This window comes from Methanimicrococcus hacksteinii, assembly GCF_032714515.1.
Classification (GTDB): domain Archaea; phylum Halobacteriota; class Methanosarcinia; order Methanosarcinales; family Methanosarcinaceae; genus Methanimicrococcus; species Methanimicrococcus hacksteinii.
The window spans coordinates 1-57,671 of record NZ_JAWDKC010000013.1 but is presented as its reverse complement, the minus strand read 5'-3'; the positions used below and the strand labels follow the sequence as shown (position 1 = coordinate 57,671).

The window sequence follows — 57,671 nt, the reverse complement described above, 5'->3', positions numbered from 1 at the left end:
GCGTCCCGTGCGTTCCAAAATGTATAACCGCATCTGCTTTCCAGTGCCGATCGCTGCCGTAAACCCCGGTTTCACCGCTGCCGGTACTGTCACCGGTTCCACGGTTAAGCCAGAAATAGAAAGCAACATATTGGTGTGTCGGTGGCAAATCGCCGCTGTGATAAGTGGAAGAATCTAAAGCTTTATCACTTGCAAGTGCTCTGTTCGGCTGAGGCATAAGTCGAACATTGTCACCGATTTTGACCATCGGGATAACAATATAATTCATACCCGGCGCAAGAGAATTGATTTCACCTTTTTCATCATTCCAGATCATACCGCCCCAAGATTCATACTCAGAATCTTTTCCGGGAATTGCACCGTCAACAGTAGGAACCCCCCAAGTTTTGATTAATTCATCATAAAGTGAAGAATCCATTGTTCCATTCCCGGGAGTACCGAAAGAGGTTAATTCATCCGTCGGCGTGGTTTCATGTTCAAGCCATTCCAAATAATCTTTGACCGGAATTAATTCGGCACCCCACCAATCGTCAGGATTGCCGCCATTGTCAATGAATTCGATTCTTTGACGAACCATTTCATTCAAAACACCTGGTGCATATGCTCCGACATTAATGCCTTGGTTGTAAATCAAACGAATTAAATTTTCTTCATTCATAATTAATGATTCATCATTAACTGTATAATCGAATTTGTAAACACCATTTTCAAGTGTTACATACGGTAAATTATCAAAACTGATGTTATAATTTTGATCTCTTAATTCGCGAAGAATACCTTCATAATTCGGATCTGAAATTGCAATATCCGAATTTCCTGCGGCAACTCTTTCTTTCGCACCGTCGCCGGCCAAACTTCTCATAACATTCAAATAATTCGCGCCGATTTCTTCTTTACCGGGAGGGTAGTTGTAATACATAATTGCGATTTCTTTCGCGATATTGTCGGTTGCATTTAAATTTGCCCAAGCAACTGCACGCTCGGCAATCCATTGTTTATTTTCAGCATTATACCCGATGAAATCAATCATACCGTCAACATTTGAAGAAGAAGCCATCCAAGTAAATGTGCTTGCAGGGATACCGGAATTTTCATCATATCCGGTTGTTTCACCCCAGCCGGAACTGCCGATTGCTTTGATAACCGGAACATTTAAATTTTCCAATTGACGGACACCTTCCGGTTGGCTCCAGTAATTCATTGCCCAATTTTTCATAGAAATGAAAGCCGCAACCGCTGAACTGCCGTCGGCATTGACAAATTGAGTATCCATTTCATCATATGCAGGATCATACCCGGCCACGACATTATACCCTTCAGCTTCAACATATGTCGTTAATTCCGTTAATTGGGATTTATATACACTATAAAAGCCGAAAACGCCGATATATGGTTTTGGATCTCCATTAGCATCTAATTTGACATGGTAACTGGATTCATACCATGCTTTATAGTCTTCAAAAGTTTCAAAATATTTTCCGGGATATGCCGGATGGAAAAGAAGGCCTGAAGGGTAGTAAAGATAAAGGTCATGATAAAGAACAGTTTGATATTCCTCATTTAAAGCAGGAATCAAGAACTCAAGAAAACCGAGAGGGGTGCCTTTTGGGTCGGATAGTAATGTCATAGCAACATATTTAGCTCCATTAACATCACTAATATCAATGTTTGCCAAAGTTCTCAAATTGTAAGAATGCGCCTTATTGCCATACACTTTGCTGTAAGTTCTTTCTTCAAATAAAATTGAAACATCAGAATTCAATTTAGAAAAAATCTCTTCATTAAATTTATCAACCATTTCCTGCAAATAAAATCCCTCACAGAAAATGACATCATAGTCATCAATGTTTAGATTTTGTTCGAGCATATTTTGCCGGAAATTGTCAACTGACCAATTTTCTTTATTGGTTTCAACATCAGCATAAGAATATCCTCGATCACAAATGGATGTGGAAAAAATGCCATATGAAGCAGAATCTATATTAATAGCATCTGAAAAAACAGTCTTTTCAATTTTCTTTACAATAGCATCAAAATGTGTTGCCCCCATAATAATTTCCGAATTATCCACAGCTTCATCATCGGCCTTTAAATCATACCCGATATAAAGAATATTTAAAGGTTTTATATTTTTCAAATCTTTTGATTTATCGGAATATTTGATAACTTCTCTGACAAAAACAGAAGTTAAAGTAAAAGAATCGGACCATCGCATCATCCCTGACAGATGTGAATCAAAGTCATCTACCAAATTCAAATCCCAAGAAACAATGCGATCTAAAACTTCATCTGTTTGAAATAAATTCGGCAAAATGTCTGTTCCACGCAAAGCAATTAAAACCGTTCCTTCTTTATCTGCGTTTGTTAATGCGTTTTCAATAGAAATATCAGATTCGTAAAAAGAAACCATATCGAAAACAATGACATCGTAATTTTTAAATTCATCATTGTCAGCAAGCATTTTTAGCTCAGAACTGGGACTGTAATCAGGTGCATAAGCAAGAACAAAGTCAAATACAATATTTTCAAAACCTTCAGGTTTCGGGTCAAAGTAACTTTGGCCATAAGAATTAGTTGTTGATGACGGATCCATGAAATATTTCCAATATTTATGAACTGTTCCTTCTGATGTTGACCCGTCAGGATTGTGATTGTCAATTCCGACATATAATATTTTGATTTCTGGTGAAGAATCAACCGGCTCAGCGTATACGACAGTAGAACTCATTACCAATAGCAAAATCATTAGAATTGAAAATAATTTTTTAACCCAACTCATAAAATTCCCCTCTTTATCATTTATGACAAAAAAATAAAAGATGCTGTCGGAAGACAGCATCAAAACTTAATTTAGATCCATTCAAGAGTTGCAATCCAGTTTGCATCGAAATCGGTGTTCCATGCAGACACATTTCCGTGAATTAATGCAGAGTGCCAAACAGGTGTGAAACTGTTACTGGAAATACCATTGGAAACGATAATACCATCCCGATAATCAAAGCTCAGAGGGGCGTTGTCAATGTAAGTATCATTTATAGCGCTCAACCCGTTAATTGAAGATGTGAAAATGCTAGTGTTAGAAGTATTATAACTTGCATTATGGAAATCAGGATTTCTGGTATTCATAATGGTAGAATAAAACATATCGACATTAACAATATCAAATCCGTTTGCAGCAGCATTTTCCATTGCTGCTGTTGCATACAAGGGAACATCATTAAAAACAGCATTCGGGTCGAGAGAATAACTGTAATTCATCGTATCCAATGAGATATAATGAACAAACACATCAATGTAGTCGTCTGCAAGATAATTATAGACTTCAATATTGTAAGTTTCAGATCGATTTGTGGCATCGCGTGTGTAGTTAGTTACTTCGGGATTAACGGGTTCACCAAATTCATCGAGAGGCGGAGCGGCCATACTTGTAACGAAACCATCCCATTCATAATCCCAACCAAAATAAAGAATGCTAACATTAGCATATGGGTCAGCAACAATAGGACCAGGTGCATCCGCACTTGCCATAGGAGCAAATGCAAAAACTAACATGACTGCTAAAGCAGCCAACAAGATTTTACTATATTTCATAGATATTTTTCCTTTAAATTTAGTTTTAATTTAATTGAAACATAAACATCAAGATCCCGTCTCCCCCATTTTTAAGACTTCACCGAAGTTCTCAAAAAGAACTCCGGCAAAGTCAGGGGAACGATTGGGGCAGAAATGACCCGAATTTTTCCGGGATTAAAACGGAAAATGAACCGGTTCATCGGAAATTGAAAGAGAAATACAATCGGAAAAAACAACTCAAGGGAAAGGCATATAAGATACCGGCCCTTATTGAGAATCGTTTCTTTTAAGATTTTGTGTACTTTCTTTAATCGGCACAATGAATTTCGGTTCGGCCATGTTAGAACCATGGTCGAATCACTCCTTTTTATCTGAGTTTTTGTTAGTTGATTATTCAGCCGTTTGAATCATTGAAGATCCGCATATCCATACGGAATGTTTGAAACGGCACTTTGATTGATTTTGATTTTCTGCTGATTTTTTGAAATTTGATTTTTTGAATTTTTATTTTGAATTTTTATTTTGAATTTTTATTTTGAATTTTTCACGTTGGAGTTGAATTTTCGTTTTTTGGAATTGAATTTCGTTTTTGTGTTTGCCCCCGGATTTGTTGATTTTTGAGATACGAGAGGTGGTTTGAACTGCGCCGGATCGATTGGCGCAGGCCAAGACGGGTGTGCGTTTCCGGGGGCAAACTTTAGATTTAAGCGGCGGCCCGTGTTTCTGTAAGACAAACACGAGCCGCGCACCATTTCTGCTTCCTGCCGCCTGTCGGATTTGAGCCGAAAAATCTCGGGAGTGAGATGCGGCGCCGGAAAAACTGAGCGAATTTTCCGGAATGCGGGCCGCGTCAGGCGACGCATGAATTTTGTGCGGCGCGCCGGTGAGGCGCGCGCTTGAGCGTGCGCGAAGAAGCGCACGAAGCTGCCGCAGAAATGCGGCATTTTTAGAAAAGCAAAGAAAAAAGAGGCAAACGAATCGGAAAAATAGAAAAAAGGAATAATCCTTTTATATTTTCCAAACGTTGAGCGTTATGCCTCAAGTCACTTTACTTATTGCTGTACGGTGTATTTCGGGGTATTGACCTCGGCCGTGTGTAAGACGGCCGAAGTCTCTCGTTTTTCAAAAGACCAGATCGGACGGAGAACCTTACTTGATCTTTTTTTCAGAACATTTCTGTTTTGATTTTGGTGTTTTCAGAGTATATTTTTTTGAATTTTTGGGGTTACATAGCTTTTGTGTGAATTATAGAACACGTTTTTTTCCCGTATTTTTTAAAATCCGAAAAACGAATTTTAAAATTTGCCGAATCGGCAGCATTTTTCTCGAATAACGCTCAAATCCGAATTCGACGCAATGTTGTCCCCAAAAAAACAAAGGACAAGTAAAATTGCGCGTTTTAATTTAAAGGAGTTTAGAATATATAAAGATATTGCAAGAAATAAAATCGAGTTCAAACAACATCATATTTTGAAAAATATGAAACAAAAGAAAAAAAGAAATTAAACAAATTTAACGAATAAATAAAATACAAAAATTGAAAAACTTGTCCGAAAACATATTTAATCTAAAAAGATAAAATAGAATGAAGAAGAAGCCATGCAATAAACAAAAATAAACAAAAAACAAACAAAAAAACAAACCAAGCGAAAGAAAACAAAAACAAACAGCAAAAACAAACAAAACGAAAACGACAAAAAAATAAAAACGGCCTTTTGGAGTTGGTGATAAAATTTGAGAGAGTGTAAAAGGCCGGAATAAAGCAGGCGGATTCAAAAACCAAAATGATTTTCAAACCCGCCTGCAAATAATTGGAAATTTAAAAAAATGTAAAAATCGTCCCAAAATTTGAGGGACGAAAATTTAACAAATTTTACCTCACATCATGCCGGGAGGCATTCCGCCCATGCCGGGCATACCCTGGGGCATCGGCATTGTTTTTGCGGATGCAATCACATCGTCGATTCTGAGAATCATGATGGTGGATTCGGTCGCGGCGTTGATGGCCTGGGTTTTAATTCTCAAGGGTTCAAGAACGCTGTTTTCGTACATGTCCTCGACTTTGCCTTCGTAAACATTGAGGCCGGCGTTCTTGTTGCCTTTCTCGTGCTGAGCCTTCATTTCGGCAAGCATGTTGATCGGGTCAAGACCGGCGTTTTCGGCCAAAGTCTGCGGAATAATTTCAAGCGCGTCAGCGAACTTAGCGACAGCGAGCTGTTCTCTGCCGGAAAGCGTGGCCGCGTATTCCTGAAGGCGAAGAGACACTTCAATCTCGGGAGATCCGCCGCCGACAACAACTTTCTGATCTTCAATCGCAACACCGACGACACGGATTGCGTCTTCAACGGCACGGTCCAAAGCGTCGACAACGTGTTCGGTTCCGCCGCGGAGGAAGAGTGAAACGGATTTAACGCCCGGGCATCCGGTCACGTAAATCATCTTAGAGCCGGTGGTTTCTTTCTCTTCAACCAACTTTGCTTCGCCGAGTTCTTCGGCGCTGATTTCGTCAATGCTTGTCAAAATCTTAGCGTTGGTGGCTTCGGAAAGTCTGGTCATGTCGCTCTGCTTAATACGGCGGGCGGCCAAGACACCTGCTTTTGCCAAATAATACTGAGCCAAATCATCAATGCCTTTCTGGCAGAAAACAACATTTGCGCCGGAGGCGAGAACCTTGTTGATGATTTCCTTAAGCATCGCTTCTTCCTGTTCGATGAAGCTGAGCATCTGGTCCGGAGAAGTAATCTTGATTTCAGATTTGGTTTCCGTCTTCTTGTATTCGATTGCAGCGCCGAGAAGGAGAATCTTTGCATCTTCAATGCGTGTCGGCATGTTCGGGTGAACACGCTCTTTGTCAATGATGACACCGTCAATCAAAACGGAATCGTCAATGCTTCCGCCGGCACGTTTTTCGACTTTAATTTTGTCGGTGTCGGCAACAACTTTGCCGTGCGCGTCCGTCTTTGTGATGGAGCGGACAGCTTCGACGGTGAGTTCGGACAATTTGTCTTTGTGGGCTTCGGCACCCTTGCCGGTAATGGCGGTTGCGGCGATTTTCTTCAAAGTTTCAACATCATCGACAGAGGCGTCAAGCGCAATCGAGTTGACGATTTCCTGCGCCTTTTCAGAAGCCAAGCGGTAGCCGGCAGAAATGATGGTCGGGTGAATGCCGTCTTCCAAAAGCTCTTCAGCGTTTGCCAAAAGCTCGCCTGCCAAAACAGCAGCGGTTGTTGTACCGTCGCCGACTTCGGCATCCTGCGTCTTGGAAATTTCGACAATCATTTTTGCCGCCGGATGTTCGATATCCATTTCTCTCAAAATCGCGGCGCCGTCGTTTGTAATAATAACATCGCCCATCGAATCGACAAGCATTTTGTCCATTCCCTTGGGGCCGAGCGTCGTTCGGACCGCTTCGGCGACAGCTTTTGCTGCCATAATATTGTTGTTTTGGGCATCAGAACCTTTTGTTCTTCTGCTGCCTTCACTTAAAATAAAGATCGGTTGCCCTGACAAAATTAAATCCTCCTTTATAACTATAAGATGAATGTCATTTGACAAATAAATATAACAAGCGGCGTTTTTGAAAAATATTTCAAAATAAAACCTCTTAACTCATAAAACAGCCGATGTAAAATCATGATTTAAAGGGGCTGTGTTATGCATCTGGAACTCAGATTTAGAATTAAACTAATGTCAACGCTTCTATATAAGCATTCCCCTTAAAGAAATGTTGAAAAGAGAAGCAGAAGACTAAAAAAGAAGCGATTAAAGGAAAAGGAAAAGAAAAGGAAAAAGGAAAGGAAAGTGAAAAAAAGAAAGGAAAAGGAAAAGGAAAACGAAAAAGAAAATGGATTCAAAAAATTCAAAACTTGAACTTATGAAACCCTTCTTGTCGAAATCCGCGCGCTGTTTAAAAAACAGTTCAAAACCGGCCGTTTCGCGCGGGGCGTAGCAGCCGAATCATTCAAATCCGGAGTCGGACTCTTCCGATTCTTCCGCCTTTTCTTCAATGCCGCATTTCGTTTCTTCATCCGACATCGGTTCGGCCATTTTTTCAATCTTCAGCTTCGTCACGCGCTGTTCGTCCGCTTCTAAAATCGTCACCTTCAGATTTTTGTAAGAGAAAACGTCGCCGATTTTGGGGATGCGCTCAAAAACATCCAGCGCCCAGCCCCCGGCTGTATTGTAATCGCATTCGAAATCCCGATTGTCAATTTCCAAATAATCGAACAGGTCGTCCAGATTCATATTGCCGCTGACTTCATAAACACCGTCGCCGACTTCCGTAATTTCCTCAACGACATCATCATATTCATCCCAGATTTCGCCGACAAGCTCCTCTAAGATGTCTTCCATCGTCACAATGCCTTTTGTGCCGCCGTAATCATCCACAACGACCGCCAAATGAGACTTCGCATGACGCATTTCATTCAGCAGCGGAGAAATATTCATCGTCACATAAGCAAATGTCGCCGGCTTCAGCAAAGACTTAATCGTAAAGCGCTTATTGGTCGCGATACGGATCAGAACATCTTTGACATTAATAATTCCCTGAACATTATCCAGATTATCTTTGTAAACCGGCATGCGCGTGTAGCCTTGATCAATAATGATTTTCAGAATCGAATCGATGTCGTCGTCAATGTTGATTGCCACAATATCAGAACGCGGCGTCATGATTTCCTGAACCGTCGTCTCGTCGAAATCCAAAGCCGACTGAACAAGATCACTTTCGTCTTCTTCCAAAATGCCTTCTTCTTCAATGGATTCGATAATGTATTTCAGCTCGTCTTCCGTCACGGTCGGACCTTCCGATTCATTCTTTTTTCCGAGAACAGAAATCAGCTTGACCAAAACCGCAGAGACCGGAGAAAGAACAATCAGAATCAGATTCACAATACCGGAAGTCGCCAAAACGTATTTTTCCGCGTTTGCTTTTGCAAAGCTTTTCGGAAGCGTTTCGCCGAAAATCAAAACAACGATTGTCACAACAACCGTTGACACCGCCGCCGCCAATTCTTCGGGGAACAGGCGGGCAAACAGAATCGTTGCAATCGAAGATGCTCCGATATTGACAATATTGTTGCCGATTAAAACGGTTGAAATGAATTTGTCGTAATTGTCGGTAATTTTCAAAACCCGTTTTGCCGAAGCGCTGCCGTTTTCCGCCATCGCTTTCAAGCGTAATTTATTCGCCGTCGAATAAGCTGTTTCCGTTGCCGAAAAGAAGGCAGACAGAATCAATAAAATCAGAAGCAGGACATACCAAAAGGCCAAAGACATTTCCATAATTTATGCACTCTTAAAAGAATCATTCTCAAAAAGAGAAATCAGCAGTAATAAACAGATTAATAAACAGAATTGAATTGATCCGTAAATAACAACGTAAAATAAATCCCATTTGATATAAACATATTTAAAAACGGTTAAAATCCGTTAAATCCCGCCGCCGGCCCAAAAATGAACAAAAGTCTTTCTTTTCCGATTTATTTTACCCTTTAAACCTGCACCATGTTTTAATAGAATCAAATCGGTTTTAATTTAGCTTTTTACAGGAATGTTTGACAATAAGAGGGAAAATAATGGCATTAGACTATGACATGTTAACACTGATCTATCTCGGAATCGGCATTTTTGCATACTTTACGATATTGTACCTGACATTTCGAGACATGCGTATTTTCAGAAGAACCGGCTACATTTCTTACAGAAAAGGCGCGTTTAAAGGAATTATCGCGTCGTCCATTGTTTTAATCGGTATTTTTATCACACCGGCGATGCAGATTCTCGGCTTAGCGCTGATTTTTGTCGGCGTTATGATCAACCAGAAAGGCAAACGTGAAAAAGTTTTTACAACCGCCGGACCGCTTGAAAGGTTCATCGGAAAAACCGACGTCGTTTTAACGCCCGAAGAAAAAAGAGACATCTATGAACAGCAGCTTGCCGAAAAAAGACAGATGGAAAAAGAAAAAGAAAAAATGGACAGGCGCGAAAAAATAAAAGAACAAAGGGAACAGGATGAGGAATAATATTCTTCTCCTTTTTTCATCATCAATCTGTTTTTTTACATCATCAATTTATCCTTTTTAGCATTAATTTATTCTTTTTGTCACTAATTTATCATTTTTACTATTGATTTATTTTAATCTTTAATTTCCTGTTTTAAACACTGATTTTGTTTTGTCTGCGCCATATAAACTTTTGTTTTTTGAAAAAACCGAAGAAGTAAAGAAAGATTCGGGAAAAAAGAAACATATGATTTTAGAAAAAGAACAGACGCATTTTATTGCAGAAATCAAGCAAAAGGTCCGGAAAGCGCAGTATGAAGCTTTAAAATCGGTAAACACCCAGCTGATTGATCTTTATTGGGAAATCGGAAAGGCGGTCTCAGAAAAGCAATCCGAAAACTGGGGCAAATCGGTCGTGCCGACTCTTTCGAAGGAACTTCAAAAGGAGTTCCCGGGTGTCGGCGGGTTTTCGGAGGGAAATCTGTGGCTGATGGCTCAGTTTTATTCGGAATATCACGGTTCTGAAGTTCTCGTACCATTGGTACGAGATATTGGCTGGAGCAAACACGTCATCATTTTGAAAAAATGCAAAGATGAGAAAAAGAGGCAGTTTTACATATTGGCCGCCAAGAAATTCGGCTGGACAAAAAATGTCTTGGCGCACCAAATCGAAAATCAGGTTTATGAAAAATATCTGATCAGTCAGACGAATTTCAGCCAAATTCTTCCCGACGAAATAAAAAATCAGGCTTATTTGGCCGTCAAAGATGAGTATACATTTGATTTTTTAGAACTGGCCGAAGAACACAATGAAAAACAGCTGGAACAAAGTCTTGTCGGAAATATCAGAAATTTCTTACAAGAAATGGGACACGCTTTTACTTTTGTCGGAGAACAATACAGAATAGAGGTTGGCGGAAAAGAATTTTTCATTGATTTGCTGCTGTTCCATCGGCATTTGAAATGTTTGGTTGCCGTTGAATTAAAAATCGGGGAATTTTTACCGGAATATAAAGGCAAGATGGAATTTTATTTGGCCGTTTTAAATGACACCGTAAAACTGCCGGAAGAAAATGATTCAATCGGCATCATCATCTGCCGCGAAAAAAACAGAACCGTTGTCGAATATTCGTTAAAAACGGGAAATGCCCCAATCGGCGTTGCCACGTATACAACCGACAATCATTTGCCCGAGAATTATGAAACTTATCTGCCGACAATTCAGGAAATTGATGAAAAACTTCTCGGACTCATTTCAAGTTCGGAATGAAAAATCGGAAAATATGGAAAATATGAAAATATGAAAATATGAAAAATATGAAAAAATAAAAAGAAAAGGCAAAAACCTGAATCTTTTAATTTGTTTTGAGCCGGCAAAACAGACTCGCCGGCTGCGCATTGCCGTATTGCGATTCAATCAGCCGTTTCGGCAATCTGAACATTCTTGTTCGCGTGTGTGTTCGGAGCCTGCGCATTTCCGTGTCCGTATGTGCTGCTTTTGTAAAGTGCGGGAATAATCTTTGTCAGGACCATCGGCGTGACGAAGCTCGTCAGAATGAAAGCTAAAACAAAAGCAACAGCCCATGCCCTCAGCCATCCCGAAAGCGTCGGAATTTGTCCGATATTGAGCGTTAATTGCATTAAAGACATGCCGCAGGACATGAAAAAAACCATACAGAGTTTGGTTGCAGTTTCTCTTTTTAACATATTATTTACCTCGTTCATATTAAAAAATAACAAACTTTCAAAAATTTCACTTGTTCTAAAAAACAAAACGAGTTACAAATTTGAGACGTTTTAAGACATCCGTTTCAATAAACAAGATGTGATTCCACCTTTTTGAAAAAAGTATAAAAGGATTGCGCTTAATACAGAGAGCGGACAAACATAAAACGGCGACGGAAGACAACGTCATTGATCATTAATATTAATGGAATTAGACAAGCAGGAAAGCAGTACAACGTCGGCCTCGCGCGAATCTGCCGATTTTAAAAAATGAATTAAAACAGAATCCCGCTTTTAAAGAAATGAAAAAATAAAAGAAAAAAATAAGAAAAAAACGAATTTAAGAAGCATCCGCCGTTTTCTTAATAATGTCATCAATATCTTCTTTTAAAATCTCGGGAATCCCTTCGATGCCGGCGCTTAAGAAACCGCGGACAATCAAGCCGGTTGCCTCGTTTTCATCCAAGCCGCGCGTCATTAAGTATTCCACTTGGTCACGGGCGATTCTGCCGATGGAGGCTTCGTGCGTCATTTCAACATCCATTGCATGCGCTTCGAGTGCAGGGATGGCTTTTTGAGAACCGTGTTCGCTCAAAACCAAGCCGTTGCATTCCAAATGGCCGTAAACCCGCGGCGCATTTCCGACAATGTCGCCGCGTGAAATTACTTCGCCGCCGATTGTAATCGTTCGGGAGATAATTTCAGTTTTGGTGTTCGGGGCATTCAAAAAGACACGACTTCCCATGTCCAAAACAGACCCGGGGTGGGCCACGGCGATTGTGTTAAAGTATGCGGTCGCCCCTTCGCCTTCCAAATAAGTGGACGGATTCGTCTGAATGGATTTGGCCGGCTTCAGGCAAACATAATTGTTTGTCAATAAACCGCCTTCTTCGACGCGAACGCTTGTTCTCGGGCGAACCTCAACCGACTCGTCCCAATCATGAATCATAGAAAACGTCAGTTTGGCATTCTTTTTGACATACATTTCGGAAACACCGATGTGGAGCGCACGCTTAACGTTGTCGTGCGTCAGACAGCCGGTCACCACTTCAAGCTCGGCGCCTTCTTCAACGATGATAATATTGTGAACCGTTTGGAGCCCGGCCTCTGATCCGATCATCAGGCAGGACTGAACGGGAGCCGTAATTTTAACGCCCGGAAGAACACGGATAAAATATCCGTCGGAGTCGTCCAAATAACTCTCGGCCGTATACTTGTCGGCATCGGGGCTGACAAGCTTCCACCAATATTCTTCCAGCCAGTCGTATTTGGCCATCGCTTCTTTGACGGATAAAATTTCCAAACCTTCCTGAGAAGAAGAGTGATGGGAAACTTTATTGTTGTACATCAGGAAATTGCCGCCCGCATTGCTGCCGTCAGCTTCGATTCCGACATTCTTTAAAGAAGATTTCATCATGGAATCCAAATCGGTCATCTTTTTGACTTCGAGCGATTCGTCGGGAATATGATACATTTTCAAATCCACATGACCGCCGAACATGGCTTCTTTATCCAATGCTTTTTGAGCGCGTTCTGCCGTTTCTTTGTTTTTTGTGTTGTTGTTTTCAGTCATTTTTCCGCCTCACTGAATCTGAGTCAAATTCAATTTGCATCGAATGCATTCGTCATATCCCTGCGTCTTGATTTCTTTGAGCAGGCGGTTCGGGTTGCCGGAGCACATAACAGATCCGTTGCACAGGATATACGCTTTGTCGGCGTCCAAATAATCCAAAATTTCGCCGGTGTGCGTGATGACAAGCGCGGATTTGCGGTCGGGATCATTGGCCGCACAGGCTTTTTTGTTGCAGATGAGTCTTTTAATCGTGCTGCCGACTTGAGCCATGTTAACGGGATCAACACCGGATTCCGGTTCGTCCAGCAAATAAAAATCAGGCTGCTGAACGCTGAGCTGAAGGAGTTCGGAACGTTTGATTTCGCCGCCGGAAAAGCCGACATTGATGTCGCGGTCCAAAAAACGCTTCATGTCAATCGATCCGGCCAGTTCGTCCAGATTCAGCACTTTCTTCTGCGATTCGATTTCCAGCAAATCGCGAAGCTTAACGCCGACAATATTGGGCGGGCGCTGTGCCATGATGCCGATACCCATCTTGGCGCGCTCATTGATCGGTGCGTCCGTGATGTCTTTTCCTTTGAAAAAGATTTTTCCCGACGTCACTTCATAATTGGAAAAACCCATAATCGTGCTCAAAAGCGCGGATTTTCCGGCGCCGTTGGGGCCGAACAAAATGGTCGTCTCGCCCTTCTCCACCTCAAGCGTTACATTTTTGAGAAGGGGACGGCCTGCCACTTCCACACATAAATCTTCAATTTGAAGCATCGTTTTGACTCCTGAATAATATCAATAATTAGAATAATAATACGATTGAGAAATAAAAAGATTCTCAACCCGATTTCATGATTCACCTTTTTTGTTTTAATCGTATAAAACAGAATAGTATCAAAAAGATACTTGAATGTCGGTTCGTTTCTATAAAAACATTGCGGCAAAAATAAAATGTCATGAAATAAAAATCAAAAAAAAAAATGAAAGATCGGAGTTTTCCGATTAAATCAAAGTTGCCGCGACAAAAAGCTGAAGCCAGCCGACCACGACAATGATTGCCGCCATGACAAGCACAAAGGAGCAGAAAAAGATCCCGTCTCTTTTCGTAAATTTCAGTTCGTTCATGGAAGTCTTCCCGACGCCCGTGTATCCCCGATTCTGCATGGCCCTGGAAACATCGTCGGCGAAATTAATAATGGAATTGACAAGTCCCGTTGAAATGATTTTAATTGCGCGGAACGGGTGTTTTCCGGGATGGAAACCGCGGGAAAGGGAAGAGCTTTTGATTTGAGAGGAAGTCGAAATCAAAAGCGGAATAAACCGGATTGTTAAAAAGACCATGAGCGACAAATCATGAGATGTCATATTCGCCCATTTCAGCGGAATCGGGCGGACAAGTCTTTCAATGCCCTGAATCAAAGCCGACTGCTTTGTTGTGGCCGCCATTAAAGAGGCAAACAAAATCAATAAAATGAATTTTAAAGCAACGCCGAGACCGGTCATGAAGCTGTAAAAACTCGGATAAACGGAAAAACTCTTTTCCGGAGAAACAGTGACCTGATAAATGACAGGCGCGGGCAGTTGAGAATACGAACCGGAAACAGTTACGGCCGGAAACGGACCGGCATAATCAAACCGGCGGATTTGCTCTTCGGAAAGCTCGTCGTGCGGAATGCGTTCAACTTTCATTTTTCCGAAAAACAGAGATTCGTCTTTCAGCGGTTCGTCCTTTGAGGGTTCGCTCTTTGACAGCTCATCCTTCGGCGGCTCCCCCGTCGGCGAAATATCTTTCGGCGGTTCGTCGTGAGCCGGCTCGATGAAAATAAAATGACCCGCTTCGGAAACTTCGGCAAGTTCCGAAAAATTGTAAACGGGAACAACACTGTAATACTGAAGATAATGAACATCTTCACCGGCCGGATTCGGCGTAATAATCCACCGCTCCTCAATTTGATTAAACTGATTGTTCATAATATGAACAGACATCGTCACGTCCGAGAAAACCGGTGCCGGCGCAAAAATAAAATGAAGCAGAAAAACAATGCCGATAAAAAACATCATGGGTTTCAGCGAAACAAGCAGTTTCCGAAGAGAGACGCGGGAAATTAAGACAACGACCAAAAACAAGAGGAAGATGGAAAGTAAACTCCAGAGGCGATGGACATTAAAAATGATGATGCTTAAAATCATCAAAGTAATGATTTTTGTCCGCGGGTCCAGTTTGTGCAAGAAAGACTTGCCGTTGACATAGGACAGGAATTGTTTGTACATCTCTATCTTCCGTTTTTATTTCATTGCGGTTTTTCTGTGACTTCTCCGGCTTCTATAGTTTCTCGGACTTCATCAGTTTTTTCAGCTTCTATAGTTTCTCGGACTTCAGCAATTTTTTCAGATTCTATAGTTTCTCGGACTTCATCAGTTTTTTCAGCTTCTATAGTTTCTCGGGCTTCAGCGGTTTTTTCAGCTTCTATAGTTTCCCGGGTTTCAGCAGTTTTTTCAGCTTCCGTGGCTTCTTCGGCTTCAACGGTTTCCGCGATTTCTTTATTTTCGTCATCATCCGGACGAATATGCTTTAAGATTTCCGCGGCTGCTTCTTGGGGATCTGAAATGGTTTCTGACACATCCAATCCGTTTTCCCGAAGAGATTTTAAAAGCGTGATCATGTCGGGAAGACGATATTTTCCGGACGCGATGTAAGCGTTCAGGTCGCCGTCAAAACTGATTTCGCCTTTGTCAAAAACAATAATCCGGTCTGCTTTGAGCAGGTCCTGCGGATTATGGCTGATATAAACGAGCGTTTTACTGCGCTCGCGAAGGTCGTCAATAATTTTCAAAATGCGGTCTTCGGCGGCAATGTCCAGCATGGAAGTGATTTCATCCAGTACGATGCATTCCGGATCCATTGCAAGCACGCCGGCAATAGCTGCCGCCTGCGCTTCACCGCCGCTGAGCGTGGACGGATCCTGATAGGCCAAACCTTGAAGGTGAACGGCCTCCAAAACATTGGCGACCCGCTCTTTGATTTCTTTACGATCCAGCCCCAAATTCTCGGGACCGAATGCGATGTCTTCTTCAACCGTGTTTCCGACAAACTGCATATACGGATTTTGAAAAACGATACCGACTTTGCGGTGAATTTCGGGAAGATTTCGGGGCTCTTTCGTATCTCTGCCGAATACTTTCATGTAGCCGGACGACGGGCGCAGAAGCCCGTTCAAATGATAAGCGAAAGTCGATTTGCCCGAACCGTTCAGCCCGACAATAATCGTAAAATCGCCTTTGTAAATTTTCAGATTAATATTTTTCAGAATCGGAGACTCGCCCGGATAAGCGAATGACAAACAGCGCGCTTCAAAAACAGCTTCCTTCTCGTCAGAGCCGGAACTGCCGCTGCCGGAATCAGAGTCATCGTCAAACCCGGAATCAGAATCAGTATCGGACTGAGAATCTGAACGATTGTCGGACTGAGAATTTGAACGATTATCGGATTGAGAAATCAAACCGTCGTCGGATTGAGAATCGGATTCGATTTCAGGCCGAACTTCCGATTCGGTTTCAGTTTGAACTCCCGGCTCGGATCCGGCAGCCGGAAGGTATTCTTTGGCCTGAGAAGTTTTTGTCTCTTCTGTCATTTATCATTCCCCCGTTTTTTCTTCTGCAGAATGCAGTTATTATTTTTGAATCTTTTTAATCAATATCGGTGAAATCAGACCGATTGCGATTGATTTTATCATATCCCCGACGAAGAACGGAACAAATCCGCCGGCAAAAGCCGCTCCAATCGGAATTTGGCTTGAAAATCCTAAGTGAACGGAACCGATGCCCAGAATCAAAATGCTGCCCAGAGCGGCAATGGAAAACATTAACACAGGCGTTTTCTTCGCGGACAGGTCACTCATCCAGCCGACAATGAAAACAACGAAAATAAATGAATACAAATACCCGCCGGTCGGCCCGAAAAGGATTCCGAGACCGCTGTTGCCGCCGGCAAAAACCGGAAAGCCGATAAAACCGACAAGGAGATAAACAATAACACTGACCGTCCCCCAATTGCGCCCGAGCGTCACGGCCGCCAGCAAAACAAAAAAGGTTTGCAGCGTAATCGGGACGCCGAGAGGCGTAATCGGGATTTTGATATAAGCGCCGACGGCAATCAGAGCCGCGAAAAGCGCAGCAAGGACCATTTTTTTAATCTTTGCATCATCATACTGATTCAAAACTTCACTCATAAATATCACAAATAAAAAGATAAATTATTAAAAAGGATAACATAAGCAATTATTGTAAACCGAATTGCTCTAATGAGTAAACAATACCTTACCGATATATATATTTTTTGAAGAGTGCAAATGTAAAAAAAGTAATCGACCGAAAACGATTCAAACAACAGACATAAATAAGAAAAGCCGGCAAAACGCCGGCAGATTTTACAAAAAAATTAAGATTCGGAACTGTTCTTTTCAACCGTATTCAAAACATTCTGAAAACGCTTTGTCCATTCGGAATCATGAATCATCCATTCAACCATTTTGCCTTCTTCCTGCGCTTTTGAAAAGGCCGGATCCATCGGAAGACGGGCCAAGATTTCCGCGCCGAAATCAGAAGCCGCTTTTTCAATGCCCGAAGAGCCGTAAAGTTCGATTTCTTCGCTGCAGTGCGGACAAATCAGCCCGTCCATGTTGCTGACAATGCCGATGAGCGGAACATCCAACTTTTGAAGGAACGTCAAAGACTTGCGGACGCTGGTCAAAGCAATGTCCTGCGGAATGGTGACAACAATCGCCCCATTGTTTTTCGGCAGAAGCTGCATGATGCCGAGCGGCTCATCGCCGGTTCCGGGCGGCAGATCAATAATTAAGTAATCCAAATCGCCCCACGCGACATCGGTAAAAAACTGCTGAATCGCGCCCGCTTTTGCCGGACCGCGCCAGATCACGGGCGTATCGTCATCGGGAAGCAAAAGGCCGATTGAAATGACGCCGAGATTTAAATTCGGCTCAGGCTTTGCCGGAACCATTTTTTCATCAACGACCTGCAAATCCTCCTGCTTGATTCCGAAAATTGCCGGAACGCTCGGCCCGTGAATGTCGCAGTCCATTAAACCGACATGATTTCCGCGGGCGGCAAGTCCGGCCGCAAGCGCGCAGGCCACCGTGCTTTTGCCGACACCGCCTTTGCCGCTCATCACGACAAAAACATTTTTGATGCGACTCATATCAATGACGGGACCGGATTTTTTAGGCTGATTCGGGGTTTTATTGACAACATTTAATTCAGTCATTTTTAATCTCCTTGAAAATTATGATTCTATGAATGAGACAAATGATTTAAAAATTCGCCCGATAAAAAACGAAAAAGAAAAAGAAAAAGAAAAAAGCCGGTCATGTTTTTGGAGAAATAATCAAAATATGCCCGGCTCGCGCGCAGGCGCTGTCCCGGAAAAACAAACAAAAAAACAAAAAAACAAACAAAAAAAAATGAAAAAAGAAAAGGAAAGAAACGGTAAAAATTTCCGTTTCATTTCATCTTATTTTAAATTTTCAAATCAGACCGTAACGGTTCTGCCGTTTAAAATATCGTCTTCGCTGACATCCACTCTTTCTTCAGCGGCGCCGTACTTGACGGTGTAGCTTCCGATGGGTTTGACTGCGAAGTTGGTTTCGCCGGTTTTGGGTCCGGTTGTGGAATACGGAACGGTGAATGAGAAACTTCCGTCGGCATCTGCTTTAACACTCTGGTTATAGTTGAAGATGCGGTTTTGGTTGGTCTGAATCGTCAGAGTCAAATCAACCGTTTCGTTCGGAGCGGCCGTTCCTTTGATGACGGCGCCTTCCACATATTCAAAGATTTTAACGTAACCGGTATTGGTTTCAGTCACGCTCTTGGAATAAAGCTGGTTGTAAAGCTGCTTGTAGAAGATTTCCTGCGCCGACATTGTCGAACTTGAGCTGTAGCCCATGGATTCGTAAACCAGACGGTACTGTTCCAAACCGACGGCATCCAGCATATGGAGACGGTAAACCATTGAATTGAAATACCTGTCACTGCCGATAAGCGTCGTGTCCTGGCCATTTAAGTTAATCGTTACCGAATAGTTTTGTGTATCCAAAGTCCATGCGGTCATCGCGTAGAATTTGCTCATGCCCGAGGCCATTTCAATGTCCGTTACAATGTAGCGGGCACCGACTTTGTCTTCGCGCGGATCGATGTCAGCCAAATAGCCGGTGGCTTCTTTTTCGGTTTCGGCAACAAAGAAGGGAGCAGCGCCCGGAATCATTTCATCCGTAATTGCGCCGCGGCGTCCGCCGACACCGAACTGGAACGGGTTGGCATTGACCATGCGTTCGCCGATGACTTCCAGCCAGTGGCCGTAGTCCCACCAAGACAGAACACCGTACGCCAATCCCGGATAATCAAACGGAACAATACTCGCTTGATTCTCGAAATGCTCAATACCGATACCGGATCCGGTATCCGCAACACCGTCGCCGTCAATGTCCTGAAGCGGTTCTTCGTAGTGGCCGAACCAATCCAAACCCGGTTCGGGCGTGTTGTCGCGGAGCCACAGGGAAGCATCAATCCAAGCTTCGTTCGGACCGCCCGTTCCTGAAACGTACTGCGTTGTCAGAGAGTAAGTCGGAACCAAAAGGAAGCCGAGTGCGATTATCAAAACAACCGCGGCAACAGCGATTTTCTCATTGCCGTTGTCTGCGGGTTTTGCTTTCACTTTCGAAGAGTCGCGGCGTGACTGTGCTTTTTCCTGTTTGGAGGAATAGGAGGGAGCCGGCTCAGGCTGTTTATTGCGGTCTTTGGAAAGGAAATTCTTGTTAAAGAGCGCCCATGCTTCGTCCGCTTTAACGGCGCGGGCGAGTTCCATGAAGAGCCAGGACGTCAGGATGACGACCGGAACCACGAAGTAATAAGTAAATCTGTTCTGCTGAACCATGGCCCAAAGCAAAATGACGGTCCAAACAACAAGCAGAATCTTTTCCATGCTGTTGTTTTTGACGGCAATGTAAGCCATAATCGGCAGCGCGAGGATCCAGATATATCCCATGACGGAGAATGTCGTAAACAAACTGAGCGCACTTCCGGAAGCCAGAACAAGCAGCAGGAAAAGAACGGACCAGCCGGCCAATAAGCCTTTCTTGACATTTGATTTTTTAATGTAAGAAGTGGCCATAAACGGCAGGAGAATCAGGAAAACCGCAATCAGAACGGTAAACAAAAGCGGGTTGACATCGCTTCCGAAATACGGGGATGCTTCGCCGATTGTCAAAGCGCCGCCGGTTCTTGTAAAGAACCCGACAAGGCCGAGAAGCGCGTTCTTAACGGTTGACGAAACCAAGCTTCCGACAACGGAAACAATGACAACGAGACCGGCAAGAATGCCCGGATAATAAAGTCTGTTTAAGTTCTTTTTCTCAAGCGCGTAGGAAAGAACCGCCATGAAGACCATTGCGAGAATACCTGCGCCGAGCGCCATCAAGTGAAGGGATTTGTATTCACCGATCTGCGGCGTCACAAAAATAAACAGCAGATCAATGACGAAAATAATCAAACCTGTCACGGCGATGAAAGCCGTTCCTTCGCCTTTGAGGTGATTAATCATCATTTGAATCGTGATGAAAACACCGATGATAAACGCGAACAAAAGCGCGCCTTCCCAAATGAGCGTGTAAGTTCCCATGGCAAGGCCGGTTAAAATGGCGTAGGGTAAAATGGGTTTGAACGCGGAAAGCTTTCCTTTGAAAATGTCTTCAAAGGTGATGATTTTGTCGCGCGCTTTTAAAAGCGTGAGAATCAGGAACAAAATAACAAGGGAGCTGAAAAGAACTTCGGCAACGTGGTGGTCACTGAAACCGATGATACTTCTGGACAGGAACTGACCCGGCGCGACCGCCAAAAGGAAAGCGGACATCAAGCCGATGTTTCTGCTGTCAAACAAGTATTTTGCAACGAAGTAAACGGCAATGACGCAGACGCCTGCCAAAACGCACGGCCAGTAGGCAAAAACAGTCATTGCAAACTCTTCGGTTCCGTTTCCTGTGACGATCTGAAGGGCTTTAATCACGGTTGCCGCAATCATATCGTAAAGCGGCGCAAAGGCCTGGGGCGTGCCGTAAGGATAAGTTGTTGCCGGATCGAACCACATCATGCTCGGATAATTTTCGAGCAGGTAGTTGACGTTTCGCCAGTGGTACCACGGGTCGTTTTCGCCGAGACGGATAAAGCCGTTTTCCATGAAAACACCGTCTCTGGGAATAATACGGATATAAAAAGCCAAAAGCGCGGAAATCAGCACACCGATGCCGTAAAGAACGCTTGTCATTAACTTATTTTTGTCCTTATATTCATTCAGGAAGCTCTTTTTAGAGTCTCCCGAGTCGTCTTTCGGCGACGCTGCCGCTTCTTCGGCGCTGACTTCAACGGATTCGGTGACTGTGACAGATTCTGCGTCTGCCGATTCTTCGACAGTATATTCTTCAGAAACTGTGACAGTCGTATCCGAATCGTTGGAGGAGCGGCGTTCAGAAGTTTGTTTACGGATAGTTCTTTTCGCCAAGATAATAACCTCAATAATAATACAACGATAAAACGAATGATTCGCCGCCTTGAAAAAGCAAAGCGGTAAAAATGAATCAGACACACTAAATAAATAAAACAATAATTCTATACAAGCTATTTAATTTTATCCTGTATCGCCTTCACTTTAAGCTTTTCGATTTTAAAAAAAGAGTAAAGTTTATGTGATTTCAGAAGATTTTAAAAAACATGATTTGCAAAAAAATAACCGAGTTGTCCGGCTCGGAATCAGATCAATTGCTTTCCCGCGGAAAAGGGTTGACAGATGTCGGTTCTGCGGTGGACGCCATTTTAGAAAATGTTCAAAAAAACGGCGATCAGGCGATTTTGGCGTATGCCAAACAGTTTGACAAAGCCGAACTTTCGACATTGGAAGTCACGCCCGATGAAGTAGAAGAGGCGATTGCGTCTTTGGATTCCAATCTTCTGAAGCACCTGCGTCAGGCCGCGGAAAACATTCGAAGATTCCACGCGGCTCAGCTGCCGAAAGAAATCTGGTACATTGAAGATACGCCCGGAATCGTTTTGGGACAGAAGACAATTCCGCTGGAGCGTGTCGGCTGCTATGTTCCGGGCGGACGCGCCAGCTACCCGTCCACTGTTTTGATGACGGCGCTGCCGGCAAAAGTGGCCGGCGTCTCGGAAGTCATTGTCTGCACCCCGCCCCGCGCTGACGGAACGGTTCATCCGCTGACGCTTGCGGCCTGTAAGATTGCAGGCGCCGACAAAGTTTTCAAAACAGGCGGCGCTCAGGCGATTGCGGGAATGGCTTACGGAACAAAAAGTATTCCGAGCGTCGATAAAATCGTCGGCCCGGGAAATGTTTTTGTGACATATGCCAAAATGAAAATCCGTGATTACGCGGAAATTGATTTCCCCGCCGGGCCCAGCGAAGTTTTGATTATCGCCGATGATTTCGCGAATCCGAAAATGACCGCCGCCGATATTTTGGCGCAGGCGGAACACGACCCGAATTCGGTTTCGATCTTAGTGACGCCTTCGGAAAAGCTGGCAAAAGCGGTTTTGGAAGAAATCGAAAAGCAATCCGAAACGGCCCAAAGAAAAGAAATCATTGAAGCGTCGCTTAAAAATTCGGCGGTTCTGATTGCCGAAAACATGCAGGAATGTATTGACTTTTCAAACAAATTCGGACCCGAACACCTTCAAATTATGACGGATCCCGAAGTCGAAGATACGGTTTTGAATCAGATTCAGAATGCGGGTTCGGTTTTCATCGGGAATTACGCTCCGGTTCCTGCCGGCGATTATGCTTCCGGAACGAACCACGTTTTGCCGACGTCCGGTTATGTCCGGATGTATTCGGGACTGAATACCGCCCACTTCTTAAAATCGTTCACGATTCAAAGGATCAGCAAAGAAGGGTTGAGCGAAATTAAAGACGCTGTTATTGATTTGGCGGAAACGGAAGGATTGTTTGAACACGCCGAAGCGATACGCAAGCGTTTTGAAGAGTAAATATTTATAAAACGAAGAATATAGAAAAGACATCTTACAAAACAAGCCGGAGAAAAACAATGTTTGCTCACCCCGACTTTTCAAAAGTCTCCACTGCTCACAGCACACGAAAAATCCGAGACATGACGGATGTCTTAATGGACGGCACCTGGATTTCATATCCCGACAAAATTCTTTACGACATGTATCGGGAGGTTCATTTGTCGGCCGAAGAGCTTGAAAAAATGAAAAACGCCAGGCTCCGTTATGATATTACGGTTATCCCGCCGGCGATGCTCGGCCCCGAATTTGTCAAAACCGCCGGCCATTATCACCCGTGTCCGGACCATTGCAAAGCGGAAATGCTTTCCTACCCCGAAGTCTACCAAGTGATTCGGGGAACGGCAACCTATTTGCTTCAAAAAAGCGATTTTTCGGATTTCATCATTGTCGAAGCCAACGAAGGCGACGTTGTTTTGATTCCGCCGAACTACGGACATGTGACCGTCAATGCCGACAGCGCCGAACTGGTGATGGCCAACTGGGTGTCCGACGCGTTTGATTCGGAATACGAGCCGATCCGCTGCAGAGCCGGACTTGCATACTACCTCACCGAAGACGGAATCGCGCAGAACGGCAGCTATGACAAACTGCCGCCGCTTTCTTACGGAAAGCCGAAAAGCTATCCGGAAGTCGGCCTGTACTCGGGCGTTGACATGTACGGGCTGGTCAATGATTTGGAAAAACTGGACTTTTTGGTCAATCCGCAGAATTATTCGGAATTGTTCAAAAAACCGTTTTATGAAGTTTGATTTTTTACGGCGCGTTTCGCGCGCGAACGGTGCGGATTTAAAAAAAATTAAAAGCAAAATCTGATTTTGCGAGACAGATTTTAAATACAGAAGACCCTTTTTAGAAGTATGGCTCAAACGGCGGATATTTTTTCAAATATCGGAAAAAAGAAAGGAGAAAGCGGAACCGGAGACAGAAAAACGGTTCACTCGCAAACGCTTGTGTCGCTCCTCTCTCAATTCGGTTTAACCGCCATCGGTTTTTTGAGCACGATTTATTTTACGCGCGTCGTCGACCCGTCGATTGTCGGCGTTTATTTCCTGTTTTTTTCATACAGCGCTCTTTTCTATCTGTTTTCGGAAAGCGGAATCGGGGAAGCAAGCGTTAAAATCATCAGCGAAGGGCGGGAACGGAATGAATATTATACCGCTTCAATGACGCTTCGCGCTGTTTATTTGATTTTGTGCGTCGGCGGATTGTTTTTATCGGCCGTCATTTTCCCGGCCTCAATGATTATGGAGACGGGAATTTTCTGGTGGATTATTGCGGCGCTGATTATTGATTACTTTTACAACAGCCGGATTTATGCGGCCTACGCGGACGGGAAAGTGAATGCTTTTCAAGTGTCGCTGTTTTTAAACACGGCCGTTCGTTCACTGTTTCAGATTCTTTTTGTTTATCTCGGGTATCACATTTTCGGGCTTTTGGGCGGTTTTTTGGCGGGAATGGTTTTTGCCGCGATTTTTGCGCACCGCTACAACCAATTAAAACTGATGAAATTCTCCAAAGAAAATTTCAGGCGCGTTTTAACGTATGCGGTTCTGATTTTTCTGGTGATGAGCTGCTATTTGGTGTACCAGAATATTGATGTTGTTTTCATCGGGCATTACATGACTGAAACCGAAGCGGGCATCTACCGGATTGTGTACCAGTTTTCAATGCTGGCAGGCCTTGCGGCGACATCCGTGAAAGCGGTTTTGTATCCGAAATTCAGCGCGTGGAACGAAACGAAGCAATATGAAAAGATAACGGAAGGGCTCAGGAGCGGAACATCGCTTTCTTTGATGCTGGCGATTCCGATTTTTTTCAGTTTCCTGATTTTAGGATATGATTTCATTGATCTGTTTTACGGCGACGCTTATGTCCCCGGCGTTCCGGCTTTATTTTTGCTGTCATTCATTCAAATCATTACGGTATTCATGTACTTGCAAAGCATTTGTTTAAACGCAATCAGCCATCCGAAATACGCGTTTTTGTCCATTGCGGCCGGCATCATTGCCAATGTTGCGCTGAACATGATTCTGATTCCGATGTACGGAATGGAAGGCGCCGCTTTTGCAACGGTCCTTGCGATGGGACTGAATTCGGCATTGGCGTATCTGCTTCTGAGAAAAGTGATTGCCGTTCATTATAATTGGTTATCTGTTTCAAAGATGGTTGTCATGTCGCTTTTGATGTGCGTTTTCCTTCTGGGATTCAAATATGTGCTGCCGATTACGAATGTTCTGCTTTTGCTGATTGCGTTTACGGCGGGCGGCCTGTTTTACGGATTTTTGATGCTGAAAACGGACAAAGAAATTCATGACGAAGTTTCGGGAATGGCCGAATCGTTTGGCATGAAGTGGCCGAAATGGCTTTAATTAAATTTCAGAACAATCGGATAAAATTTAAAAATTTAAAAAAACCTCAAAATTTCAAAAACGGCGAAACAGTTTAATTTCAGAAAAGAAATGACTGTTTACAAATGAACGGAAGACTCCTCCCATGACCGTATCAAATTGCAGTGTTTCGGATATTTTTCCGGGATATGAACAGATTATTTTTATTGATGTCGAAACGACAGGCTTGTCGGTTGACGAGAATCAGATTATTGAGCTTGCCGCTGTCCGCCGCTATGAATACGGCGCCGAGGCGGAAGAAAAAAGCATTGATTTGCTGGTTCGGCTGCCGCCGGGGGAAAAGATTCCCGAAGAAATCGTTGAGCTGACGCATATTACAGATGACATGCTTGAAAGCGAAGGCATGGAAGAGAGTGAAGCAGTCGACCGGTTTTCGGAGATTTTTAATCCGGCGGAAAAGACGCTGATTGTCGCGCACAATGCTCAGTTTGATCTTTCTTTTATTTTGAAAATGCTGGAAAAATTCGGCAAGAGTATTCCGGTGTCTTTTGATATTTTGGACACATTTACGATTTTAAAAGACCGGAAGGCTTACCCGCATTCTTTGAAAGAGGCAATCGAATATTATCAAATCGAAGGGGTCGAAAATTCTCACCGCGCGATTGATGATGTGAAAGCGCTTTGTGAAGTGGTCAGTCATATGAAAACGGAACGGGACGATTTGGAAGATTACATCAATCTCATCGGCGTTCACCGCATTCACGGGCTTTGGGGCGAGAAAATCAGCGGGGTTTCATACTGCATTCAGCTGCTCGGATCGAAAAGAAAACGGCTGCCGGATTTTCTGAAGGAAGGAAAGCGGATTTATGAGCCTGAAAAGGTGAAGGAGACGCGGCCGCTGAATTTCAGAGAATGATTTTTTTGTTTTGTTGATACAGTGCCTGCTGCGCGCGCGAACAGCTCGGTTTTTAAAAGCCAAAATCGGTGTCTGTTTTTGAAATAAAATAAAACAAAGGCAAAAAAACAAAATACGAAAAAACAAAGAAAATGCAAAAAAAACAAAACACAAAAAAAGAAAATGCAAATGAAACAAAAATCCGTTTTTTAAAAATAAAAGGCAATTAAGAAATAAAATCAGAAATTCAAAATGAACTTCTGATTCGGGTTATAATTCTTTTTTTTCAGATGACGCCTTGCTTGATCATGGCATCGGCCACTTTTAAGAAGCCTGCGATGTTTGCGCCGGCCAAGAGGTTGTCTTCGTCGCCGATTTCTTTGGCGGCCGATTTGGAGGCGGCGAAAATATTTTTCATGATGGCTTGGAGTTTTTCATCGACTTCTTCGAAGGTCCAGGAGAGGCGGATGGAGTTCTGCGTCATTTCAAGACCGGAACAGGCAACGCCGCCGGCGTTACAGGCTTTGGCGGGGCCGAAGTAGACGCCTGCTTTTTGGAAAGCTGCAACGGCATCGAGTGTTGTCGGCATGTTGGCGCCTTCGGCAACGAATTTGACGCCGTTTTGAATCAGCTTTTCGGCGGATTTCAAATTGAGCTCGTTCTGAGTGGCGCAGGGAAGGGCAACGTCGCATTTGACTTCCCAAACATTGGTGCTGCCCTCAACGTATTTGGCACCGGGTCTGAATTCGAGATAATCTTTAATTCTGCGGGCTTCGACTTCTTTGAGCTGTTTGACGACAGCGAGGTCAATGCCTTCTTCGTCGTAAACGTATCCGCCGGAATCGCTGCAGGTGACGACTTTTGCGCCGAATTCCTGTGCTTTTTCAATGGCGTAGATGGCAACGTTTCCGGAGCCGGAGACGGCAACGATTTTGTCTTTGAAGGAGGTGCCTTTGTCTTTGAGCATTTCATCGGCGAAATAAAGAAGGCCGTAGCCGGTTGCGGGTGTTCTGCCGAGACTGCCGCCGAATGTGAGCGGCTTTCCGGTCAAAACGCCTTGGCTGCTGGAGTTGGAGAGTTTTCTGTACATGCCGTACATGAAACCGATTTCTCTGCCGCCGACACCGATATCGCCGGCCGGAACATCGACGTCGGGGCCGATGTGTTTGTATAATTCTGACATAAAGGATTGGCAGAAACGCATGATTTCCGCATCGGACTTGCCTTTCGGGTCAAAGTCGGAACCGCCTTTGCCGCCGCCCATGGGCAGACCGGTCAGGGAGTTCTTAAAGATTTGTTCAAAGCCGAGGAATTTCACGATGCTTTGATTCACTGTCGGGTGGAAGCGAATGCCGCCTTTGTAGGGGCCGATCGCGCCGTTAAACTGAACGCGGAATCCGCGGTTGACTTGGATTTTTCCGGAGTCGTCCGTCCACGGGACGCGGAAATAAATCATTCGCTCAGGCTCCGTAATTCTTTCCAGAATGGCCGCATCGATGAGCTCGGGCTTCTTTTCAAGAACAGGAATTAAAGAGTGGAGAACTTCGTCAACAGCCGTGTAAAATTCAACTTCACCGGCGTTTCGTCTTTTGACATCTTCCAAAACAGTTTCAACGTAATTTTTGGCGTCCATAATTATAACCTCAAAACATTGACTTTTTTTATTGTTAATAAATCTAATCGTTTACATTGGTTTGAAGATATGAATCTGTAACGGTATTGTAAACCTGAAGGTTATGGAACTTTGATTTTTTTGAATTTAAAGATGATTAATGGTTAACAATTAAAAAAAGAAAACTGAGACAAAAACTGAAAGAAAAAAAGAGAAATGAAAAATAAAATCAAAACGGAAGATTCAAACCGAATTTTTTCCGATATTTTTCAGTTTTTCAACAATTCTATCCGTATAACAGCCGCCGACAGCAAACATAACGCCCATTAAAAAGAAAACGAACGCTTCAATCCAAACGGCTCCAAACGCTGCAAGAGGCGTTTCTCCGGCAGTGAGCGGCGGCAATCCCGAATACCAGCGGTAAGTTGAAACAGCGACCCAAATGAAAGGAATAATCAGCGAAATCAATATCTGAACACCGATATGCTGCTGCTTTTTTTCAACGATTCCTTTTCCGAAACAATAGAGCGGGGCAAAGCCGACCGCAAATACGGAAACAATCGTCGCAAGGCTTGTTTTTACGGGATCGGAATAAGCGTAAGCGCTTGCCGCGCAAATCATGATTAAAATAATCAAAATTCCGAGAATTGACAGATTTCTTTTATTTTTGAATTCCATATTTTTACCTGAATCGATTTTTAAAAAATAAAAACGGCCGAAAAACGGCCTCATTCATGAAACTTCAGAACCAATACGTGATTGAACCGACTTTGATATATCCCGGAAGACCGGCCGCGTAAGCGATTGCGGAAGCGTAGGGAACCTGAATGACAATACTGCCGTCCGGATTCTTTCCGAAATGATACATCGCTTTGATTGCGACCGTGATAAGAACGCCGACGGCATACGCGACGGTGGAACCGAGACCTGTTGCCGCAAAAACGAGGCGTCCCAAAGCACCGGCGACGGTGGCGCCGTTATTAAAGACAAACGGAGCATCCACCGGTGAAAGATACATATTGAAACCGCCCGTCACGCTGTTTCCGTAAGTTGAAATATAGCTGCCGTTCCAAAAGGAATAAGATGCACGGGTAACGGCATCCGCAATTTCAAAGTTTGAAAGGCCGCTTGATTTCAGATATCCTTCGGAAATTAAATCCGCTTCAGTCATCAGTGCAAAATTGACTCTGCCGTCGATTTCAGGGTCGTTCCAGCTCACCGCGTAGAAAACGGAACCGTCATCTAATTCGGCGGCCACGACTTTTGACTCGGCGTCGTCTTTTAACAATTCCGTACGGCTCATAACGTCAGCGATTTCGTTTTCAAGCGCCGTTATTTTTTGCTGATCCGCCTGGGCGCTGACAACCGGCACAAAAGCCATGCTCAGCATCAATACCGCCAAAAAAACGGACACTGTTTTAAAAAAACTTTTTTTCATGATATTACACCTTTTAAATATTTTTTGATATATAAAACAATCGTTAAACATATGTTAAAACAGATGACCGGATTTTTCAAATGAGTCACAAAAATAAAAAAGAAACAGGCGGGATAAATACGTTTTTAAATTTTTTGAAAAGAGATAGATTTAAAAAAATAAAACAAAAAAATCGAATAATAACAGAAAAACAAAAAAATCAAGAAAATCAAAAGAAAATAAAAACGGAATTTTTCGAAGAAGTCTTCATCTGTTAGATTCAAGGGTGTAAAATAAAAAAGAAAAACAAGAGTGAATCAAATATTTTCCGTTAATATCGGGAAATATTGAAATTAGAATTTTAATTCTTTGGAAACGTATTTCCAAACGAAATCGTCAATATAAAGACCGATGAATCGAACTAAAATTCCGGCCGCAAACATGATGCACCCGAATTTCAGTATCAGAGGCAAGTAATCAGCCGGATTCACGATATCAAAATAGGACAAAGCCCCGACCATGAAACAAAGAATGACGGCGGCAACAGCAATACCAATGCCTAAAAAAACAGCGAATCCGACATTTTTTGCCGGAACCGCTTTTCGCCCGCTGAACATGTCAACTAAGACAACCCCAATTACCATAGCCAGCAAACCTGACCAGGTATAACCGTTGGATCTTGCAAATCTCAGATATTCTGCATCCGGGTCCGATAAAGCGAAGAAAAACAGAAATAAAAAGATAATTGAACCAATCACCAAAAGAATGGAATTCGTCCTTTCAGTCTTCGTTTGTTTCTCAACAGGAGTTGAAGAGGATTCATTCTCATAATCCCCATGATTCGCCTTTTTGTTTTTGCCGGCGGCAATTTTTTCGGCGATGTCATCTGTATAAAGCGCAAAAATTTGAATCAACAAACCCGCAGCAAACAAAGAGCCTGCAAAAAGCAGAATTTTGAGCCGGTAAACGCTCGGGTCGGTGACGTTTGAAATTGAAAAACATTGAGTGACAAGCGCAAAAACCAGCCAGCTCGCAATGATGACGAGAAACGCTGAATTTTGAAGTTTTGAATTGTATTGTTTCACGCGTTTTCGGCCGCTTAAAGCGTTAATCAGAAAAAAACCTCCGATAAAGCCGAACATTCCGGTTAAGAAAAATCCCGTGATTCTTGCGTATTTTAAAAACACCGCGTCAGATTGCGGGTAATAAATCAGCAAACTGCCGTAAAGTATGATTGAAATGAACAGAAGAAGAAGATTTTTCAGCCTGTCTTCTTTTGTCTGCATTTCAACCGGGTTTTTGATTGCGGTTTTTGTATTCTCAATCATAATAATCTCTTGTACTTAGTTCAATTTAAAAATTTAAAAAAAGTGGAATAAATAAAATCCGATCGTCCCCAGCACCAGCAAAACGGAAAGAATATAACACATGTTTTGTGTCTTTTTGTCCGGCTTTTGCTGCGCCATAAAATATCCGGCGGCGCCCAATAATAAAGCTCCGGGCATCAGCAAAATAAAATCATCGACCAGCTGAGACGGAAAAACGGCAGCATACGGCAACCGGTAAAGAAACAACAGGAAAAGCGGCAAAAATCCGACGATAAAAGACATGATCGGGCGTTTTGAAATATACCCGAACAAAAGCGGATTAACGACAAGCAATATTAAGAAAATAAATTGACCTAAGAAAAATGAAGAATGAAAAACATACCCTAAAAAACAAGTCAAAACCAATACAGCAGCTAAAATAAAATCTTTCAAATTTTTATTCTGAGAAGCGGATTCCATGCTTTTATCATTTCTTCAATTCTATATGACTGTTTTCATTTAATTCGGACGGAAAACGCCCGCGAAAATCATCAAATAAAAAACAAACAGAAAAGCTGCGGCCATATATCGAAACATTTGTTTATCACGATCTTCGAGATGAGATGCGGCCAGCCATCCGATTGCGGCGCTTAAAACAGACAGCAGCATGATTTCCGAGAAAACGTAGGAAAGAACATATTCAAAATTCAAATCAAGATTAGATAAATTATTGAAATCGGCTCCTGCCAAAGAAATCGGATAGATTAAAAATCCGAAAATTGCTGAAAGAACCTGGTTTTTAGAAAAATATCCGAAAAGAATGCTTCCGAAAAGCAAAAGGAAGAAGACAAAAATGAACAAAATGATAAATTCATACGTAAATGCAAGATATGAAAGAATGAAAGCGGTAAAGAGTAAACTAATGAAAATTAAAAAGTTAAGTATTTCTTTATTTTGTTTTAGAATTTCCATTGCCGCCGCTCCTTTTAATTAATCCCTTTCAAAAAAACAGAGAGCATGTAAATAATTAAGGCAAACACAATCAAATAATTAAGCGCCCGAATCTGCCAATTTGAACTTCCGACCGCTGCAAAGAAAACGGCGCCCAAATAAGGAATAATAAAAGGCATAATCGGAATGAGAGTTTTTAAAAATAATTCAAGTCCCGGCCATTGATCCAAACCGGCAACAAAAGCGTAAGAAAAGAAAATGATCAACATCAAAACAGCTAAGAAGACGGATTTGAAACGATTACGTGAGTAAACAGCATAAGCCAACCCGCCGAAGAAAATAATGACGAATGAAAAGTAAGGCAGCCACAAAAAAAAGAAAATGAGCATGAGAAGAAATCCGATAAAAACGAGATTATTCTCTTTTTCACTTTGTTCGAATAAGCCTGTCATTTATATCCCCACCATTTATTATAAAAAATAGAATTTGATAATATATTATTTCATAATAATTAATTATCAAATTTTAAACTTAAACACATTTTTAAACTTTTGTAATTAAAGTGGCGTTTCCATTGTTGTAAACACTAGGATAACCATAATCTTGCGAATAATATTTAGCTCCAATTACGGAAGTAGAATTATATGAAACAGACCAACCATAATTGCTTTTGAAATATCCTGCAACTTGTCTTTCTACGCTTTCAAAATTAACGATTTGATGACTTTCGTAATAAGGTTCTCGAGCAACTATCGCCTGGCTGTCTTGATGGGCACCACCAACTACATATCCTTCACTAATCGGGTAAATCCTCACATGGTATCCCCCAAATGCCCTCAAGGGATTACTAGCAACACTTGTACTGTTAACATAACTACCTAATCCAGAATCATAAACAACATATTTATATTCTGCAACGGCAGAACTTGGCCAACCGGAATGAGTAATAATTGTATTTTTAACTTGATTCGCACTTGTATTATGCCAAATTAAATTAATCGGATCTGTTTCAACATATATTGTAACATATCCTGTAAAAACAGCTTTCCATAAATGATCAGGGTATGAATATCCATAAGCTTTCCAATTATATGGATCAGATTCAGTTGTCATTACAAGCGTTTTTTCGGAAGAAAAAATGTCTTCAGAATGAGTTTTTAAAGAAATTGCTTTCCCATCAATAATAACTTCATTTGGAGTTGAATCAACCAAATATTTATCGACCGAAGACAATGATGATGAATTAAACATTTTTTTAAATTTTAAGTCATTACTTTCATATATCTCTTCCACAATTAATTCCGTTGTTTTTGAATCCACGGGATTTGAAGTAAAGATTTTTGTAACAGTTACATTAAAAGTATGATCTTCATACCATTGATCAGAAGCTTCATTTATTTTTTTCTTTTCCATTTCATCTAATTTTTCATACTCGGGAGTATAAATGGAGAAAGTATTATCCTCATCAGAAGCGATTGAAAGATTACATAACACAGTCAAAATTAAAAATATGCATATAATGTTTAGATATAATTTCATAGTATCTCCATCTTAATTTTCAATAAATACTTATATTCAAAAATCAAAGATAGGAGTGAACTTCAATAGGCAACTATAAGAGTTCACTCACATCTAAGCATTCGGTTTGATAATTCACGTTGTCAAACCGAATGGTGAGTCATACTTTTTTTCAAAAATATTTCACACAGTCAAAGATTTTTAAGATATTATATAAATATTCCGAAATGATATCAAAGAATTCTACAAAAAGGACAACAATAAAAAAAGAACGGTAAAACTGTCCTGAAATAAATATTTAATAAAAATGATTTAAAATAAGCAAAAATGTTCAAAAGATTATCCAAAAAAGGAAAGAAAACAGAAGAATAAAATTCTTCTGCGTTAAGCCTGAACGGCTTTTTTCTTTTTAATTTTCTTTAAACTTGACATGCTTTCTCTTTCCATTTCCTCAAGGCGGAGACGGATGAACTTGACCTGTTCTTCAAACTCGGGGATGACTTTGAATTCTAGCGCGTTGACACGGCGCTTGGTTTTCTCGATGTCGTCGAGGAGTCTTTTCATGGTTGTTTCAAGTTCGGCGGCGACAATGATTTTCTCAACAAGAATTTCATAAGCGTCTGCCACTTCGTCAATATAGGCATCGGTACCGACAAGACCGTAACCGCGCTCATTAATGCCCTTGTGGACATCAGAGCCCTCGATCTTCGGAACCACAACACCCATAATGTTTGTGCTTTTGAGTTCAATGGTCGGAACGGCGTCGACAGCGAAAGAGGCCGATTTGAGGGTAAAGGACCCGTCTACGGCTGAGGCCAAGTTGACTTTTTCAACAGCGCTTGCATACGCTGCATCCAACTCTTCTCTAACCCCTCGCGCCTGATTCAGGATTTTGAAGAATTCCAAAATCAAACCGTCTCTCTTCATTTTGAGCAGCTTATAACCGTTCTGAGAGAGCTTGATTCTCTTTTGGACGTCCTGAAGTTCGGAACGAGTCGGCTTTACATCTTGAACTGCCATTGCCATCACTCAAGCTTGTTTTCCGGATAATACTTGTCAATGTACTTGTTGTCAATTCTTCCAAGGTAAGCTTTGGGCAAACTGGAAAGAATGTTCCAACCGACGTTTAAAGTGTCTTCAATAGATCTGTTTTCGGAACGGCCCTGACGAACGAATTTGTCTTCGAACAAGTCGGCGAATTCCAAAATCTTCTTATCGCGTTCAGACAAAGCATCCTTACCGACGATGGCCACAAGACCTCTGAGGTCACGGCCTTCGGCATAACCGGCATAAAGCTGGTCGGAAACCGCCTTGTGATCTTCTCTGGTTTTTCCGTTACCGATACCCGAGTTCATCAAACGGGAAAGGGACGGCAAAACGTTGATCGGCGGATAGATACCTTTTCTGTGCAATTCTCTTGAAACCACAATCTGGCCTTCGGTGATGTAACCGGACAAGTCGGGAATCGGGTGCGTGATGTCATCGCCGGGCATCGTCAAAATCGGGATCTGAGTAACGGATCCTTTGTTGCCCTTAATAACACCGGCACGCTCATAGATACCGGCCAAGTCAGTGTACATGTAACCCGGGTAACCGCGTCTTGCGGGAACTTCTTCACGGGCCGCACCCATCTGGCGGAGCGCTTCACAATAGTTCGTCACATCAGTTAAGATAACGAGAACGTGCATGTCGTGCTCATAAGCCAAATATTCGGCGGTTGTAAGAGCCATTTTCGGCGTAATCAAACGCTCAACAGCCGGGTCGTCCGCAAGGTTGAGGAAAACGACTGCGCGCTCAAGAGCGCCTGTTTTCTCAAAGTCAGCCATTGCGTGCTGCGCTTCTTCATTGGTAATACCCATTGCCGCGAAAACGACAGCGAACTTCTCGGTCGAACCGGGAACCTGTGCCTGGCGGGCAATCTGAAGCGCAATTTCCATATGAGGAAGACCGGATGCCGAGAAAATCGGAAGTTTCTGACCGCGGACCAATGTGTTGGTACCGTCAATGGTAGAAATACCGGTTTGAATGAACTCTTCCGGCTGTGCGCGGGAATACGGGTTCATCGCAGCGCCGTAGATGTCCATCATCTTTTCAGGAACAATCTGCGGACCGCCGTCTCTGGGCTGGCCGGAACCGGACAAAATTCTTCCGAGCAAGTCAATGGATGCCGGAAGTTTCAAGCTGTCACCGGTGAAAGTCACAGCGCAGTCCTTGTTAAGACCGCCGGTACCTTCGTAAACCTGAACAACGACGACATCTTCGGAGGTGTCCAAAACTTCTCCTCTTTTGATTGTGCCGTCAGCCAAGCGGATGTTCACGAATTCACCGTAACCGACAGGTTCTGTTTTCTCAACGAAAATCAACGGACCTGCGACTTGTGTAATCGTCTTGTATTCTTTGACCATTTTAATAACCTCCGCTGCCGATTTCTGCGAATTCCGCTTCCATCTTGTTCATGACTTCAGTCAGCAATTGATCGAAGTTTTCTTCGTACTTGATCTTGGCAAGTTCTGCTTTGGAATCCATTGCAACCAAATCTTTAATGGGTGCGCCGTCAGCCAAATACTTCTCGGCAAGTTCATTCCATCTCATGATGCTCTTGAGGAGCTTGTACTGTTTGTCAAAGGAACAGTATGTGTCAATGGGGTGGAAAGAGTTCTGCTGAAGGAAGATTTCACGAACCATACGGGCCGTTTCCATTGAAATCTGCTGGTATTCCGGCAATGCGTCAGAACCGACCAACTGAACGATTTCCAAAAGTTCGGATTCAAGCTGGAGAATACCCATTGCTTTTCCGCGGAGTTCGTTCCAGTCAGGTGCCACGTTTTCCGTGTACCAGGGTGAAAGCGTGTCTTCGTAAAGCGTGTAACTGTTCAGCCAGTTAATCGCAGGGAAGTGTCTCTTCTGTGAAAGCTTTGCATCCAAAGCCCAGAACACTTTCACGATACGGAGTGTGTTCTGCGTAACGGGTTCTGAGAAGTCGCCGCCGGCCGGAGAAACCGCACCGATAACGGTAATAGAACCTGTTTCGTTGTTGAGAGATTCAGCAACACCGGCACGTTCGTAGAATTCTGCCAAACGTGCGGACAAGTAAGCCGGATAACCTTCTTCACCGGGCATTTCTTCAAGACGGGATGAAATTTCTCTCATAGCTTCGGCCCAACGGGAAGTTGAGTCGGCCATCAAAGCAATGTCGTAACCCATGTCACGGAAATACTCGGCAATTGTGATACCGGTATAAACAGATGCTTCACGAGCAGCCACAGGCATGTTGGACGTGTTGGCAATCAAAACCGTACGTTCCATGAGCGGGCGTCCGGTCTGCGGGTCTTCGAGTTCCGGGAACTCGTTCAAAACTTCCGCCATTTCATTGCCGCGTTCACCGCAGCCGATGTAGACCACAATGTTTGCGTCGGACCATTTTGCCAGCTGCTGCTGCGTCACAGTCTTTCCGGAACCGAACGGTCCGGGGATAGCTGCCGTACCGCCTTTTGCGACCGGAAACATGGCGTCAAGGACACGCTGACCGGTAATCAAAGGGATTTTCGGAGCCAATTTCTTGGAAACGGGTCTGGGTACTCTGACCGGCCACTTGTGTGACATTTTCAGTTCCGTTCCGTCTTTCAATTTACAAATAACATCTTCGACCGTGTATTTGCCGCTCTTGATTTCAGCGACTTCGCCGCCTTCCATGTTCGGGGGCACCATAATACGGTGTTCAATGTTTTCGGTTTCCTGAACAGTACCGATCACGTCTCCGGGTTTCACGACATCGCCTTTTTTGACTGACGCGTTAAATTCCCAGAATTTGTCGTGGTCAAGACCATCAGCGGACACACCTCTTTGAATAAAGTTGCCCATTTCGTCTTTCAAGACGCTGAGAGGTCTCTGAATACCGTCGTAGATACTTTCAAGCAAACCCGGTCCGAGTTCAACAGAAAGAGGAAGTCCTGTGTTTTCGACAGGCTCACCGGGTTTGATACCGGAGGTTTCCTCGTAAACCTGGATAACGGATTTGTTTCCAACAATTTTAATGACTTCGCCCATGAGTCCTTCATGACCGACTTTGACCACATCGTACATCTTTGTGTCTAAGTCGACCACGGTGACCACAGGTCCCGCCACTCGATAAACTTTACCTTTTACTTCCAAAGATCAACACCTACCGCCTGTTTTATTTTATCCCTTAAATTCGTCGAGCCCTCGCCCGAACCGCCAAGCGTAACAACGGTCGGCTGAACCGAGGCGTTCAACAAAACTTGCAACGAATCCGGCAGTTTTGAAACATCATCATTGTGCATCACAAGAATGCCGACATCTTTGTCTTCCAAAACGGCGCGAACGACGGGTTCAACACCCGTTGTGTCCGTTTCATAAACTTTACGGATTCCGGCAAGCCGAAAACCCGTAACGAAATCACTGTTTCCAACGACTGATATTTCCATTAAAGAATCACCAACCGGTCTTTGATTAAATCATCGCTCATGCCGACAGACTTACCGCGAACGATAATTCTTAAGTTGCGGACTTCATTCGATTTGCAAATAATGAATTCCAAAATCGGAAGAATTGAAATCAAGAAACGACGAGAATTTTCAGTCACTTTCGTTAAATTGTACCTCAAAAGGCGTGCTTCAACATCTGTCAATGAAACGGACATGAGGTCCTCATTTTCAAGGGCAGTGCCGATAACGGCCCAGTAAGGGGTGAAACGAAGCGCTTCAATGAAATCATTATAGCATAAATTTTTCAATTTGTCCGTGTCCAATGACAAACCGTGCGGAATCATCATTGAAGAAACGTCTTCGACGGCGCACTGAGCATCAGCGTTTTGCGCGTTTTCGATCGCTTCATATTTTTTGACACGAAGAAGCAAACTCAGATTTTTAATATCGATTTCTCTTCGAACAAATTGATCAAACTGTTTGCGGTCATCAGAACTCGGCATGCCGATTGCATTAAAGAGATTCTCATAATAGAATTTGTCCAATTCGTTTTCAACATCCGGGAAATTGGTTCCGTCAAATGTTTTCAGAATCGGGCCGTAAGGAGTGTCGCTGAAAGATGCAATGATCTCTTCAGCGGACTTTGACACAAGCCCGGACAGGAATGTGTACCGAAGCGTACCGCCCGTCACCAAAGTCTGCAAGATTTGGTCTTCGGGGATGTTGTGCAGTTTTCCTCTGAGAATTGTTTTAATGTCTTCGATGTCGAAAATGCGAAGATATTCCAAGACAAGTTCGTGCGGTTCACCTTCGGTGATGCGCAAAACTTTCTGGAAAGATTCCGCCATGTTTCTGTTCAATGCGTGTTCAATCAGATTGACGCCGCTGTACTCTCGGGAGAGTTCGTCGATATCTTGCTTGTACTCGGATTCCCCGATTTTGCGCGTAATTTCATCCAGACTCATGTTTAAAAATCTGGGATATGCGTCGCGGGGGAAGAGTTTGACTCTCATTGCGCGAATACGGGTGACCGCATACGGATAATTGGATGAACCTTTTCCAAATGCAGGCAAACGTAAAGGCAGGCTGGAGACGGAGTCAGGCAATAAGCCCTGAACCCATTTCGCGATTTCCTTAACCTCTTGCGTACTCATTTGTAATCACCCGTTGAGAATGTCAGAGATAGATTTCAATGAACGGTCATAAACACTTTTAAGAATCAAATCATATGTAAAATCCAATCGAACGGTTCCTTCCTTGTTTTCAATAACAATACCGCCGATACAGTCAATGTTTCCGCCGTATTCCAAGGAAGAGAGTTTCTTGACGATTTTTTCTGATTTTTCGTTAGAATAAATCCGCTGACCGTCTTTTTCATTCGCTTCAATCAACGCTTTGAGGTATTCCTCATTTTTGTCGGCAGGCAAATCTTCAATTCGTTCAAGGGCTTGATCATAAACTTGATCCAATAAGGCCTTGCGTTTGTTTAAAGCAATACGCTTAACCTCTAAATTGGCGCTTGATAATACCTGCTGGCGCTGTTGTTCGAGTTTTTCTTCAACCTCGGCAAGACGGGACCCCAGTGCTTCTTTGGAAGCCTGGCGAGCCTCTTCGATAATCAAGTCAGAAGCGGTTTTGGCTTCATCGTTGATACGTTGGACATCTGCTTTGGCGCCCTCAGTTATATCATTTAATACGATTTCCAGTCCCATGCTAACACCTTTAAAATTAAGGGCGGGAACAGCAATTCATTCCCGCTCTTAAATTTTCGAATTTAGATAAGAATTGCAACGACGAGACCGAAGATAACGATGGTTTCCGGAAGAACGGTCAAAACGAGTGCCTTACCGAAAAGGGATTCGTTCTCGACCATTGCGCCGACTGCGGCGGCACCGATGACTTTTTCAGCCCATGCGGATGCGAAACCTGTACCTGCGATTGCGATTGCTTTTGATAATGCTGCGAGACCTTCTGTTGTAATATCCATGAGTTTATTCCTCCAAAATATATTTCTTTAAATGACCAAACGGTTTGTATGCTTTGCCCCCGCTGGCATAGAATTTGCCGAAGAATTCGACATACTGCAGTCTGAGTGCGTGTAAACCGGGAGCGATAATACTCAGAACAGTGTTTAATGTGTGCCCGAGAACGAAAACCAAAATGGAGACGAACATCAAGACACTAAAACCATCCGCCGGGGTCCAAATAAGACCGCCGAAGGCGATGTCGTTGACAGTTGATGCGATGTAAATAGAAGAGAGACCAACCGCGATAATACGCGTATAGGACAAAATGTTTCCGAGAAGACCCGGAAGTTCAATCGGTCCTTTGATACCTTCGCCCTTTGTGAGCAGGGCAACACCGATAACTGCAATAATAGCACCGACGGCGATACCGACTGTGCCGAGTCCAAGGTACCATGCAACGATTGCTGCGATGACACCGATTTCAATAACGATCCAGCTGAGCTTTTCGAGAACTGCGTGCTTAACACCGTGCTGGCCTTTCACGTCGAAGAAACCGACGATATAACCAACGTTAAGATGCAGGAAACCGAATGCGGCTGTTGCGATCAAAAATGTCATAATCATGTGTGTTCTGTGAATCGGGAACGTAAACGGTTCATCCGGGAACAGACCGAAATCAAAGACGATTGTTTCAAGACCGGGGATTAAACCGGGGATGTATTCACCGTGCGACATCAGACCCGCGAGCGGGAATCCCATAAATTCGCCGTATATGATACCGAAGAACAAAGCTGAGATTTGACAGTAAATAAGTACGTACATTAACTTTTTAACACCGTCCGACTTCATGAACTTTATCACGAGGAAGGCCAGGGTCAGCAAAACGAGCGCATATCCGATATCGCCGAGAATCATACCATAGATTAACGGGAAGGAAATGGCCAGAATCGATGACGGGTCAATTTCGTTGTACTTCGGTCTTGAATATAAGTCAACAACCGCTTCCATCGGACTTGCAATCTTTGAGTTGTCATACGCCACCGGAATCTTTGCAATCTCTTTATCGTCATGCATGTCGACTTCAAGTGTCGTAATGTAAACACCGTCGTCGGTTTTGTTGGAAACCGCTGCGGTGAATTCGTCAAAGTTGTTCGTCGGGACCCACCCCTCAATGACAAACGTGTGTTCGGACGTGGCAATTCTTAAAGGCAGCTCGGCTTTCTCACTTAAAATACTGAGATATTCATCGCTTGCAAGGATGAAGTTTCCGTATTTTTCGTTAAGGGCCGCACGTTCTGCAGTTAAAGATTCAATCTGTGCTTGTATTTCTGATTTTTCAGCTTCAAGGCCTGCGTAAATGTCGGCAGGATAGCCGGATTTATCGGGCGCTTTTGTTTCTCTGAAGCCCATATCGATCAAGAGAGCCTGAACTTCCTTCTCGAATTTTTTCTCGACAAATAAAACGAAAAATTTAGAGCTTGAGTCTGTAAAAAGCTGATAGGCATCCGTAATTTCAAGAAGGCGTGATTCGTTAAAAGAAGGGATTGTGCCTGAAAAGACAGCTAAATTATCGTAACCGTTGTAGTATTTTAAGTCGACGTCAAAAGCGAGGAAAGGAGCAATTTCCTTTTCCGCGGATTCGATGTCTTTTACGCGGGCGTCTAAGCGTGATAATTCTTCTGCATTCAAGTCAATTTCTTTGTCCATCTTTTCCAATGTCATGTCAAGTTCTTTGGAGACGTCGGATTCCGGCAATTGGACGGTATCGTCTGTCGGCTTGACATTTAAAACATTGGCGATTGAACGGATTTTAACGAGCTTTCTTGAGACTTCTTCGCCGTATTCAATCGGCATGCCGATTTCAAAATCAGAGTCGTCACCTTCGACAAAATCCTCTACGTGAAGCAAATCGGCTTCATATAAAGCGTCAACGGTTGCCTCAAGATGTCTCTTGTGACCGGCAACCAAAACCTTTGTCATTCGTTTCGGGTAACTCATACGCGTATCTCCCTTTCAAATTCCTCGAGTAAGAAATCAACGGCTTTCGGAATATTTGATTGGGATTTCATAGCTACAGATTCAGCTTCGCGAACACCTGCTTCAACAATCTCATTGCGTTTGGCATCGATTTCAGCCTCGCCGGAACGAAGGGCGTTCTGAGCGGATTTAACCGCTTCTTCTTCGCCGTCTTCGACAATCTGGCGTGCTTCGGCACGTGCCTGGGCAATTTTTTGATTCTTGGCTTCGGTGGCCTCGCTTACCGCTTTTTTTGCATCTTCTTCTGCCTTTTTAATTTCAGATAAGATTTCATTGTTAGCCATGCGAATACCGTCTCTATATTTTATAACGAATGATCACCGCAAAAGCGGAAAACCATTACGTCAGATAAAGGGTAAAGTAGTCAATTCATTACCCCATATATAAGCAAATTGGTTAAAACAATCCATATTTGATGATTTTTTGAACCGCTTTCGGCTTCAGCCATGAACAATCATGACAGAACCCTACGGCCGGAACTGTGCCTCCAACATCTGTTTTCAGCAAAAAGCCCCAAAATGCAAAACGAATAAAGAAAGACTATATTAAAAAGGTTTTGCCGAATTTCCAAAAAAGTGAACAATCGACGGAAATGTAAACATCAGACATGGTCATGCAAAATCATGATAAAAGAATCCGAAAAAACAAAACAGATTCGAAAGAAAGACGAGAAGGATTGCGGTTTTCAAAAAACGGGCCGCGGCCGAAACGCCGATAATGTAAATCCGCAAAAAATCTAAAAACGTGTTCAGAAAGAAAAACGACTCTTTGCACCGAAAAAACGGCCGGTGCAAAGAATCAGATCACAAAGAGAATTGAAAAATCAAACTCGAGTGAAAATGAGCGGTGACCGGGCAGAAAATGAAATTTAAATCATGTGACTTAAACTTTTTTTCATATCCTTAAACGCCGGACTTTTCAGAATGTGCCGGCCTGCGATAACGGAAACCGCCAAAAGAATCGGAATTAAAATTGCCGGAAGTTTGGAATGTTTTTTAGAAACGGAGGCATTTGATGCTTTTTTGAAAAATTTCATTATGAATCCTCATTGTTTTTTGAATTGTTTGTTGTTTATTGTTTTTTTGAGTTTTTAATTGAATTTTTAATTGAATTTTTAATTGAATTTTTAATTGAATTTTTAATTGAGTTTTTAATTGAGTTTTTTAAAATCCAAGCTTTGCCGCTTGAATAAAAGTAAAACGAAAGAGACGGATAAATAAATTATCGACATAGAATCTATATTTTATGGGAAATTAGTTTAGAGGGAAAACGACAAGAGGGGGACTTTCCGAGGTTCGTCCGCGCGCGGACGGCACAAATTTCCAGAACGGCGGCAAAACCAAATCCGATTTTCTTAAAATATTTCGAAATCAAATCAAAAGTCAAAAATTAAAAGTCAAAAGCTAAAGTCAAAAATTAAAAAATTTTAACTTTCGGCTTCGGTTTGACAATGCCGTTTTCTTTTTCGTATTTTTTCTGTGTGTGCCAAAAGTAAATTGCGTAAGCCAAACTGAAAAGGAACAGTAAGCCGTAGACAACTCGTCCGATCAAATCGCCGAAATTGACAAACGTTGCCACGATGAAATAAAGATAAAACCCGACAGAAACAACCAAAAGAATCTTGTTCCAATAAACAGGAAGATGAGACAGTTTAATTGATTCTGCAAAAAGGGTGGAAGTAATCAAAAGACTGATGAACGGAATATCATGTCCCAAATGCCGGCCGAAATAAATGTAAAAAAGGGTGATCAGCAGAACTTGGCCGATTCCGACATATTGAATAAGTTTTTCCTGCGTGATTTCCATAGCAGAACAAACTTTAGGAATATTATAAAAATGTTTTGATTTTGAGAAAACAAAACATGAAGAAATCGAATCAGGCTTCTTTGAACACCACGACTTGAACAAGATATCCGGAAGGAATTAAAATTGTCCCGTCCCCCTTTGAAAATCCGAAAGAATTGTAAGCATCAAATGTCACCTGATCATACAATTCCCATTTTGTGATGTCAATCCATTGATTTTCCAAAATGTCATAAGAAAAAGAATCCGTTTTCACAGAATAGCTTTCGGAAATGTCAAAGCCGACGCTTTTAGAAACAGTTCGGTTGAGAAGGAAAGCCTCCGTAATCACTTGAGGACGGACGGTTTCATCAATGTGCGTGCCGACAGTTCCCGGGCCGTTGGCCCGAACAACACCGTCTGCGGACAATTTGAACCGCCAATTGCTGCTTGAACTTAAATTTTGAAGACAGCGGCTTTCCGATAAAACAATATCCGGAGCATTTTGATTTTCAATAAAGAGCGTCTCTACCCGAACAATTTCGTAAGATATTTCCGGCGCTTCAATGAAAACCCAATCCGTATGCCCGTCGGAACTCATTTGAATTTGACCGTATTCTTCGGGAACATCAACCAATCCTTTTTCAACCATATTACGAATGGTTTCAGGATCTTCGGCCCGATAAGCTGTCACATTATTAATGCCGATTCCGGATTTCGACCAAAACGGTTCACCGAAATCATCCGGATTCATCTGCTGAAATTGATAAAACTCGGGGTCGCGAACATAATCCGCGCCGCATATGGACAGGCTTGCCAAAGCAATGAGCAGAACGGCTGAGAACAAAATTTTTTGATTCATGTGAGAAAAAGAAAAAATGGATAATATATAAAATTTAGGAAGCCGCGAAAAAAAAGAAAAAGAAAAAAGGAAAAGAGAAAAACGGAAAAAGAAAAAGGAAAAACGGAAAAAATAAAAATCCGTTTTAAGATTTTTTCGGTCCCGAATAATACGGCAATTGCGCTTCTTTCGGGATGGTATGAATGTATTTTTTGCGGAACTCGGGGTCGCGCATGAGGCAGACCATCGACTGTTTTTTGTAAGCCGGGAATTTGCCCATGTCGGACCAGATTTTTGAAAGGGAGTCGTCGCGGATGTTGCCGAATGAGAGCGGCGTGTACGGACACGGCAGCACGTCGCCTGTGGACGCGACATGCATCCAGCGGTTGCCGGCAAAGCAGCCGAACATGTCGGGGCCCATCAGATAAGGAAGCGCGGTCACACGCGGGCCTTCGGGGTTCGCGTTTTTGCTCTTGTGGAATTCTTCCAGGCGCTTGGCATCGACGCGCGTCATCACTTCGTCTTCGTGATCTTTCCAGTTGCCGACGGCGATAATGCCGGTCATGGACATTTCTTCCATGTCGAGATCGGCGGCCATCTGATACAAATCGTCAATGTTGTCGATGTTGTAAGGGGAAATTGTGAGATACATATCCGTCATGATGCCGGCGTTTTTCGCGGATTTGACGGCGGCAACGGCATCGTCAAAGGCGCCTTTTCGGCCGCGGAATTTGTCGTGAATTTCGGGGTCGGCGCTGTCAAAACTGATTTTGACGGAATTCAAACCGGCGTCTTTGAGTGCTTCGGCGCGTTCGTCGTTGAGGCGGAAACCGGACGTGAACATCGAAACGGTTGTTTTGGTTTTGTCAATGTTTCGGACAATTTCGGGCAGATCTTTTCGAACCATCGGCTCGCCGCCGTCAATTGTAATGAGATAAGTGCCCATGTCAAGCGCCTGATTGATTGTCCGGCCGATTTCCTCGACCGTCATTTCATTGTTCGGCGCCATCATGTCGGCGGCACCGCAGTGAATGCACTTGTTCGGGCAGCGCGGCGTCACGCCCACGGACAGCTGGTCCGGGGTTCTTTTGTTGAGCAGTGAAAATCCGATTTGAGAATTAATCATGCGGTTAAAAACCGGGCTCGGGATTTCCGGAATCCAGGTGGAGAAGAGGATTTTGTCATCCGTCACAGCGATCGGCTTTTCTTCTTGGAAAACCGCATTGATTTTGTTAATCATCGGTTTTGCCGCAATGGACAGCGGCCCCGTCGCCTCCAGAACAACTTTTCCGTCAACGACATCCGCATTGATTTTAACAACTTTATAATCATAAATTTGCATTTCGTTTAACCTCTTTAGAAATATGTGGGTAAAATGTCAAACTCCACATATAAAAATTGTTGCAAAAAGAAACGGTAAAACGAAATAAATAAAAAACGAGGAATGGAAATGACGGCAGGATGAAAAATTGAATTTGTTTGCCGTTCGCCTCGCGCGCGAGCTGCACCGATTTTAAAAAGAATCAAAGACGGGCTGCGTTTTTAAAAAAATAAAAATAAAAAAGAAAAAAGAGAAGAATGGAAAAAGATGTCTCAAAGAAAAATCAGCTTTAAGACGGAGCAAATCTGACGCTGTCCATTAAATCATTCACGTAATCAACGAGCGCAAACAATTTGTCTTTGGACAGAGAGTCAGGCGCGCCGGCCAGCTCTTCTTTTGCGCGTCCCAAATACGCTTCGGCAACGCCGACAGCCTCTTTGGCGGCGGAATCGGCATCCATGGAGCGCAGGTAGATGGAAAACAAGCTGTCGGAGAGAACGCCGGATTCTTTGTCTTCATAAACGCCGAAATCTTCAAGCAGATCGTCAACGATTTGGTAAGCCATTCCGAACTCGTAGCCGAAGCGGCCGAATTTGGCAATCATTTCCTCATTGCCGGGAACGGCGATTCTGGAACCGATTTTTGCGCTGATTTCAAAGAGCGCGGCGGTTTTTTTGTAAATGCATTCCGTGTATTGTTCAATCGTCATTTCGCCGCGCTTGATGCCGGCATCCATGACTTCGCCTTCGGAAAGCAACGCGCCGGAGTGACCGAAGTCCCAGACAATTTGCTGTTCGTAAACGGAAATCCATTCAATCGCTTTGGCGATTAAGTAGTCGCCGCACAAAATCGCGGCGGCCGGACCGTAAAGCGTGTGAAGCGTCTGCTGGTTGCGGCGCATCAGGCCTTCGTCCAAAATATCATCGTGAACCAAAGAAGCCGTATGAATGCCTTCGATTGCAAGGCAGGCGTTTGTCGCGTCTTTGTAATCGCCGTTGTTGGCGCCGCAGGAAAGCATAATGATAAGCGGCCTCAGTTTTTTGCCGCCGGTGTTAAAAACATGGCCTGCAATTTTCGTTAAAGACGGCAGCTCCGAGATATTCGCAACCGCGTCCGTAACGGAATCAATAAAATGTTTATATTCGTCCCATTCTTCAATTTTCATAAAAGGGTCAACCTCATGTAACCAAATAAAGTCAATAAAAGTGTGTTTTTACAGAATTAAAATTGAATATAATCCGCTGAGATAATATATATTGCTTTTGAATCATGTAAATAAATGTCGGCACAATTATATATAGAATTCAGTGAAATCCGAAACCAATAACATCCAAAATCACAGCCAAAAATATAAGAACAGAAAGAACTTCTCAAAAGAATAGAAAAGGTGAGAACGTGGACAAAATTCCGAAAATTCTTTTGACATTTATTTTTGTGTGTCTGATTTTGATTGCCGCAATCGCCGGCATTTTTATTTACAATTCATACAAAGCTTCCAATGCGCCTGTTCCGAACGAAAAAGAATTAACGGCATACATCAACGGACATTATACAGAAAATCCCGAAATTCTCAAAACGGCCGAACTTGAAGATAAAATCGGAATTCTCTTCAAAGAAAAAAACGAAGAAAATTCAATCGGCGTTGCAATTTTGCACAGAACAAATTCAGGCAGCGGGTGGTACATTTCCGGCAGCTCATACGGCGATTATGTCGGCAATTGGATTATGGTAAGCAGTTCAACGTCAGGCAATGAGTCTTATTTTTATTTGGCTTCAATCAACTGTAACCCGCGCATTGATTCATACAGTTATGAATACATATCGCCCGATAATGCAGCATGCGAAAGAGTGACGGAAAAAGTGGAAGACCGAACATTTATAAAAATGTATGAAGGCGGAATCGCCGGCGAATTCATCTATTATGACAAAGACGGAAACGATATTTCACAGGAATTGTGGGAGACGGGAATAATTTAAGCCGATGAAAACAGGATCGAGGGATTGAATGAAAATTAAAAAATATGAAGTGATCACAGCAATTATACTCCTGACATCAATGATTGTCGCCGGATATGTTTATTATTCGGCGTATTCTGTTGCCGACGATTTCAACGACATTGAAGCGGCCGTTAAAGAATATGTCGGATCGGACAGCCAAAAAAATATACAAGTATTGGAAACGGCCAAAACGAACAATTCAATGTATGCACTTTACACGACAAGCGAACGCGGATTTAAAGGAATTGTCGCATTTGAGCGCGGCTTAAATCTGCGGTGGAAGCCGGTCGGCGCCCGCAGTGTTTTAACAGGCGATCCGATTGCAAGAACATCATCGTTGGATGATGTCGTGATTTACGGCGTCAATGTGGATCAGAGAGCCGTTTCTTACGAATATTATGATGAAACGACGAATGAAATCCTGTATGCAAACAGCATAACAGAACCGGACTTCATTGACATCTTTGAACCGGCCGAATCTCAGGACATGCGCGGCCGAACAGAATTAAGAATATTGGATGATCAAGGAAACGACATCCGAAAAGAGCTTTATGTGGATTACGGCAGTGTCGGCAGCTCAAGCACATTCCCGGAATTCAGGCACGCTGAAGACGCTTTGGCGGCCGCTGTTTTGATGATCGGCTTGGCGCTCTCAATTTTCTTTTGGAAATATTGCAAAGATGAAGAAGAATTCAATCTTTCATTTGAAAAAACAAAACTCGAAAAAATAAAAAATGAAACGGAATTAAAAAACTAAAAACATATTAATCGTGCATGAGGCTGAAAATGGCAGATTCAAAAAGAATTAAAAAAATAAATTGGAATAAACTGACGGCATGTGTCATTGTTTTAATCACATTGGCAGTTGTTGCTTCGATGTTTTTTGCATATGACAATTCTGCCGTGAACATAAACAGCAGTTTGGAGCGGGCAATTTCAAAAACACCGTTTTCAGATATTCAGCCGGAAATCATATACAAAGAAAAGTATGAAGGCAGACTGTTGACGATATATATTGATGAAAGGTATCCTGATTTGACCGGATTTGCCGAATTCAGAAGGGGATTTGATTTGTTATGGCACATGGAAGCGGTTTCGTACGGAGACGGTTTACCTGTGTTGATGACGTATTTAAATTTTGAAAATGAGTCAAAAGTTGCCGTTTACGGCACTGAAAGGTATCCTGAAATTGTGTCATATGAATGGCTGGATTATGAAAACGAAACGGCATATCAAAACACAATTTCAGAAAAAGTTTTCATTGATATTTATGATTGGGAAGAACATTCCCGATTTGTGCGGCTGTTGGATTCAGACGGAAACGACTTGGCCCCCGAAATTTTTAAAACATTTGATGATTCCGGCCCGGAAGGCTGGACAAGCTGGGGCGGCGGCAGCAATTGGAGCGTTTACATACCGATTTTATTAATCGGACTGGGTGTTGCCGGTCTGTTTTGGAGCCGAGATAACCGGCCGATTCTCAGAACGGAAGATTTGAAAAAGAAAACAAATCAGGAAAAGAAAACAAATCAGGAAAAGAAAACTGATCAGGGAAAGCAAACTGATCAGGGAAAGCAAACAATCAAACAAAGAATGCATAACATGCCTTCAAAGAAAAAAGCGGTAATTATTTTCACAGCCGCGTTTTTATTGTCTGTGGTTTTTTATTCGGCACTTCATTCGGTTTCTTCCGACGAAGAAAGTTTAACGAATTCCGTTCAGAAATATACAGGAGCGGCAAACATCAGCATTCTGAAAACGGAATTGATTGACAACGAATTTCTGTTTGTTCTTTACGCGACGGATCAGCCGAACCAAACGGGCATCGTGATTTATGACAAAGGACTCAATCAAAAATATCAGCCGTTTTCATCATGGAGAAGCACAGATATTTGTATATTCCCGTATTATAACTCTGCCGTTGAAGGAAAAATGCTTTTTATCGGCAAGGGTTGTGATTCGAGAGCCGTTTCATATGAATATTTGAAAACATATCAGCCGTATGAAAGAGATCCGGCCGTTGTGTATCACAGCGAAATAACCGAGCCTGTATTTATTGAAGTTTTTGAGATCGGAAATATGCGCGGAAATCGTCTTGCAATTTATGATTCTGAAGGAAACGATCTTGTGCCGGAATTAGAACAAGACCGGATCACGGAAAGCGGCATCGGCGGCGGCGGGCAAACGGCGTATTCGGATGTTTTTTTCGGCAATCTGATTTCATTCGGAATATTCGTTGTCGGGCTTTTGATTGCGTGGGCATTTTGGATAACACCTGAAAAGAAAAGGGAAGAGGAAGATTAATGGATTTTGCCAAAGAGAAATACAAAATCATCGCAATTGTCATCGTTCTTGTCGCCTGCATTGCTTCTGCGGGATATTATTATTCTGTTTACAATATTTCAGGGGACGATTCGGACAAAATCGAAAAAGCGGTCAAAGAGTATACGGGAATTGAAAATGTTCAAATTATTGACACAAAACGTGTCGGCTCGCAGATGTGCACGCTTTTCAAAACGGATGAAGAGTGGTATCGCGGGCTTGTTATTTTTGAACGCGGTTTGAATTTGAAATGGCGGCCGGTCCGGTCATCGGAAGGAACTGAATTTATGCTGTCCATGTACTATCCCGACGCAGGCAGATATGTCGTCATTTGCGGCACGGACACCAATCCGGAAATCGCATCTTATGAATTTACCGCAGACCTTGAACCGTATTCAGAAAGCGCCCCGAAAGGAGAAATTGTGTATCAGAATACGATTTCAAACCCTGATTTTATGGACGTTTTTGAAAGGCCGAATGAAGAAGAGAAAATGCTTGAAACCGGAAACAGGAATTATTATTATCCGACACAGCATCTTTTCGATTCGGACGGGAATGACATCACACTAGAGCTGATCCGAAACAGGCCGGATATAATGCAGGTCGGTAAAGGAACGGCAACGATGGAAAAAGAATTGGACACGATTCTGGCCGCGGCCATACTGATCGGCGGAATTGTTCTCGGAATGATGTTTTGGAAGTCCGGCGATAAAAGGGATGAAGAATGAAGATGATAATAGTAAAAATGAAATTATGAAAAAGAGTACGGAGTGACCGAAAAGAATAAATGAAAAATAAAATAACAAAACAAAACAAAACAAAGAATGCAGCAAATATTTACATCTGCTGATAAAAACGAAACAATTAAAATAAAATGATTTTCTGCCTCTAAAACAGATTAAATTTTCTCGATATCATCCAAAGATATCCACAATGTATTTGCTATTGGATTATGGCAATGCAGCCCAAATGACCGAACATCACAATCGAATCTGATCAATGCTTTTTCATTCTCAATAGAGACAACTACCCCTGTTTCCCCGATAAGCAACCAATAGTTTTCCCCCCGCGCAACAGTATCATCGGGTTTAAGGCTTCCTAAAAAATGATGTAATTTCACAATATCATTTTGTTTAATCATTCCGCACCTCAACAACTTATTATGCCAATTAAGTTGATTGTAATATCATAACACACTGTTGTATCGCAGACGAAGTTAATCATAATTCTTTTCAACTGAAAAAAGATGATAGAAACTGCCCTTTGCGCTTAAGTTTAGCATAGACATATATTCTGCGGCCACCGTATCTTCTTTTGATGCTTCCATTGCGTTTAAATGATCAGTTTCTGTTTCCCAAAACACCAAATCAGCCAGCATATCACCTTTTGAAAGTAGTTGGCGTGAAATATATCCTTTTTGCCTGGCAAGAAATTCGCAGTTAAATTTGTCAGATACCGGTAAAAACTCGGTCATTGAGGTATTCTTTTTAAGTTTGAATGAAACGAACTCTATAGCTTTGGACATGAAAACTCCTCTATTTCTTTAATTTCAATTTGTCAGTCTTATTGTATCTAATGCGGATTAGCAATTTGTTTTTTTGTATGACATCATATATAAATGAACTGTAATCGGGCACTATTAATTGCAATGCTTTCTTCTAAACAACCCCCGAATACCGGTGCCGGAATAGTATTTAGAATCTCATCATCGTCTTCAAAAATCTGTGTAGACAATCTTTGTGAACAAGTTTTTTTCGTGAGCATTTCAAATCTTGGCAATACAAAAATAAATTTATGATACACTTTACTCGAATCAATGCATTGTCGCAATTCTTCCAAATTCATTTTGCTTCTCCTTTAACACAAAGTCAGTCTTATACCTCGCAGACCTATTTTACCACGTAATAAAATGCAACAATAATATCGTATCATTCGCATTTTACGATGTATGATTTTTAATTATTAAATTACGCTTATTCGCAAGGATCGTTCATTTCATTCACTTCATTTAGTGCCGATTTCAGTATCTTAATTCCATTGTCAGGCGCTTTTGTGTCACAACAAATGAAGATGAAATAATAAAAATGAGATTATGAAAAAGAGAATGAAGTGAACCGAAAAGATTAAATGAAAACCAAAATAACAAAACAAAGAATACAGCAATTACATCTGCTGATAAAAACCGATTAAAAACGGGGAAAAATGATGGAATTTTCTAAAAATAAATACAAGATGCTTGCCGTTATTGTGATTTGTATTGCATTTATTGCTTCGGTTTCTGTTTATTATTCTTTTTACAGTGTTTCTGAAAATAATCCGGCTCAAATTGAAAAAGCGGCATTCAATTATTTAGACGGTTCACCGTTCTTTGATGTCGGAAAAGAAGACATGTATTATGTCGGCTCTGTCCGTGCCGGTGATAAATTGTTTGCTGTCGTCAAAGACGATGAATTCTACCGCGGTTTTGTGACTTTTGAACGCGGCTTGAATTTGAGATGGATGCCGGTTCATTCATCCTATGGGGATGTATATTTATTATCGTTTTATGCGCCGACCGAAGAAAATTACACAATCATTTTCGGAACGAACATCGACCAAAGAATTGCTTCTTATGAATATGCAGCCGACAGAATTATCGCCGAAGGAGATGAAAAAGGCGAAGTTCTGTATAAAAACACAATTGCCGGGCCGGATTTCATTGATGTTTTTGAAAGGGTTGAAATCAACAACCCGGAAAATATTCTTCTGCATCCGCGCCAGCATTCGTTTGATTCCGAAGGGAATGATATAACGGGAGAATTTGAAAACGAAAATATAGACATTCCAAGAGGAATGGGACCCGCTTCCACCAATACAAGCGGAACGGGAATTGTTTTGGTAATCAGTGCAATAATACTGCTTTTCGGAGTCGGAATTGCAATTTATATTTGGAAGTATGAAGATTGAAATTTGAATTCAACCGAGGAATTCAAAATTCCCGTTAATTCAATTTTCTTATGTTTTCAAATTTCAAAAATTTCATTTGTTTTGCCGGAATGTATTTTTATTTTAACCCTCTCCAAATTCCGATTTCGTCCGCCGCTTCGCGCCGCCTGTAATTCGTAATTTGGAGTGGGGTTTGCTGTATTTTATTTCAAACCGAAACATCGGTTTTTCGAATTTTTTGGCAAACCTGAACTCCCGATAAAACCCGAAAAACAAAAAAATGGTTGAGGAAAATTCAAGCAAAAAACGGAGTTCGAATTTTTGAAAATTGAAGGAAAACGATGTTTCGGATTTTCCCGAAGATCTAATTGAAAAACAGAAACAGCCGCCTCCGACGGCGAGTTTTGTGAGCGTTAGCAAGCATTCGGAGAAGTTGGAGATTCGCCCCGCGAATTCAACGAAACGCGTAATATCAGGATTGGTGAACTTGAATTCCAAAAATTTATTGTTTTTTATTTAAAATTTCTTTTTTTTGGAAAACCTCTCCAAATTACGATTTCGTTCGCCGCTTCGCGCCGCCCGAAATTCGTAATTTGGAGTGGGGTTTGATCAATTAGAAAAAACAAAAATAAAAAAAGTAAATTGCCTCAATCGGCAATTTATTCAAATTTACTCAAATTTATTCAAAATTTGGATTTTATTCAAGATTTGTATTTATCCGAATCTTCTTTCGGCTTCGTGCCAATCGATAATGTTCCAAACGAGCTTCAGATAATCGGCGCGCCTGTTTTGATAATCCAAATAATAGGCGTGTTCCCAGACATCGATTACCAAAACGGTTGTCAGTCCTTTCGTAATCGGATTTTCGGCGTTTTGTCCTTTCTCAATTGTCAGTTTGCCGTCTTTGTCTTTGGCCAAAAAGACCCAGCCGGAGCCGAACAAACCGACGCCTGCGGCTTCAAATTCTTTTGTGAAATTTTCAAATGAGCCGAAGGTTTTGTCGATTGCTTTTTCCAATTTGCCGACCGGCTTTCCGCCGCCCTGCTCGACAAACTGCATGAAATAAAGATTGTGATTGAGAACCTGGCCGGCGTTGTTGAAGAGAGCGCCGTCGGATTTTTTGACAATTTCCTCCAAAGACATTTTTTCAAATTCAGTTCCTTTGATTAAGTCGTTGGTTTTGTCAACGTAAGCTTTCAAATGTTTGCCGTAGTGGAATTCAATTGTATTTTTTGTGATTACAGGTTCGAGCGCATCGGCTTCGTAAGGTAATTCAATATATTCAACAGCCATAATTTTTCCTCCTGCGAATGTTATGAACAGAAAGAAATAGTTATGTGTTTTATAAATATGCTTGCATAAAAACAGATTCCGGTTTCTCTTGCGAATGAAAGCTGCAATTTGCATCTGCTGTCTGCCGCCTGCTGCGGTCAGCGTTTCCATGTGCATCATCTCATTTTTATCACATCCGCTCGCTCCGCGAGCGTGGGCGCAGATTACCTGCCGTTTCCGTTTGCCGCTGTTGTCTGCGACTTTGTAAATACAGTTGCCGACTTGCCGGCCTGTCTGCTGCCGACTCTGCCGCCGCCGCGCGCGATCTGTACAAATTTTGAAAATCAAACAAAATCCCCCTTCGTTTTTTGAATGAATACCGCGCAAAATGAATCCACTTTCACCGTGCTTGAAGAACTTTTATATTTTAACGACATCTTCTCGTTCATATGACTCTCGAACCTGTCCATATGAAAGAAATTTCCGACATCGCTTCGGAAATCGAATATGCGTACACTGAAAAAGAGTCGCAGGATATTTTTGAAATTTTTAAGCGGCTGGCAGATTTGCGGCAGGATGATAAGATTATTTTAAAAGCCGCCGGCAAACTTTTTCGGGCGGCTGCGGATATTCGGCGCATGAGCCTTGAGGAAGACGAATTCGCGGTGACGTATTCATCCGACAGCGGCAGCACGAATCCGATTCTTTTTGAGCGCGGACTTTTCTTAGACATCTGTCATTCGGCAATGGCCTCCACGCCGACGGATTTGGAACTTCACCGGAAACGGACGATTGTCTGCACAGGATTTTCGTCGGGGAAGAAAACAAAGCTGCCGGAATCGGAGAATTGGAAAACTTTTGACGAAGGCTTCGGGCGGAGCAAAGTGATTCAAATTGATCCGTCGGTTTTGAAAATACGTGCGGGGCGGATGGTTCATGATTATTCGATTTACGCGTCCGAATCCGAACACATTTTATGGACACAGCCGGAGATGGACAAAAACGGTTTTTTCATCATGGACGGACCGGTTTATCCGAAACAGCTGATGTTCTGGATGGGAACAAATTCCGACAAAGTGCTGGTCCGGTATGACAAAAATGCAAAAAAGATTCTGCAGAATTACATCGACATCATGGATTTTCATTTGGAAAACAAAATGCCGGTTGTCGGTTTTGTGAAAAACCCGGCGGAAACGCAGATTATTAATTTGCTGCGGGAAAAAGCAAAGGAAGAAAAAATATTTACGGAACTGCCGTGGGCGACCGACACCCAATTGTTTAAATCATTTTTAAAACCGGAATCCGAAATCGATCGGGACAAAACGGCGCGAAAAGAAGAACAGAAAAATGACGAACAGAAGAATGGCGAACAGAAAAATGACCGACAAACCCGTTTTACGATAACGTATTCCAACTGGTTTTTGCAGCCGAACCAATTTTACGATTCGGAAATCAAAGCCAATTCACCGCTTGTTGACGAAACGCTGAGCCGGAAATTCGACGACGAAGATTACCTGCCGGTTTTTTTCATGGTCCGCGTTCCGTTTGACGGCAATTACATTGTGTTTAAAATCGAAAGCCTGTACGGCCTCATCAAAGACGAAGACATGAAAAAGAAAATCACGAAAAAAATATTGTACGAATTAGCTGTCGGAAAAGTTCCGGAAACACTTCTCAAAGCCGATTCGATTGCAAAAATCAGCGTGGATGAGAAAAAGGAAATCAGAGAATTATTTACAAAAGACAGGGCCGAAAAATCCTATAATGAAATGCGGTGGGGAGATTTAGATGAGTTTTGAACAGTTTGAAAAAAAAGCGGAATTAAAGGCGGAATTTGATTTTGACCAGCTGGAACAGGATTTGGAAAATCTGAGTTTTTCCGAATTTGACGATTACAAAACGAACGCAAAACCCGATTCGGCGGCGGCAGAAATATCAGCGGCAAAAACGCCGGCAGAAAAGGAAACAAATGCCGGAAAAAACGAATTGGAAGAAGCTTACGGCATCGTCACGACCGGTGTTGAGCCGATTGAAATTGCCGGGACCGGTTCAAAAATCATCGGATACATCGCCGCCGGCCAAAGAGAAAACGTACGCCTCGGAACTTACGTGATCGTTCCGTATGAAAATGAAAATCTCTTCGGAAAATTGACAAAACTTCAATACCGCCAAGAATTTACCGTCGACGACGCCACCGAAATTCATTCCAGCCGCATGCTTTCAAACAAGCGCGCCGATTTGAGCCGGCGCATCATTGAAGAAGATTACAAACTGCTCGCCCAAATTGATCCGATCTGCATTTTGTATGAAAAGAATCAAAAAGAAGGACTTCAAAGAAGAATGGCGGACAGAATCCCGAAGCCGAACACGCCGATATTGCCTGTTTTTGACAAAGAAATGGTTCAAACCGGCCTGAATATCCCAAAAGAAGGCATTTTCCTGGGCCACCTCAGCGTCGGCGGCGAACTCGTCAAAACACATTCCGTTCCCCCGACTGTCGCGTATTATTTAAGAAACGATTATTCCTCCGGCGACCCGCTGATTTTCCGTCACATGCTCGTCTGCGGCAGCACCGGAACCGGAAAAACATTTTTGACTAAAAATATTCTGCGCCAATTCGAAACAGAAAACAGCCGCTACAGACAACGCAGCGACCACAGCATTCAGAATATGCCGTGCCTTGTCATTATGGATCCGCAGGATGAATATTCACAGCTCTATGAAGACAACACGCTGTCTGATGCCGACAAATTCAATTTCAATTCCGAAAAAGTCGCTTACGGCGGCATCCGAAACACCAAAACATTTACGGCAAAAGCAGAAGGCGAACGCTATGCCGGAAAATCCAGAGCAGAACAGATTGAATTCACAATTCCGTTTTCATTCGTCCAATACAACCCGTGGATTTTAGAAACCGCAGAACTCACAGAAAACCAGCGCAACGGCCTTGAAATCCTCATCGCCGATTATTTCAAAGATACAAAAACCAAAAACAAAACGCCGACTTACGTCGGTTTCAAAGAATTCGTTGAAGATCCGTTCAACAAAGAATATTACACCGAGCAGACCGACAAAATTCACGAATCCTCTTACGGCGGCATCGTCAGAAAAGCGCTCAACAAAACCTACGAGCGGATTTTTGACAAAGACGCCAAACCCGTTACCGAGCTTTTCAAAACCGTTTTCAAACCCGGACAAGTTTCCGTTTTCCCGACAGAATACATCAACAACTCCCGCATCCGCGACTTGATTGTCCTCACCATGATGACCGTTATCGTTGACAACAAACTCAACACCTCCGGCGACGAAGACGTGAAAAACACGCCGATCATTTTAGTTCTCGACGAAGCCCATCGCTACCTGTCAAACTCCGCCGGAACCCTGTCCGGCAAAATCATTTCCAAATTCGCCGAAGCCGCCAAACAAGGCCGAAAAGAAGGACTCGGCCTGTTTTTGATAACACAAGACCCGCAGGATATCGAAACCGAAATCATAAAACAAGTGAACACAAAAATCGTTTTGAACTTAAACAACGACGCCGCAATCAACGCTGTCAAAGTGCCGCTTGAATACGAGAAAAGAGTGCCTTATCTGAAGAAAGGGCAGATGATTATTCACAGTCCCGACAACGGCGACATTGTGGAAATTACCGGGCTTTCGAATTGTGTGGTAAAGCACGAATGATTGGCGGCACGACTTTGCTTGGCCTTACCGTTCTGTTTCGCGACTGTTTTTAAAGGCG

General features: G+C 42.7%; 54 protein-coding genes (1 of these 54 running past the window's edge). 15 read left to right on the top strand and 39 right to left on the bottom strand.

The window, feature by feature from the left end; genetic code table 11:
- The 5 genes from MmiAt1_RS04110 to MmiAt1_RS04090 all read right to left on the bottom strand — a co-directional run.
- Positions 1-2,728: the 5' portion of a cobaltochelatase subunit CobN gene (locus tag MmiAt1_RS04110; protein WP_318785635.1), read on the bottom strand. 3,293 nt of this gene lie to the left of the window's left edge; 2,728 of the gene's 6,021 nt are visible here — the first part of the coding sequence; it begins with the start codon at positions 2,726-2,728; its stop codon lies beyond the left edge, outside the window.
- A gap of 122 nt (positions 2,729-2,850) precedes the next feature.
- The gene (locus tag MmiAt1_RS04105) at positions 2,851-3,591 is read right to left on the bottom strand and encodes a hypothetical protein (protein WP_318785634.1); all 741 of its coding nucleotides are present in this window, start codon (positions 3,589-3,591) and stop codon (positions 2,851-2,853) included.
- Between the two features lie 512 nt (positions 3,592-4,103).
- On the bottom strand, positions 4,104-4,517 hold the full coding sequence (locus tag MmiAt1_RS04100) for a hypothetical protein (RefSeq protein ID WP_318785633.1): 414 nt from the start codon (positions 4,515-4,517) through the stop codon (positions 4,104-4,106).
- A gap of 934 nt (positions 4,518-5,451) precedes the next feature.
- Entirely contained in the window at positions 5,452-7,083 is a 1,632-nt protein-coding gene (gene thsA / locus MmiAt1_RS04095; protein ID WP_318785632.1) for a thermosome subunit alpha, read from the bottom strand.
- 447 nt (positions 7,084-7,530) lie between these two features.
- Positions 7,531-8,859, bottom strand: coding sequence for a hemolysin family protein (locus MmiAt1_RS04090; protein ID WP_318785631.1), 1,329 nt, complete (start codon positions 8,857-8,859; stop codon positions 7,531-7,533).
- Positions 8,860-9,152: 293 nt separating this feature from the next.
- On the opposite strand from MmiAt1_RS04090, the gene MmiAt1_RS04085 reads away from it, so the two are divergent.
- Both MmiAt1_RS04085 and MmiAt1_RS04080 read left to right on the top strand, forming a co-directional pair.
- The gene (locus MmiAt1_RS04085; RefSeq protein ID WP_318785630.1) at positions 9,153-9,599 is read left to right on the top strand and encodes a hypothetical protein; all 447 of its coding nucleotides are present in this window, start codon (positions 9,153-9,155) and stop codon (positions 9,597-9,599) included.
- Positions 9,600-9,825: 226 nt separating this feature from the next.
- The gene (locus MmiAt1_RS04080; RefSeq protein WP_318785629.1) at positions 9,826-10,848 is read left to right on the top strand and encodes a PDDEXK nuclease domain-containing protein; all 1,023 of its coding nucleotides are present in this window, start codon (positions 9,826-9,828) and stop codon (positions 10,846-10,848) included.
- A gap of 143 nt (positions 10,849-10,991) precedes the next feature.
- Here the strand turns inward: MmiAt1_RS04080 and MmiAt1_RS04075 are convergent, their stop codons facing one another.
- The 8 genes from MmiAt1_RS04075 to MmiAt1_RS04040 all read right to left on the bottom strand — a co-directional run bounded on the left by MmiAt1_RS04075 (position 10,992) and on the right by MmiAt1_RS04040 (position 21,433).
- A complete protein-coding gene (locus MmiAt1_RS04075) occupies positions 10,992-11,285 on the bottom strand; it encodes a DUF2798 domain-containing protein (protein ID WP_318785628.1) in 294 nt (97 codons plus the stop codon).
- Positions 11,286-11,643: 358 nt separating this feature from the next.
- The gene (locus tag MmiAt1_RS04070; RefSeq protein WP_318785627.1) at positions 11,644-12,876 is read right to left on the bottom strand and encodes a SufB/SufD family protein; all 1,233 of its coding nucleotides are present in this window, start codon (positions 12,874-12,876) and stop codon (positions 11,644-11,646) included.
- Positions 12,877-12,885: 9 nt separating this feature from the next.
- Positions 12,886-13,641, bottom strand: a complete 756-nt coding sequence (locus MmiAt1_RS04065) for an ABC transporter ATP-binding protein (RefSeq protein ID WP_318785626.1) — start codon at positions 13,639-13,641, stop codon at positions 12,886-12,888.
- A gap of 228 nt (positions 13,642-13,869) precedes the next feature.
- The gene (locus MmiAt1_RS04060; protein WP_318785625.1) at positions 13,870-15,138 is read right to left on the bottom strand and encodes an energy-coupling factor transporter transmembrane component T family protein; all 1,269 of its coding nucleotides are present in this window, start codon (positions 15,136-15,138) and stop codon (positions 13,870-13,872) included.
- Positions 15,139-15,158: 20 nt separating this feature from the next.
- Positions 15,159-16,499 carry an energy-coupling factor ABC transporter ATP-binding protein gene (locus tag MmiAt1_RS04055; protein WP_318785624.1) on the bottom strand — a complete coding sequence of 447 codons (1,341 nt, stop codon included), beginning with the start codon at positions 16,497-16,499 and terminating at the stop codon, positions 15,159-15,161.
- A 39-nt stretch (positions 16,500-16,538) separates the two neighbouring features.
- Positions 16,539-17,096, bottom strand: a complete 558-nt coding sequence (locus MmiAt1_RS04050) for a biotin transporter BioY (RefSeq protein ID WP_318785623.1) — start codon at positions 17,094-17,096, stop codon at positions 16,539-16,541.
- A gap of 209 nt (positions 17,097-17,305) precedes the next feature.
- Positions 17,306-18,148 carry an Mrp/NBP35 family ATP-binding protein gene (locus MmiAt1_RS04045; RefSeq protein ID WP_318785622.1) on the bottom strand — a complete coding sequence of 281 codons (843 nt, stop codon included), beginning with the start codon at positions 18,146-18,148 and terminating at the stop codon, positions 17,306-17,308.
- 264 nt (positions 18,149-18,412) lie between these two features.
- A complete protein-coding gene (locus MmiAt1_RS04040) occupies positions 18,413-21,433 on the bottom strand; it encodes an STT3 domain-containing protein (RefSeq protein WP_318785621.1) in 3,021 nt (1,006 codons plus the stop codon).
- Between the two features lie 209 nt (positions 21,434-21,642).
- Here MmiAt1_RS04040 and hisD point away from each other — a divergent pair, with 209 nt between their 5' ends.
- From hisD to MmiAt1_RS04020, 4 genes are all read left to right on the top strand, one after another.
- Positions 21,643-22,929 carry a histidinol dehydrogenase gene (gene hisD / locus MmiAt1_RS04035; protein WP_318785620.1) on the top strand — a complete coding sequence of 429 codons (1,287 nt, stop codon included), beginning with the start codon at positions 21,643-21,645 and terminating at the stop codon, positions 22,927-22,929.
- 59 nt (positions 22,930-22,988) lie between these two features.
- Positions 22,989-23,720, top strand: coding sequence for a glucose-6-phosphate isomerase family protein (locus MmiAt1_RS04030; RefSeq protein ID WP_318785619.1), 732 nt, complete (start codon positions 22,989-22,991; stop codon positions 23,718-23,720).
- A gap of 108 nt (positions 23,721-23,828) precedes the next feature.
- A complete protein-coding gene (locus MmiAt1_RS04025; protein ID WP_318785618.1) occupies positions 23,829-25,340 on the top strand; it encodes a flippase in 1,512 nt (503 codons plus the stop codon).
- A 124-nt stretch (positions 25,341-25,464) separates the two neighbouring features.
- Positions 25,465-26,235, top strand: a complete 771-nt coding sequence (locus MmiAt1_RS04020) for a 3'-5' exonuclease (RefSeq protein WP_318785617.1) — start codon at positions 25,465-25,467, stop codon at positions 26,233-26,235.
- A 265-nt stretch (positions 26,236-26,500) separates the two neighbouring features.
- Here MmiAt1_RS04020 and gdhA read toward each other — a convergent pair whose 3' ends face one another.
- The 3 genes from gdhA to MmiAt1_RS04005 all read right to left on the bottom strand — a co-directional run bounded on the left by gdhA (position 26,501) and on the right by MmiAt1_RS04005 (position 29,264).
- Positions 26,501-27,847: an NADP-specific glutamate dehydrogenase gene (gene gdhA / locus MmiAt1_RS04015; protein ID WP_318785616.1), complete on the bottom strand. Its 1,347-nt coding sequence runs from the start codon at positions 27,845-27,847 to the stop codon at positions 26,501-26,503.
- 222 nt (positions 27,848-28,069) lie between these two features.
- Complete coding sequence (locus MmiAt1_RS04010) at positions 28,070-28,504, bottom strand: hypothetical protein (RefSeq protein WP_318785615.1); 435 nt, start codon at positions 28,502-28,504, stop codon at positions 28,070-28,072.
- A gap of 64 nt (positions 28,505-28,568) precedes the next feature.
- Positions 28,569-29,264, bottom strand: a complete 696-nt coding sequence (locus tag MmiAt1_RS04005) for a hypothetical protein (RefSeq protein WP_318785614.1) — start codon at positions 29,262-29,264, stop codon at positions 28,569-28,571.
- Positions 29,265-29,344: 80 nt separating this feature from the next.
- On the opposite strand from MmiAt1_RS04005, the gene MmiAt1_RS04000 reads away from it, so the two are divergent.
- The gene (locus MmiAt1_RS04000; protein ID WP_318785613.1) at positions 29,345-29,521 is read left to right on the top strand and encodes a hypothetical protein; all 177 of its coding nucleotides are present in this window, start codon (positions 29,345-29,347) and stop codon (positions 29,519-29,521) included.
- Between the two features lie 75 nt (positions 29,522-29,596).
- Here MmiAt1_RS04000 and MmiAt1_RS03995 read toward each other — a convergent pair whose 3' ends face one another.
- From MmiAt1_RS03995 to MmiAt1_RS03905, 19 genes are all read right to left on the bottom strand, one after another.
- Positions 29,597-30,571 carry a hypothetical protein gene (locus MmiAt1_RS03995; RefSeq protein WP_318785612.1) on the bottom strand — a complete coding sequence of 325 codons (975 nt, stop codon included), beginning with the start codon at positions 30,569-30,571 and terminating at the stop codon, positions 29,597-29,599.
- A 33-nt stretch (positions 30,572-30,604) separates the two neighbouring features.
- Positions 30,605-31,030 carry a hypothetical protein gene (locus MmiAt1_RS03990; protein ID WP_318785611.1) on the bottom strand — a complete coding sequence of 142 codons (426 nt, stop codon included), beginning with the start codon at positions 31,028-31,030 and terminating at the stop codon, positions 30,605-30,607.
- A gap of 39 nt (positions 31,031-31,069) precedes the next feature.
- A complete protein-coding gene (locus tag MmiAt1_RS03985) occupies positions 31,070-31,522 on the bottom strand; it encodes a hypothetical protein (protein WP_318785610.1) in 453 nt (150 codons plus the stop codon).
- A gap of 14 nt (positions 31,523-31,536) precedes the next feature.
- Positions 31,537-31,953, bottom strand: coding sequence for a hypothetical protein (locus tag MmiAt1_RS03980; RefSeq protein WP_318785609.1), 417 nt, complete (start codon positions 31,951-31,953; stop codon positions 31,537-31,539).
- 91 nt (positions 31,954-32,044) lie between these two features.
- Positions 32,045-33,040 (bottom strand): hypothetical protein, encoded by a 996-nt coding sequence (locus tag MmiAt1_RS03975; protein WP_318785608.1) that lies wholly within the window; start codon positions 33,038-33,040, stop codon positions 32,045-32,047.
- A gap of 363 nt (positions 33,041-33,403) precedes the next feature.
- A complete protein-coding gene (locus MmiAt1_RS03970; protein WP_318785607.1) occupies positions 33,404-34,039 on the bottom strand; it encodes a V-type ATP synthase subunit D in 636 nt (211 codons plus the stop codon).
- Positions 34,040-34,044: 5 nt separating this feature from the next.
- Positions 34,045-35,424, bottom strand: coding sequence for a V-type ATP synthase subunit B (locus MmiAt1_RS03965; protein WP_318785606.1), 1,380 nt, complete (start codon positions 35,422-35,424; stop codon positions 34,045-34,047).
- A 1-nt stretch (position 35,425) separates the two neighbouring features.
- Entirely contained in the window at positions 35,426-37,171 is a 1,746-nt protein-coding gene (locus MmiAt1_RS03960) for an ATP synthase subunit A (protein WP_318785605.1), read from the bottom strand.
- Positions 37,162-37,464: a V-type ATP synthase subunit F gene (locus tag MmiAt1_RS03955; RefSeq protein WP_318785604.1), complete on the bottom strand. Its 303-nt coding sequence runs from the start codon at positions 37,462-37,464 to the stop codon at positions 37,162-37,164. Before MmiAt1_RS03955 ends, MmiAt1_RS03960 begins: the two co-directional genes overlap by 10 nt.
- Positions 37,464-38,618 (bottom strand): ATP synthase A1 subunit C, encoded by a 1,155-nt coding sequence (gene ahaC / locus MmiAt1_RS03950; protein ID WP_318785603.1) that lies wholly within the window; start codon positions 38,616-38,618, stop codon positions 37,464-37,466. Before ahaC ends, MmiAt1_RS03955 begins: the two co-directional genes overlap by 1 nt.
- Positions 38,619-38,624: 6 nt before the next feature.
- Entirely contained in the window at positions 38,625-39,176 is a 552-nt protein-coding gene (locus tag MmiAt1_RS03945; RefSeq protein ID WP_318785602.1) for a V-type ATP synthase subunit E, read from the bottom strand.
- Positions 39,177-39,238: 62 nt separating this feature from the next.
- Entirely contained in the window at positions 39,239-39,451 is a 213-nt protein-coding gene (locus MmiAt1_RS03940) for a V-type ATP synthase subunit K (protein WP_318785601.1), read from the bottom strand.
- A gap of 4 nt (positions 39,452-39,455) precedes the next feature.
- On the bottom strand, positions 39,456-41,429 hold the full coding sequence (locus tag MmiAt1_RS03935; RefSeq protein ID WP_318785600.1) for a V-type ATP synthase subunit I: 1,974 nt from the start codon (positions 41,427-41,429) through the stop codon (positions 39,456-39,458).
- The gene (gene ahaH / locus MmiAt1_RS03930; protein WP_318785599.1) at positions 41,426-41,752 is read right to left on the bottom strand and encodes an ATP synthase archaeal subunit H; all 327 of its coding nucleotides are present in this window, start codon (positions 41,750-41,752) and stop codon (positions 41,426-41,428) included. The genes MmiAt1_RS03935 and ahaH overlap by 4 nt, the downstream gene beginning before the upstream one ends.
- Positions 41,753-42,336: 584 nt before the next feature.
- On the bottom strand, positions 42,337-42,504 hold the full coding sequence (locus MmiAt1_RS03925) for a hypothetical protein (protein WP_318785598.1): 168 nt from the start codon (positions 42,502-42,504) through the stop codon (positions 42,337-42,339).
- Between the two features lie 380 nt (positions 42,505-42,884).
- Entirely contained in the window at positions 42,885-43,274 is a 390-nt protein-coding gene (locus tag MmiAt1_RS03920) for a hypothetical protein (RefSeq protein ID WP_318785597.1), read from the bottom strand.
- 70 nt (positions 43,275-43,344) lie between these two features.
- Positions 43,345-44,112, bottom strand: a complete 768-nt coding sequence (locus MmiAt1_RS03915) for a hypothetical protein (RefSeq protein ID WP_318785596.1) — start codon at positions 44,110-44,112, stop codon at positions 43,345-43,347.
- Positions 44,113-44,236: 124 nt separating this feature from the next.
- Positions 44,237-45,433, bottom strand: coding sequence for a radical SAM protein (locus MmiAt1_RS03910; RefSeq protein WP_318785595.1), 1,197 nt, complete (start codon positions 45,431-45,433; stop codon positions 44,237-44,239).
- A 268-nt stretch (positions 45,434-45,701) separates the two neighbouring features.
- Entirely contained in the window at positions 45,702-46,577 is an 876-nt protein-coding gene (locus MmiAt1_RS03905) for a polyprenyl synthetase family protein (RefSeq protein WP_318785594.1), read from the bottom strand.
- A 230-nt stretch (positions 46,578-46,807) separates the two neighbouring features.
- On the opposite strand from MmiAt1_RS03905, the gene MmiAt1_RS03900 reads away from it, so the two are divergent.
- From MmiAt1_RS03900 to MmiAt1_RS03885, 4 genes are read left to right on the top strand one after another with little or no spacing between them, the layout of a single operon-like run.
- A complete protein-coding gene (locus MmiAt1_RS03900) occupies positions 46,808-47,389 on the top strand; it encodes a hypothetical protein (RefSeq protein ID WP_318785593.1) in 582 nt (193 codons plus the stop codon).
- A 28-nt stretch (positions 47,390-47,417) separates the two neighbouring features.
- Entirely contained in the window at positions 47,418-48,167 is a 750-nt protein-coding gene (locus MmiAt1_RS03895) for a hypothetical protein (protein ID WP_318785592.1), read from the top strand.
- A gap of 29 nt (positions 48,168-48,196) precedes the next feature.
- Positions 48,197-49,714, top strand: a complete 1,518-nt coding sequence (locus tag MmiAt1_RS03890) for a hypothetical protein (RefSeq protein WP_318785591.1) — start codon at positions 48,197-48,199, stop codon at positions 49,712-49,714.
- Positions 49,714-50,460 carry a hypothetical protein gene (locus MmiAt1_RS03885; protein ID WP_318785590.1) on the top strand — a complete coding sequence of 249 codons (747 nt, stop codon included), beginning with the start codon at positions 49,714-49,716 and terminating at the stop codon, positions 50,458-50,460. Before MmiAt1_RS03890 ends, MmiAt1_RS03885 begins: the two co-directional genes overlap by 1 nt.
- A gap of 170 nt (positions 50,461-50,630) precedes the next feature.
- Here MmiAt1_RS03885 and MmiAt1_RS03880 read toward each other — a convergent pair whose 3' ends face one another.
- The 3 genes from MmiAt1_RS03880 to MmiAt1_RS03870 form a co-directional block, all read right to left on the bottom strand.
- Complete coding sequence (locus MmiAt1_RS03880; RefSeq protein WP_318785589.1) at positions 50,631-50,873, bottom strand: hypothetical protein; 243 nt, start codon at positions 50,871-50,873, stop codon at positions 50,631-50,633.
- Between the two features lie 75 nt (positions 50,874-50,948).
- Positions 50,949-51,257 (bottom strand): lipoamide acyltransferase component of branched-chain alpha-keto acid dehydrogenase complex, encoded by a 309-nt coding sequence (locus MmiAt1_RS03875; protein ID WP_318785588.1) that lies wholly within the window; start codon positions 51,255-51,257, stop codon positions 50,949-50,951.
- Positions 51,258-51,340: 83 nt separating this feature from the next.
- On the bottom strand, positions 51,341-51,577 hold the full coding sequence (locus tag MmiAt1_RS03870; RefSeq protein ID WP_318785587.1) for a hypothetical protein: 237 nt from the start codon (positions 51,575-51,577) through the stop codon (positions 51,341-51,343).
- A gap of 360 nt (positions 51,578-51,937) precedes the next feature.
- Here MmiAt1_RS03870 and MmiAt1_RS03865 point away from each other — a divergent pair, with 360 nt between their 5' ends.
- Positions 51,938-52,678 (top strand): hypothetical protein, encoded by a 741-nt coding sequence (locus MmiAt1_RS03865; protein WP_318785586.1) that lies wholly within the window; start codon positions 51,938-51,940, stop codon positions 52,676-52,678.
- A 693-nt stretch (positions 52,679-53,371) separates the two neighbouring features.
- Here MmiAt1_RS03865 and MmiAt1_RS03860 read toward each other — a convergent pair.
- On the bottom strand, positions 53,372-53,950 hold the full coding sequence (locus MmiAt1_RS03860) for a superoxide dismutase (RefSeq protein WP_318785585.1): 579 nt from the start codon (positions 53,948-53,950) through the stop codon (positions 53,372-53,374).
- 108 nt (positions 53,951-54,058) lie between these two features.
- Here MmiAt1_RS03860 and MmiAt1_RS03855 point away from each other — a divergent pair, with 108 nt between their 5' ends.
- The 3 genes from MmiAt1_RS03855 to MmiAt1_RS03845 all read left to right on the top strand — a co-directional run bounded on the left by MmiAt1_RS03855 (position 54,059) and on the right by MmiAt1_RS03845 (position 57,613).
- The gene (locus MmiAt1_RS03855) at positions 54,059-54,301 is read left to right on the top strand and encodes a hypothetical protein (protein ID WP_318785584.1); all 243 of its coding nucleotides are present in this window, start codon (positions 54,059-54,061) and stop codon (positions 54,299-54,301) included.
- Positions 54,302-54,378: 77 nt separating this feature from the next.
- The gene (locus MmiAt1_RS03850) at positions 54,379-55,728 is read left to right on the top strand and encodes a DNA double-strand break repair nuclease NurA (protein ID WP_318785583.1); all 1,350 of its coding nucleotides are present in this window, start codon (positions 54,379-54,381) and stop codon (positions 55,726-55,728) included.
- The gene (locus tag MmiAt1_RS03845) at positions 55,718-57,613 is read left to right on the top strand and encodes an ATP-binding protein (RefSeq protein WP_318785582.1); all 1,896 of its coding nucleotides are present in this window, start codon (positions 55,718-55,720) and stop codon (positions 57,611-57,613) included. The genes MmiAt1_RS03850 and MmiAt1_RS03845 overlap by 11 nt, the downstream gene beginning before the upstream one ends.
- Positions 57,614-57,671: the final 58 nt, after the last annotated feature.

Coding starts and splice junctions, on each gene's coding strand:
- MmiAt1_RS04105 (WP_318785634.1), bottom strand. CDS start 3,591: ATGAAATATAGTAAAATCTTGTTGGCTGCTTTAGCAGTCATGTTAGTT.
- MmiAt1_RS04100 (WP_318785633.1), bottom strand. CDS start 4,517: ATGCCGCATTTCTGCGGCAGCTTCGTGCGCTTCTTCGCGCACGCTCAA.
- MmiAt1_RS04090 (WP_318785631.1), bottom strand. CDS start 8,859: ATGGAAATGTCTTTGGCCTTTTGGTATGTCCTGCTTCTGATTTTATTG.
- MmiAt1_RS04085 (WP_318785630.1), top strand. CDS start 9,153: ATGGCATTAGACTATGACATGTTAACACTGATCTATCTCGGAATCGGC.
- MmiAt1_RS04080 (WP_318785629.1), top strand. CDS start 9,826: ATGATTTTAGAAAAAGAACAGACGCATTTTATTGCAGAAATCAAGCAA.
- MmiAt1_RS04075 (WP_318785628.1), bottom strand. CDS start 11,285: ATGTTAAAAAGAGAAACTGCAACCAAACTCTGTATGGTTTTTTTCATG.
- MmiAt1_RS04070 (WP_318785627.1), bottom strand. CDS start 12,876: ATGACTGAAAACAACAACACAAAAAACAAAGAAACGGCAGAACGCGCT.
- MmiAt1_RS04065 (WP_318785626.1), bottom strand. CDS start 13,641: ATGCTTCAAATTGAAGATTTATGTGTGGAAGTGGCAGGCCGTCCCCTT.
- MmiAt1_RS04060 (WP_318785625.1), bottom strand. CDS start 15,138: ATGTACAAACAATTCCTGTCCTATGTCAACGGCAAGTCTTTCTTGCAC.
- MmiAt1_RS04055 (WP_318785624.1), bottom strand. CDS start 16,499: ATGACAGAAGAGACAAAAACTTCTCAGGCCAAAGAATACCTTCCGGCT.
- MmiAt1_RS04050 (WP_318785623.1), bottom strand. CDS start 17,096: ATGAGTGAAGTTTTGAATCAGTATGATGATGCAAAGATTAAAAAAATG.
- MmiAt1_RS04045 (WP_318785622.1), bottom strand. CDS start 18,148: ATGACTGAATTAAATGTTGTCAATAAAACCCCGAATCAGCCTAAAAAA.
- hisD (WP_318785620.1), top strand. CDS start 21,643: ATGATTTGCAAAAAAATAACCGAGTTGTCCGGCTCGGAATCAGATCAA.
- MmiAt1_RS04030 (WP_318785619.1), top strand. CDS start 22,989: ATGTTTGCTCACCCCGACTTTTCAAAAGTCTCCACTGCTCACAGCACA.
- MmiAt1_RS04025 (WP_318785618.1), top strand. CDS start 23,829: ATGGCTCAAACGGCGGATATTTTTTCAAATATCGGAAAAAAGAAAGGA.
- MmiAt1_RS04020 (WP_318785617.1), top strand. CDS start 25,465: ATGACCGTATCAAATTGCAGTGTTTCGGATATTTTTCCGGGATATGAA.
- gdhA (WP_318785616.1), bottom strand. CDS start 27,847: ATGGACGCCAAAAATTACGTTGAAACTGTTTTGGAAGATGTCAAAAGA.
- MmiAt1_RS04010 (WP_318785615.1), bottom strand. CDS start 28,504: ATGGAATTCAAAAATAAAAGAAATCTGTCAATTCTCGGAATTTTGATT.
- MmiAt1_RS04005 (WP_318785614.1), bottom strand. CDS start 29,264: ATGAAAAAAAGTTTTTTTAAAACAGTGTCCGTTTTTTTGGCGGTATTG.
- MmiAt1_RS04000 (WP_318785613.1), top strand. CDS start 29,345: ATGAGTCACAAAAATAAAAAAGAAACAGGCGGGATAAATACGTTTTTA.
- MmiAt1_RS03995 (WP_318785612.1), bottom strand. CDS start 30,571: ATGATTGAGAATACAAAAACCGCAATCAAAAACCCGGTTGAAATGCAG.
- MmiAt1_RS03990 (WP_318785611.1), bottom strand. CDS start 31,030: ATGGAATCCGCTTCTCAGAATAAAAATTTGAAAGATTTTATTTTAGCT.
- MmiAt1_RS03985 (WP_318785610.1), bottom strand. CDS start 31,522: ATGGAAATTCTAAAACAAAATAAAGAAATACTTAACTTTTTAATTTTC.
- MmiAt1_RS03980 (WP_318785609.1), bottom strand. CDS start 31,953: ATGACAGGCTTATTCGAACAAAGTGAAAAAGAGAATAATCTCGTTTTT.
- MmiAt1_RS03975 (WP_318785608.1), bottom strand. CDS start 33,040: ATGAAATTATATCTAAACATTATATGCATATTTTTAATTTTGACTGTG.
- MmiAt1_RS03970 (WP_318785607.1), bottom strand. CDS start 34,039: ATGGCAGTTCAAGATGTAAAGCCGACTCGTTCCGAACTTCAGGACGTC.
- MmiAt1_RS03965 (WP_318785606.1), bottom strand. CDS start 35,424: ATGGTCAAAGAATACAAGACGATTACACAAGTCGCAGGTCCGTTGATT.
- MmiAt1_RS03955 (WP_318785604.1), bottom strand. CDS start 37,464: ATGGAAATATCAGTCGTTGGAAACAGTGATTTCGTTACGGGTTTTCGG.
- ahaC (WP_318785603.1), bottom strand. CDS start 38,618: ATGAGTACGCAAGAGGTTAAGGAAATCGCGAAATGGGTTCAGGGCTTA.
- MmiAt1_RS03945 (WP_318785602.1), bottom strand. CDS start 39,176: ATGGGACTGGAAATCGTATTAAATGATATAACTGAGGGCGCCAAAGCA.
- MmiAt1_RS03940 (WP_318785601.1), bottom strand. CDS start 39,451: ATGGATATTACAACAGAAGGTCTCGCAGCATTATCAAAAGCAATCGCA.
- MmiAt1_RS03935 (WP_318785600.1), bottom strand. CDS start 41,429: ATGAGTTACCCGAAACGAATGACAAAGGTTTTGGTTGCCGGTCACAAG.
- ahaH (WP_318785599.1), bottom strand. CDS start 41,752: ATGGCTAACAATGAAATCTTATCTGAAATTAAAAAGGCAGAAGAAGAT.
- MmiAt1_RS03925 (WP_318785598.1), bottom strand. CDS start 42,504: ATGAAATTTTTCAAAAAAGCATCAAATGCCTCCGTTTCTAAAAAACAT.
- MmiAt1_RS03920 (WP_318785597.1), bottom strand. CDS start 43,274: ATGGAAATCACGCAGGAAAAACTTATTCAATATGTCGGAATCGGCCAA.
- MmiAt1_RS03915 (WP_318785596.1), bottom strand. CDS start 44,112: ATGAATCAAAAAATTTTGTTCTCAGCCGTTCTGCTCATTGCTTTGGCA.
- MmiAt1_RS03910 (WP_318785595.1), bottom strand. CDS start 45,433: ATGCAAATTTATGATTATAAAGTTGTTAAAATCAATGCGGATGTCGTT.
- MmiAt1_RS03905 (WP_318785594.1), bottom strand. CDS start 46,577: ATGAAAATTGAAGAATGGGACGAATATAAACATTTTATTGATTCCGTT.
- MmiAt1_RS03895 (WP_318785592.1), top strand. CDS start 47,418: ATGAAAATTAAAAAATATGAAGTGATCACAGCAATTATACTCCTGACA.
- MmiAt1_RS03890 (WP_318785591.1), top strand. CDS start 48,197: ATGGCAGATTCAAAAAGAATTAAAAAAATAAATTGGAATAAACTGACG.
- MmiAt1_RS03885 (WP_318785590.1), top strand. CDS start 49,714: ATGGATTTTGCCAAAGAGAAATACAAAATCATCGCAATTGTCATCGTT.
- MmiAt1_RS03880 (WP_318785589.1), bottom strand. CDS start 50,873: ATGATTAAACAAAATGATATTGTGAAATTACATCATTTTTTAGGAAGC.
- MmiAt1_RS03875 (WP_318785588.1), bottom strand. CDS start 51,257: ATGTCCAAAGCTATAGAGTTCGTTTCATTCAAACTTAAAAAGAATACC.
- MmiAt1_RS03870 (WP_318785587.1), bottom strand. CDS start 51,577: ATGAATTTGGAAGAATTGCGACAATGCATTGATTCGAGTAAAGTGTAT.
- MmiAt1_RS03865 (WP_318785586.1), top strand. CDS start 51,938: ATGGAATTTTCTAAAAATAAATACAAGATGCTTGCCGTTATTGTGATT.
- MmiAt1_RS03860 (WP_318785585.1), bottom strand. CDS start 53,950: ATGGCTGTTGAATATATTGAATTACCTTACGAAGCCGATGCGCTCGAA.
- MmiAt1_RS03850 (WP_318785583.1), top strand. CDS start 54,379: ATGACTCTCGAACCTGTCCATATGAAAGAAATTTCCGACATCGCTTCG.
- MmiAt1_RS03845 (WP_318785582.1), top strand. CDS start 55,718: ATGAGTTTTGAACAGTTTGAAAAAAAAGCGGAATTAAAGGCGGAATTT.